The sequence below is a fragment of the Pseudoalteromonas sp. CO348 genome (genome assembly GCF_004208845.1).
GTDB lineage: Bacteria > Pseudomonadota > Gammaproteobacteria > Enterobacterales > Alteromonadaceae > Pseudoalteromonas > Pseudoalteromonas maricaloris.
The window spans coordinates 1-57,671 of sequence record NZ_SGPI01000014.1; the positions used below are offsets into that span (position 1 = coordinate 1).

Genomic DNA, 57,671 nt, shown 5'->3' on the forward strand with positions numbered 1-57,671 from the left:
ATTGAATCAAAATAGGAACTCAGTTATCGTTTGTTGATTACAAAAACAAATTTGAAACGAGTTATTCTACAGGCTCGTTAGATTATTTAAGTATCGAGGTAATATGGAAGTTAAGGAAAAGAATTCATCTCCTATGGCTAAGCTCCTTAGTGAAACAGGTGGGCCAGCCTTAGTGATGATTATTGGTGCAATGTTAACTACTACTGGTCCTACCTATGTTCAACCTGAGCATCAAATCTATTTAATTATTGCAGGAATTATGTTCATTGCGATTGGTGCTTTTATTACTCTCTATTCATATCTCAGGGGTTCAAAAAGAGTTGTAACTAATGATGATTTGACTCGGAATTTTCTGAAATTCAATAGGGAATTAAGGCGAATTGAAAATCCTAAGTTTTTAGAAAGTAATTTTGAATTAGTTCGAGCAGAAATTGCAAAATTAAATGAGCTATCAATTAATCTAGGCGAAGAAGGAAATACAAGACTTGCAGAATCCATTAGCGCGGTCGTTGATAAAAACATAAGTACTACGATCTTGGAAGAAATAGAAAATAAATATTCGTCTAAAATTTTTGGTGATATAGCTGTAAAAGCAATTAGAGAGAAGTCAGAAGAAGCAAAGTCCAGATTAACTTTTGAGCTAGAACGCTTAGCTAGACGAGCTGCAAATAACCTTGCTATTGGTACGTTAACTACTGCTGGGGCTGCGGCATTACTTATATATACCATTCTCTCTCCTATTCAAGCTACTGACACTATCAATTTGCTAATGCATTATTTGCCTAGAATTTCGGTAGTTATATTTATTGAAATATTTGCTTTCTTTTTTCTTCGGTTATATAGAGAAAACCTAAGTGACTCCAAATATTATCAAAATGAAATAACTAATCTTGAAAGTAAATTTATAGCTCTCGACGCGGCGATGCTTGCTAATGATATGGATAGTGTAAAATCGATTGTTAGTGATTTATCGAAAACAGAACGTAATAGAATACTTAAAAAGGGCGAGACTACTTCTGAAATCGAGGTTAACAAAAGTGATACTCAAACAGTAAAAGAAATTCTATCAGCAGTAATAGGCACAAAAAAATAATCTAACAAGTCGTTCAAGCGGGACTCGTAACAGTTGGCTCGGTTTCGCTCCGCTACACATTTTAGCCAACTGCCACTCGCCCCTTAACGTGGCGTTACATGCCACCCAAATTTCGAAGTATGGAGTCAATATGCTCGAGAAATTAGTTGTATCCGTTTTAGGGAATAGAAATTCTGGTAAAACGACAACATGGAATACACTCTTTGATAAGACAGTAAAAACCGGAACAAGGAATCGAAGGCTTTATCTATCAGAGAGTGAATACGTCGAGGTGTTTCTGGTCAGTGGTTCGCCTGAAGAACGTGAAAAACATGTCAGTGAACTGATAACTGAAGAAAACCCAAGAATTGTTCTTTGTTCTGTTCAATATATAGAAAGCTCAAAAGAAACATTCAATTACTTCTTTGAGAATGAGTACACTTGCTACACCCAATGGCTCAACCCAGGTCACGACGACCATGATTGCTCATATTTTGATGAGCTTGGCCTTGCTAGCTGGCTTACCTATCATGGTCACACATTTTCAATTCGCTGCGGTAAAGAATCTCCTGTACCTCGTGTCCAAGAAATTAAAGATTTCATCTACGGTTGGGCAAAAAGCAGAGATCTCATTTTAATCGAAACAGTCATGTAACAAGGCGCTGCAACCGACCTCCGGCCTACGGCGGCTGAGCGCAGCGTTAGGGCACATATTTCACACCAGAGTAGGATTAAGCAATGGAAGTTTTTATAAGCTGGTCAGGGGAAAAAAGTAGAAAATCAGCAGAGGTTCTACGAGACTGGCTGCCTAGCGTAATTCAGGCAGTTACACCTTATTACACGCCTAAAGATATCGATAAAGGACAGCGCTGGTCCAATGATATCGCAGGCAAGCTAGATGCATCTCAGTTTGGGATAATTTTAGTGACGCGAGATAACCTCAATGCCCCGTGGATTTTGTTTGAAGCTGGTGCTCTATCTAAAAACGTTGGTTCGGCACACGTATGCCCAATCCTTTTAGACTTAAAACCAACAGATTTATCCGGCCCATTAGTCCAGTTTCAAGCAACGCAATTTGCTAAGGATGATATGAGGAAGTTAATCGGAGCTATTAACGATGCATTAGGAGAGAACCGTATTAATGAAAAGACGCTCGACAATATATTTGAGAAGTGGTGGCCTGACCTAGAGAAGGAGTTGAATACAATTTTAACTCAGGATTCGTCAGATAGAGTTCTGGGAGAAGTGAGATCTGACAGAGAGCTTCTTGAGGAGGTTCTAAGATTGGTCAGAAATAATGAATATACGAGCTTTGATTCAGGGAATAGATTATTTGATAAACTGAATCATAAGCCAGTTAGCTACAATGAAAGTACGAAAACTATAACAGTTTGGTTTCATGAAAACTCTCCATATGAAATAGACTTAGATCAAATTGATTCTGGATCGCAGTTGCTAGATTTCGCTCTGCAAATTAATAGAAAAGGCAGATGCAAAGCCGAGCACATTAAGAGCTTTCTTGACTGTATTGAGCAAATAAGTGATCGATACTTCAAGAAGAATGCTCAGGGAGTCTTTTGCCCATTTGGCAGCAATAAGAATGTTGAGTGGCCGGAAGACTAAGCCAGCCCTAACAAAGCGCTGTTGTCGGACTGCTTTTCCGCTAGCGCTTCAAAGCAGCCGCAAAGCGCGGCGTTAGATGCAAATGAGAGTTTTATGACTGATCGTGCAGAACGATATAAAAAATTCGACGAGTTTTACGAAGATTCAAAAGACCTATTCGAGGCGTATTCGAAGGCCTCTGAGAGTAGTGTTCGTTTGGATGGCTTGTATTCTTTCTACGTCAGTCCGGGTGGAAGGCATGGCGGGCTGAACAAGAAAATCGTAGACGTGTTCTATGGCAAACGACCATTTGATTCAACAACAACAATGGGAACCAACTTCCAAAAGATCGAAAAATTGGAAACAGCACATGGGGCCACACTTTCGTATCAGCGAACGGATGATGGGCAAGTATTATGTACACTGAGCCCGGCAGCCTCGGAGAATTTCCATCACCCTGAAGACTTTATTCTTCTGAGTAAGATTAAAAATCCGACTGAGCTTAAGCGCAAATCAAAGTGGCATTGGGAAATGTTTCAGGCCTATATGGAGTCAACATGCTTGGATGGTAGGCCGAGCGTCTTTCAAAAGCTGGCGGTATTTTACCTTCGTAATTTCAAAGAATACGTCGCAAACAAAACGCTACATAAGAGAAGGGCGACCGTATTTTTCAGAGAAATAGCTAAATACACAGCAACAGTCGGGTTAAGTGGATTTATTATTCTGATAGTTACTTGGTCTAAAGACTCTGTTGAGAGCAGCCAAGCCGCTGAAAGACACCTTGAGTTATTAAACGCCTATTCGCACATCGATGATAATGTACGAGCAATAGCTAGTTATTCCGAGGCGATTGAAAAAAGCATTGTCGGGCTTGATAAGAGAACAAATGATAATCTGGAGTCACTTACATCTGCTATCTTTGAAAGTGCTTTAAAAATCGAAAGTTCGATAGATAACCTTAGAGAGAAGAATGAGGCAGAGGCTATGAAGGACAAGGGTGACGATGCTCAAACTGAAGGCAAATAGTCTGTCAGCATCTAACAATTTGCTGCACACGGACAAATTGGTCGCTGTGCTCCCATTTTCCGGTGAGCAAGGCGTTAACCCATAGAAATTTTTATGCGAAATTCGCCTAATACAGCCGACGACCTAAAACATTTCTGTCCAAATACGAGTTGGATGAGCACCCGTTATCGTTATTGGATTTAAGATATGAAGTTGAACGGCTGAGTTTGGCACTTATGCGAAAGTCGGATTTGATTAAGCCCTGACAGATAAAATTAAGACTTATTCACCTTAAGACTGTTCACCTTCAAAATAGTGATGAGGAATTCGGATCAAGCCAAGGCTTGATCCGGTTTTCGCTTAATGTTGTGGCTGTGGTGGGAAGTTAGCCAGCAACTCCGAAATGGTTTTGTTAATTGATGCTGTTCTTTGATCAGGTGATTGGTTGCTACGTAAGCGACCTTCTTTTGCACCACGCCAAACTAGCTGATTAGACGCTTTGTCTATCATATCGAGTACTAGCGTACCTACTTCATATTCACGTGTTGTGGTCTGTGTTTGCCAGCCAATACCCCAGTAGTTCCAACGCGCACCATACGTGGTGTGAAGTGAGTCAGATTCAATTTTTGTATCAACTGATGCGTGATAGTTAACCAGTAAGTCAGCCGATTGCGGATCGGTGAGAGTGAAACCTTGTTTGCTCATTTCGTTTTGAATTGCACTGCGGATCCGCTTTTCCATTAAGTCATTGACCTGGTATTCACGACCATTATTTTTTAGGTCCGCTTCGGGTGACCAAGCATAGGTTTTGTAGTTAGCGAATTGTACAGACTTATCATAATCCCAATCAGGGGTTTTGGCGCAGGCCGCTAACATCAGCACCAAAGTGGCGATAACAATATTCTTAAACATGTGTCTTTACTCCTTAGTCGGATGTTTGCTCTACCTTAACGTGTTAAGGCGTTAAATGGTAGAGACAAGCATCCTTTAATAATTGTGTCTAAGACATTAACTTGGGATTAATGTTCCACTTCTATCCAGTCTTTTTCATCCACCCAGTTTTGGCTACCTTGTGCGACACTGCGGATCGGCACCAAGTAGTCACAGCTGATCTGTGGTTTCACCGATGCAAAAATTGGTACAAACCCAAAGCTTAGTGCGGTTTCGATAATAGCCTTTTGGTTTTGTGGGTCGATATCTGCGGCTTCATCGATGTAAATCGGGATACGATACATTGCTTGCTCTTGATCAGATAACAGATAGCGGATAAATAGCATGCCACATAAAAGCTTGATAGTGATCCGCGTACCGTTTGAGCCGGCCGAGTCAATTTTATCAAAGTGCTCGGTGTCACCTGCGCGGTTGACCACTTCAAAGCGAATGTCAAAGAGATCGGTTAACGTCAATCCCGCTTTATCACTTGCTAGTTTGATGATGTGATCTTTCGCCTCATTAACAGACTTTTCTGAACTAGGCTGTTCACTAAGTAAGTCTAAGCTTTCGCCTTTTTCATATAAATCTGAAGTGCTAATAATGGTATCTATGCTATCAACTAGCATTTTACGAGGGATGACATTGATTTTGAATGCCTGCAAGTTAGAGATACGATGCTGGCTTATGCCTTTGTTAAAGCTGTTCATCTCTCGGCGTAAGCGGTCTAAGTCTTGACGCAGTCCTTTAATGGTTGCGGCCACTTCAGTGAGTGCCACTCGTGCTTGTTTATCGACGGCATCTCGTTCGTTATCTAAGTTATGATACGCACTGATCAGCTTTTGATACTTAATAGTAACGTCTGACTCGTTTTCAAACTTAGTGATCCCAGCATTGTAGATATGCAAGTAGGTATTACGCACATTAACGTCTAAGTTTCTAAGCTCATTACAATCTTTATTAAATTGGTGGATCACTTCAGAGAGGTTATCAAAATCTAGGTTAATTTCGATTTCGTACGGTGCCAGCTTACCCGAATATAGGTCTAGTGTGTGGTCGATACGTTCTGACTTCACTTGCTTTAGGCGGTCGGCTTGGCGCACCAACAAGTCTTGCTTGCTTTTGATGATAGAGCGGCGGTCTGAAATCGAACCTGCATTACGTTGAATATCATGTAAATATTCATCAACTTGCTCTCGTTCCATCTCTAGTTGCTCTTTTAGTGCTTGTTGAGCATCGACCGATTGCAACATGGTTTGATACTGCTCAAAGCGTTTCATGGCCGCTTCTGTTGCCATGAGTTCATCATAAAGCGCATCACGTTCTTTTTGCTTTTCAGCGACGTTTGCAGCTACTTCACGCTGCTGCTTTAAGTCGTTAAGCGACTGTTGTAGTGACTCCTGCTGTGCTTGCAGTTGGGCTTTGTTCTCACCGCTTTGCATTTGTACTGGACTCAGTTTTTTCAACTTAACGGTAGCGCCTGGTACTTTAAGCTCACCACCTTGAACTGACTTCGATAGCGACTCCAAAAATGCGCCAAAGGCATCTTCGTCGGTAATATCAATTTCACCTTGAGAAGTGGTTGAAAACGATAATAGATCTGGATTCAAGATCCGTGAGATCTCTTCCACTTCTTTTAAAGAAAGATCTTCACGCATACGAGTAAACAGGTTGAACTCAAGGTTCTTGAGTTGCAGTTTTAAACTCTTAATCTGCTTTTGCGTTTCGTTGATGCGAAAATCAAGGGTATGGAGACTTTGCCCCTGTGCACTATTAATAGAGAAGGAAAGCTGCTCATATTCCTTTTTCAACAGCGTTAAATTGGTTTTAAGCGTTGCATGATTAGTCAGTTCAAATTCACGCTTTAACGCGTGGAAATCGGTAAACCATTGCTCTATTTGGGTTTGCTTACGCTCGATATCGCGAGATTGCTGGACGTACAGCTGCTGCTTAGACTCAAATTCGCGCTTTTCGGCTTCGATGTCTTCTAGCTGTGTTGCCAGCTCTGCAATTTGCTCGTTGTGATAGTTATCATATTCAACCAAAGCTAAATCGAGTTTCGGGGCGTAAGCCGCCAGTTTACCTTTTAATACCGCTTCATTTTCAAGCATTTTCTCAAGGGCTGAAATTGGCTCTTGCATCGACTCCAGCGCATTTAGTTCACGGCGCGCACGGTTGACCTTATCGAAAGCGCGACGCCAGACTTCATAAAAGTCGACTTTCGAGTTCGACATATGGCGTTCGAACACCTTGAGCATAAAGCGCTTTACGTCCTGTGCGCCGAGTTTGTGCAGATTCAGAATACGACGGAATATTTCTTTGTATACAGGCGCATCTTGGACATTATTCAGTGGGATCATCTTCAGGTTGATATCACCATCAAATGGGGTGGCGCCACCTGTGAGCAAGGCATTAAGTTCTTGTGCTTTTAGCTCTACAGGCTTAAGTTGTTTTTCCTGTAAGTGATTAAATAGCTTAGTGTACTTGATGATACTTTTACCTTGAGTGTAATCATCAAGATTCAGTTTGCCTTGATAGCAAAAAAACTGGTGCGCGTAACCGGCGATTTTACCCAGCCCCGCAACGCCAATGACCACATCGCCGTGGGGGAGGTTGGCTTCCAGCAAAATATAGGATTGATCAGAAGAGAAGTAAAACTTACGCGTTTCTTCTAAATCGTGACCATCCCATTCAGTCAGTCTTAAATCGTTGATCAGTGGAAACTGCAGCGCATTGATCACCGAGCTTTTACCAGTGTTATTCGGAGCGCAGATAGACGCGCTTTTATCCAGAGGAATGACACACTTAGCGTATCCGGCGGTATTTAATAATGCTAGTTTACTTAAGCCGTACAACTGCTCGCTCATAGCTCGTCCTCAATATCATATTGTTCTTCGTTTACTTCCATTAGCGCGTCAATGTAGCGATAAATCGGTGCAAGTAGCATGAAGCCTTGCTCAACCTCACGGGCTAGACCCAGTCTCACCATACGTAAAAACACGTCTTTTCTGAGATCAGAGCCCGAAAATATTTCCAACTGGTCAAAAAGATGCTTATTGAGCTGTACTATGGTTTGCATTAGCTCTAAATCGCAGCTTTCATCAAATAGTACGCGAAGCGGATCTTTACCTTGGTTGGCATAGTGCTCAATCAAAATATAAATGGTTAGGGCAATCGCGCGGGAAATTTTCCCCATATTTGGCGTGCTTTCATCGCTTGCCAAATAGTAAAAGCCACGGGCATCGTGCTGTAAGTCATGGCCTAAAGCTGAAAATAGCGCTTGATAGCTATCAATTTGCTGATCTAATTCTTGCCAAAGGGTAGTGTCTTGCTCACTGATATGATACCCGCTCACCAGTTTTTTATTAATGGCTTGGAGTTCATTGAGCATGTCTAAGTTAATTGTCGTCATAATGCTAATCTTGTTTTGCTTTGGCACTAAATGGATATAAAGAGAAGGTATGCGATGCGATAGTGATCTTACTCTTTTGTTGCTCTTGGCTAAGTGCCAAGTCAGATTCGTTGATCAGCTTTTGATAAAGAAACAGCATTTCGTCTGCTTCGAGATCTGGGTAGCTATCGCTTAAAAAGCCCAATAGTGCCTGGCGCTTTTTACCGGTTTGTTGAAATCTCGTTTTTACCGAGTTGTAATCTGGAATGTTAGGGCTTTGATAAGCTGGCACATCGTCGTGATCGGGCAGCTGATATTCTTCATGCTCAAACTCAACGAGACTTGCCATATAAGCGACCATGTGACGCTTTTGCCCGAGGTTGAAACGTTGAATGTCTGACACAAATTCTGGTTGAACTGGTGAGAGTAAACGGTCAACGCCGCGCTTTCTAATTTGTCCAAGGACTTTAGAGGCTTGGCGTGTAATGAGTGTATTGCGGCGTAGCTCTTCTCTTAACGGCATAAGTAGGTCGGCGCTGCGGCTTAGACTTTCTCTACCAATGAGGTGCATATCTAAAATGCGTGTTCTGAGCTGCTCCAGCATACGTTTGTCTGCAGCACCACGGCCTAATTGTTCAATCTCGTCAATTTGTTCACTGACCTGAAGCTCTATTTGATCAAAGCAGCGTTGGAATGGGCCATGAATATCGACCATTTCCAGCATAGGTTCGATATATTCGTCAAACGCTTCCAATACCGCTTTATATCTCATGCCAAGAGACAGCGTTGAAGTGTCAGACTTTGCTTGTTCAACCAAGTTCATGATAGCGCTTTCGTTATGCTCGAACAGCTTAACAATTTTACGAACGCGTTCGTCCATAATGCGGCTAAAACGGCGTAGCTCAGAGTAGTCAGCTTCTTCACCAGCTTGTGCGATGCGATTACCTAATCTTTCTAAGTCTTTTACCAGCACCGTGATCTCTTCCGCTAAACCAAGGCTCTCTTCTTGTAAAAGAAAGCTGGCGAAGTCAGCGATGGCACGGTTGATTTCTAACTGTGAAGATTTAGCTAAAGGGATAATAATTTCTTGTTGGAGTAATCGATTGGTTTCTTTATAAATTCGTTCACTCGACCAGCTAGGGTTTTTCTGTTTTAGGATGTTTTGTACATCTTTTAGACTGAAATCTGCGAGCTTAAATCGTTTAAAAAGTAGCTCGAGTACGCTCCAGTGTTCATTTATCGTATTTAATAATTTTTTTGCTGGGATCATAACTTTCCAGTGTGTAGTAGCTAAGTTACATCACTACTTCATCAATTTGTCACAAAATGTTTATCGTACGTAGCATGGGGACTGTGATGGTGCTAGAATCCGCCGCGAAAACGAACCCACCCCTTGTTACATTTAATTACAGGTTGTTTACGCATTATGGTCACGCCCATTATTCTAACCCTGATTGCCATCGCTTTTATACTCATCGTTATAGAAGATATTATTCACGTAAACAAGGCCAAAACAACGCTTTTTTTTGGTACTTTATGTTGGATTATCGCCTTTATCTCTCCAATTCATGGTCAAAGCCCAGAAATTGTACAAATTGAGCTAGACCATAACATTTTGGAAATCGCGACGCTTTGGCTGTTCTTAATGGCTGCCATGACGTTTGTGGCCTATTTGAACTCAAAAGGGTTTATCCAAAATATTGTTCACCGGATCATGCCAACCCATATTAGCGAACGCAAGCTAATGTTTTTGGTCGGTGCTTTTGCATTCGTATTTTCGTCAATATCGGATAACATCACCGCGACGCTTATTTCATTAGCTGTAGTCATGTCTTTGAAATTAGACCCGAAAAAGCTAATTAGATATGCGACGTTAATCATCTTCAGTGTTAACTCCGGTGGGGTATCATTGATCACCGGTGATGTAACCACCTTGATGATATTTCTAGCCGATAAAGTGACTATCCCTGATCTGCTTTTACTAATAGCCCCCTCTATTTTTAGCGTATTTATCTTAGCTGCGATGCTGTCAATCGGCATGAATGATAAGATCACCTTTGAAAAGGCTGAATTACGCAGAATTGAAAAGACTGATATCACCATTGCGCTTATCTTTTTATCAACCATTTTTGCCACGTTATTCTTAAGCGTGCAATACCATGTACCGCCGATGCTAACTTTCTTATTTGGCTTGTCTTTGATGTTCTTAATGGCGCAATTCTTGATGCGCAAGAAAGACGTTAATAAGAAAATCATCGACTATATCCGTGAAATTGAATACGACACCTTATTGTTCTTTGTGGGTGTGCTGTTATTAGTTGGTGCGTTGAAAGAGGTCGGTGTACTGTCTAAGTTTACCGATTTATATCTGCATCTTGCGCCGGAATACGCAAATTACTTGGTCGGTTTAATGAGTGCGGCGGTAGATAACGTGCCGTTGACGGCGGCGCTATTAAAAGCAGACATTACGATGACTCCAGCGCAATGGCTAACCTTTACTTATGCGACTGGCGTTGGTGGCTCTATGCTTATCATTGGTTCTGCAGCGGGGATCATTGCAATGAGCAAGGTTAAAGCCTTAACTTTCTCAAGCTATCTTAAAATGAGTATCTACCTGCTTATCGCATATACCATTGGATATAGTGGTGCGTATTTCGCGGGTCAGCTTATTTAAGACCAATGGATTTAATTTTTTACCGCTTTGGAATAAGTTTTTCATAAATAACTTGACACCTAGACGGCTAAAAGATAATTTTCTTACATCGCCCGCATTGATTGCGGGCTTTTATTTTGTTTTTATTCAGATTAACAAAGGCAAAATAAACAGAAGAGGCGCGATGCTTAGGTAGTTAGTGTGAGGTGACGAGACCAATGACCACTAGTGAGGGAAGTATTCGCCGAGGAGAAAAGTTGCTCGTCGCAACGATTCTTCGGTTTACGAGGCTGAATCCTCGGAACTGTCACCGTATTGGTGGAGAGCTTCTGGCAAAGGTCATTTCAAGCGTTCGTCTTTCTAGAAATCCCATGCCGAGTTCTCCTTATAAAATTTGACTGTGCCAACAGTCGAGAGGAGAGAAAATGAATTCGCAGTATGTTGTAGCCAAATTTGGCGGTACCAGTGTCGCTGACTTTGAAGCTATGTCTCGTTGTGCCCACATTGTTCGTGACAACCCAAATGTTCGAGTGGTGGTTGTGAGTGCATGTGCTGGCGTAACCAATCACCTGGTGACGCTAACCCAACAAAAGGAAGATGAAGCCGGGCGCAAAGCAGTTGTTGCAGCGGTTGAAAACATACAGCAAGCGATTATCGATCAAGTGTCTTTGGATGCTGATCTTGCAGAGGGTTACAAGCAAACTTTCAGTGAATTTGAAAGCCTTGCGAGTTTACCAGCACTTGGCAGACAGCAATGCGATGAAATGTTGAGCTTTGGCGAACGTTTTTCTTCTTATTTGTTTACCCAAATACTACGTAATAATCAGGTCCAGGCGTCGCGCTTTGATGTACGTAAAGTGCTTAAAACAGATAACCAATTTGGAAAAGCGAATCCAAATGTTGCAGCTACGCGTGAAGCTGCGCAAACCAATTTGGTCGCGCTACTTGGCGACACAGTGCAGGTGACGCAAGGGTTTATTGGTAGTGACCAATACGGCCAGACGACCACGCTTGGTCGTGGCGGTTCTGATTATAGTGCTGCATTGTTAGCAGAGGCAATTGACGCGTCAAGTGTGCATATTTGGACCGATGTTGTTGGTATTTTCAGTACCGATCCGCGTTTGTGTGTAAAGGCTAGACCTATTCCTCGTTTGAGTTTTGATGAAGCGGCCGAAATGGCGACATTTGGTGCCAAGGTGTTACATCCCGCAACTATATTGCCAGCGAGTCGTAAAGGTATTTCAGTATTTGTTGGTTCAAGCCGTGATCCGCAAGCGGGTGGCACTTGGATTGAAAAAGAGAAAACGGCGCAAGCAGGCATTCGTGCAGTGACACAACGTAAAAACCAAATACTATTGACGTTAAAGAGCCCTGAAATGCTTCTTGCTAGCGGCTTTTTGGCTCGTATCTTCACCATTTTAAGCAATTACAATATATCGGTTGACTTGGTAACGACTTCGGAAATTAGTGTTGCACTTACGCTGGATAATGCGCCGAATGCTTCTCGACCAGAGCTAGAACAAGCTTGTTTGGATGAACTTGGCGAGTTTTGTCATGTGACCGTTGAAAATAATCTTACTTTGGTGGCCATGATAGGTTCTGAGATCCAGTTGAAGAAGTGCCAACTTAACCTGATGGATGTGTTGTCAGAGTTTAATATTCGATTGATATGCCATGGTGCGAGCAAGCACAATCTGTGCTTTTTAGTTGAGCAGCAGGAGTCAGATCAGGTCGTGCAGTCAATTCATGCTAAATTACTAGAGGTTGCATAAGTGAATTTATTGCCCATTCGGAACTAATAAAAAAGTTGCATTATTGAGTGATGGGTGGCACTTTGTTTATAACGGTTAGGGTCTGCTGACCATCAAGTTTGTTTTTCCCTAGGAGTGCCATCATGAATTATAAAGACGTCTACGAATTCTGGTTTGTTGAATGCACTGAATCAGATTGGTGGAAGAAGTCTGCGGACTTTGATCGCATAATAAAAAATCGCTTCGGTATTTTGCACCAAATGGCGCACCAAGGTGAGCTTTCGAGCTGGAGAGCAACACCACTTGGCGCGCTGTGCGAAATCATTATCTTAGATCAGTTTTCACGCAATATATTCAGAGACACTCCAGAGGCGTTTGCCAGTGATCCTTTGGCGCTGAGCCTCACCCAACACGCCATCGAAAAGGGCTATCACCGCCAGCTCAATGATACTGAATTGATGTTTTTATACCTACCTATGATGCATAGCGAAAGTCGCATCATCCATCGTGCCGCTGATCATTATTTTCGCGACCTGCCCAATTATGATTTTGAAGTCGCGCATAAAAAAATTATCGATAGATTTGGCCGATATCCCCATCGAAACGAAATACTCAATCGCGATTCAACAGAAGAAGAAATGGACTTTCTAGAGACGCCCAACTCGAGTTTCTGAGGCACGGCTCGAACCTCTCGCATTTTTAGCGGAAGTACGTATAATCGGCCGTCTACAAAAATAATGATTGATTACAGACATGGCTCATACGCGCGATGGATTTCAAAGCCGACTTGGCTTTGTGTTAGCAGCAGCTGGTGCGGCTGTTGGACTTGGTAATATTTGGGGATTTCCCACACAAGCTGCAAACCACGGTGGCGGTGCATTTTTACTGGTTTATTTTGCGGTAATTTTCTTACTCGCATTACCTGCACTTTACACAGAATTGTACTTAGGCCATCAGGCACAAGCAAATCCAGTTAAAGCACTTAAGACAGCCTGGCGTGAAGGTAATCCGAAAATAGGAGCCGCGGCGGGGTATATCGGCCTTGCTGGTGCTATCGTGATGCTCAGCTTTTATTCCATTGTGGCTGGATGGATGCTGTCTCATGCACTTGATCCTCTTGCGCAAATGGCTGAACTAGATGCTGCACATCAGTTTCTTAGCGGTGACTCAATGCTGAGAAACTTTATCTTTACGCCATTGATGTTAATTTTGACTGCGAGCATTATTCTTAAAGGCGTAAAATCAGGCATAGAAGCTTGGTCGCGCAGACTTATGCCGTTGTTACTGGTATTACTGCTCTGTCTTATTGGTTATATGGCGACATTAGACGGCGCAGCAGAAGGGTTTAGAACGTATTTAGTTCCGGACTTTTCAAAAATTAGCGATCCTGATTTGATCATCGCGGCGATGGGGCAGGCGTTCTTTTCGTTGTCGTTGGGTGTGGGCTGCATGATGATTTATGGCTCGTACTTAAAACCGAATGAAAATCTACCTAAGCTTACGTTTAGTGTTGCAATGCTAGACACTAGTGTCGCATTTTTGGCCGGTTTACTTATTATCCCTGCAATATTCGTTGCGCAGCAAAATGGTGTTCAAGTATTTCAAGACGGCAAATTAATCGGTGAAGGCCGGTTGATTTTTGCCATTTTACCCGAGCTATTTGCCAATATGGGTGAAATGGGATTATTGGTTAGCCTGACTTTCTTTGTGCTTATGTCTATTGCGTCGGTAACTTCTACCATTTCTTCAACAGAAATTCCGGTATCTTTCTTGGTGGAAAACCATGGCTTTAAACGTAAACAAGCGACTTGGTTGGTTACGCTAGTTATCTTATTAGCATCGAGCACGATTATTCTAAACTTTGATTGGTTGTTCGAATTGGTGATCAGTCTATTCACGCAATATCAGCTACCATTGATGGGGCTGTTCTACTTTATTACTGTTGGCTGGGTTTGGAAGCGCGGTAATCAGCTCCACTTAGAATCCCGTGGTGCACATTACTGGTTTGCTCAGTACGTTAGATTTGTTTGCCCAATCTTAATGACCGCGGTATTTATTAACGTTGCACTGGCAAAATAGTGATCATTTATTTTCAAAAACGGGAAGCATAGGCTTCCCGTTTTTATTTTGATAACAAGACTCAGAAATCACGAGGGGAAACGAACTCCCCAGCTTGAATGCTCTCGTAAGTTCGTTGCGCCAATGAATCTAAGTTGGCTAAATCTTTTCCCATTGAAGCCAGTTGGTTTGTCACTGGAATAATATCGATATCTTCAACCCCAGAAAGTTGAGCCACTCTGGCAAAAGTATATGCGTGCTTATACTTTTCGTGTTTGTAGAAAATACTGACTAAAGATGAATAGACTTCTGGGTTAGGGGTATGGCCTCTCTTATTTAGTTCTAATACGCGGTAGAGAATATCAACGGTTTTATCGTCATCTACTTTGGCGTAAAACTCTGCGAGGAAAAGCTGAATTTCGGGATCGTTTTGAACTCTAGGGTCATCCTGCATGTTCAAAAGCTTGTTCATTGCTGTGCGATCACTGTTACGAGACCAATGATAATAAAGTAGGCCTGGGTGGTTACTGCCTTTTGTTTCATTATAAATACGTGTCATTTCTTTTAATGCAGTGAGATGACCTTCCACTCGTGACGTGGTTTTTTCTTTTAACTTGATGTGCTCAATTTTGGCAGCGCGAGAAACACATTGGTTGTAGCTTTCTAAATTTTGCAACAAGTCATATTTGTTTTCGTCCGTCGGAGACTTGTATTCGTGATAGCGCGCGTAGATAAGCGACGCACGTTCGTCTTTACAGTGACTGTCTTTATTTAAGTCTTCACAAAAACCAGGCGTTTCGCTACACACTTGGTTCAAGGTTAGGGTGTCGTCGCAACCAGCAAGTAGTAACGCTGCAAAAACTAGCGACTTTTTAAACGCCATAGTTTGACCTCAATGATTTTTTATAATTATAGGGGGTTACGCCCGAATAAACAGGGTAGAGCTAATAGTTTACTAGTTTAACGCAATGAATTGTTCGGTAACAGTGGAGAATCACGGCAGTTTAAATTAGAATAGCCGTGCCCATTCGGGCTATCCGTTCAAAGAAAATTGTTTATTAGGCAGAAAAAATGACCTTATCTCACGAGCAAGAATATCAAAACAGCTGGCAAGAGCGTCAAGATTATGCAGAAAGCATGCAACCCCTAATCGGTCGTCTATACCGTAACAAAGGCGTTGAAATCTCTGTATACGGTCGTCCTCTTGTAAGCGCAAGCACCATTGATGTTATCAAAGCACACAAAACAGTAGCACGTTTTGAAGAGCGTAAACTACGTCTTCGTGAAAGCTTTCCATTCTTAGAAGTGATCAGCAAAATGGAATTAGCACCAGGTCGTGTTGACCTTGGTAAGCTAGCTTATGCCTACATTTATAAAAATGCAGGTGAAGGCCGCTCAATCGAAGAGTTTTTAAATGCAGAACTTGCAGAATTACTAAACCAAGGCACACGTCCAGAACCTCGTGACGTCGTTCTTTATGGTTTTGGTCGCATTGGCCGTTTATTAGCACGCCTACTTATCGAACGTGGCGGCTCTCACGCTGATTTACGCCTACGTGCAATCGTTGTTCGCGGTGGCCGCGATGGTGATCTTGAGAAACGTGCAAGTTTATTGCGCCGTGACTCAATTCATGGTCCTTTCAATGGTTCAATCACAGTAGACCATGAAAAAGGTGCGATTAAAGCAAACGGTAACTACATTCAAGTTATCTACGCAAACTCACCTGAAGAAGTGGATTACACAAAATACGGTATTGAAAACGCACTTATCGTAGATAATACAGGTGTTTGGAAAGACGAAGATGGCTTAGGTAAACACCTTAAGTCAATCGGTGCGTCTAAAGTATTACTTACAGCACCAGCTAAAGGCGACATCAAAAACATCGTTTATGGTGTTAACAACTCAGACATTCAGTCTGAAGACAAGATTGTGTCTGCAGCGAGCTGTACAACTAACGCAATCACACCGGTATTAAAAGCACTTAACGACAAGTTTGGTATTAAAAACGGTCATGTTGAAACGGTTCACTCTTACACCAATGACCAAAACTTGATCGACAACTACCACAAAGCTGAGCGTCGTGGTCGTAGTGCAGCATTGAACATGGTTATTACTTCAACCGGTGCTGCGAAAGCGGTTGCTAAAGCACTGCCTGAGCTTGCTGGTAAACTAACTGGTAACGCAATCCGTGTACCAACACCAAACGTATCAATGGCAATTCTTAACCTAAATCTAGGTAAAGAAACAACTGCTGAAGAGCTAAATGAATTCCTTCGTGAGTCTTCACTTTACTCTGAGCTACGTGACCAGATTGACTACACTGCATCAACAGAAATCGTGTCTACTGACCTTGTGGGTAGCCGTTATGCAGGTGTGGTTGACTCAAAAGCAACCATCGTTGATGGCGACCGTGTAGTACTTTACGTATGGTACGATAACGAGTTTGGTTACAGCTGTCAGGTTGTACGTGTAATGCAAGACATGGCGGAAGTAAAATTCCCGAGCCTACCTCGCTAACACGAAATTTACGATAAAAAGCCAGCACCAGCTGGCTTTTTTAGTTTTTGAAACAAATTGGTTGTGGTAGGCTTGCAAAGATAGGTCAGCTACAATTAGCTAACAAAAAGTTACACCTCAACTTTGTGCAAAGACAGGCACAGTATTACCTCTCTTTGAGGTTTAATATAATTCTCGACTGAAGCATAGTTGAGTATGGTAACAGTGTATTTACACAGCAGTTTTTAACTTATTTAGGGAAACCTATGCGCATTACGAGTAATTTCGATAGTGGTAATATCAAGGTGGTAAAAGCAGAATCACCTGCAGATATTCAACTAGAAATCAATAAAGACAATGAGTCTGACTTTTTTCAATGGTTTCACTTTAGACTTGAGTCTACGCCTTTTTTAGAGCACAAAATTCATATCAATCAACTACTAAACTCAGCCTACCCAGAAGGTTGGGATGACTATCATGCGGTTGCATCTTACGATCGTCAAACTTGGTTCCGTGTGCCAACCCGTTATGAGAATGGCACATTAACTATCGATTTTGAGCCTGAATGTGCGCACACCTACTTTGCTTATTTTGCGCCTTATAGTTATGAGCGCCATTTAGACCTAGTCTACTGGGCTCAAGCCCATGATGCGTGCGTTGTAGAGACGCTAGGTCAAACGCTTGATGGCCGTGATATGAGCTTACTCACTATTGGTGAGCCGTCAGATGAGAAGAAAAAGATTTGGATCACGGCGCGCCAGCACCCAGGTGAAACGATGGCAGAATGGTTTGTTGAAGGTTTGCTTCACAAACTATTGGATGACGAAGACCCACATGCTGCGGCATTGTTATCGAAAGCGGTATTTTATGTCGTACCAAATATGAATCCGGACGGCAGCGTTCGTGGTCATCTTCGCACTAATGCAAAAGGCGTAAACCTTAACCGTGAATGGCAAACGCCAACACTTGAGAACTCACCTGAAGTTTATTATGTATTAAACAAAATGCACGAAACTGGGCTGGATATGTACCTCGATATTCATGGTGATGAAGCACTACCGTATAACTTCGTTGCGGGCAGTGAAGGTATTCCGAGCTATGATGAACGCCTACAGCGTTTGGAAGAATCTTTCAAAGCGGCACTGTTAACTATTACACCTGAGTTCCAAGATGAATTTGGTTACGATAAAGATGCACCGGGTGAAGCAAACCTTACCGTTGCTTCGTGTGCAGTTGGTGAAGCGTTCAAAGCGTTGGCTTATACCGTTGAAATGCCGTTTAAGGATAATGCAAATCTGCCGGATCCTTACTTCGGCTGGTCAGACCGACGTTCATATCAGTTTGGTCAAGACACCTTAGCTGCAATCTTAAATGTGGTTGACGACTTAAGATAAGCTTAAAGACGGGTAATCACCATATTGATTACCCGTTTATTTTTGTGCGTTTAAAAGAACAACAAAATAATATTTAAAAATAATAAGGTAGAGCACCTCGACAGGGTGTAATAACAACAATAAAGGGGAATATTCGTGGATGTGTTAGGCAGCTTATTAGATAGCTTAGATGGAATGTTAGGTGGTTCACCTTGGTTCCCGTATGTTCTGTTAGGGGTAGGTTTGTTTTTTACAATCTACTTGAAATTTCCACAGATCAGATATTTCAAACATGCGTGTAAAGTCGTTACTGGTAAATATGATAAAAAAGGCCTAGAAGGCGATACCACTCACTTCCAAGCACTCGCAACGGCACTTTCTGGCACAGTTGGTACTGGTAATATTGGTGGGGTGGCGCTGGCAATTTCAATCGGTGGGCCGGCAGCATTATTTTGGATGTGGATGACTGCTTTTTTTGGTATGACAACCAAATTTGTGGAAGTCACATTATCGCATAAATATCGTGTACAAACAGATGATGGCACCATGGCCGGTGGTCCTATGTATTATATGGATCGCCGCCTAAACATGAAATGGTTAGCGGTATTATTTGCAATTGCTACTGTGATTAGCTCATTTGGTACAGGTAGCTTGCCGCAGATCAACAACATTGCTCAAGGCATGGAAGCGACCTTTGGTTTTGCACCGATGGCGACAGGCGCTGTGCTTTCAGTTTTACTTGCGCTTGTTATACTTGGTGGTATCAAGCGCATTGCTGCTATCACTTCTCGCGTTGTGCCATTAATGGCCGCGATTTATATTCTTGGTTCTTTTGCCGTTATCTTCTACAACGTTGAGAATATCGTTCCTTCTTTCCTTTCTGTATTTACAGATGCTTTCACGGGTTCTGCGGCAGCGGGTGGTTTCTTGGGGGCTTCTTTTGCTTATGCATTTAACCGTGGGGTGAACCGAGGTCTGTTTTCTAACGAAGCGGGTCAAGGTTCAGCACCAATCGCGCACGCCTCGGCAAAAGCCGATGAACCAGTGTCTGAAGGTATGGTTTCCATTCTTGAACCGTTTATTGACACAATCATTATCTGTACCTTGACGGGATTGGTTATTTTGTCATCGGGTGTGTGGACCGAAAAGTTCGAAACCCATTTCGAGCGCTCGTCTATGGTTATCTTAGACGGTAAATATGACGAATCGAATCAACAAGACCGAGATGCATTGTACGCCTACTTGAATGGTAAAAAAGAGCATACTGTCAAACCTTTCAATGGTGAGATTGAAGTTGTACAGGGCAAAGCGGTAACGGAAAACTTTACCGTGATCCACTCGCGTTCTATTGGTGAGCAAGTACGTTTTGGTATTACAGAGCGTCACAAGTACACAGGAACGGTCGAAGTAAAAGACGGCTTGCCAACAGACAATAGCATCAGTGTGATTGGTTACTCTTTAGTGCATTCGGCAGAGCTAACAACCAAAGCATTTACCCGAGGTTATTTGGGCGAAAATGGTAAATACATCGTTTCGATTGGTTTGTTGTTATTCGCGTTTTCTACGGCAATTGCATGGTCATACTATGGCGACCGCGCGATGATCTATCTTCTTGGTAGTCGTTCGGTCATGCCGTATCGCGTATTCTATGTTGCAGGTTTCTTCTGGGCGTCGTTTGCTGATACGACACTAGTGTGGAAGTTGGCTGCCGTGGCCATTGTAGTGATGACGTTACCTAACTTATTTGGTATTTTACTACTCAGAAAAGAAATGAAATCTTCGGTTAAAGAATACTGGGAAGATTTCAACAAAGAACACAAACAGTGAGCGAATTTTAATTAAAATTATCTTGTCATGTAAGGACAAGAGTTCGCAAAGGTAGTAGAATAGGGCGCCTCACAGGTGCCCTTTTTTGTATTATGGAGAAGTAACACGATGGCAATAGCACAGTGCCCAAGCTGCGGTAAATCTATTTCCTCCAAACATAAGTCCTGCCCGCATTGTGAAACCAATTTAGCAGACTTTTCTCAAGAAGACAGAGAGAGAGCGGCCTCTAGAAATCGTGTAAAACGTCAGCAATCTGTAATGAATTACTCGTTTATTGCACTGATCCTAGTACTAGGTGGATTCTTATATATCTATTGGCAGCAGCCTGACCCTAACTCGTTTGAAATGATCGCAAGCAAAAGTGCTATAGGCATTGGTGCGGTTTGGTACTTAATTAATCGAGTCATCCTCGTTATTTTGAAAAAGAAAAAGTAGTAATGAATGTAGATAGCTTAGTTCAAAATATTACCCCTGAAGTATTCGAGCGTTTGCAATACGGTGCGTCAACCGGAAAGTGGCCTGATGGTACGCCACTAAGTGATGCGCAAAAAGAGCAAACCGTGCAGTTGGTCATGCTATATCAAGCAAAAGTAGCTAAGTCCAATGAGCAGTTCACCATCAACGAAAAAGGTGAAATGGTGCAAAAATCCAAACGCGAATTACAACAAGAATTCAAAGCCGACAATGAAATAGCTAGGTTCAGTGAAAATGATCTTTAAACACCTTTTTACACCGAAATGGAAACACCCTAAGGTTGACGTTCGCTCACAAGCAGTGGACAAGTTAGACTTAAGCAAAGACGCAACTTTACTACATACGCTAGCACTTGAGGACGAGTCTGCGCAGATCAGAAAAAAGGTACTTACTAAGGTAAATGACCTTGGTCTTTGGTGGAAAGTTTATAAGCAAGATAGCGAGCTAAAAGAGCTTGCTGAGCAGAAAATTTCGAGTGCGGTTATTAATCAAGACACCGCATTGCAGAGCAACATTCGTGAAGAATACATTGAACGCTATGCGCCAGCTAAAACGCTTGAGAAAGTTGCGTTAATTGAGACCGATTTAACGAACAAAGTTAAACTGCTTAAGCGCCTCGCGAACGCCACGTTAATCGAAAAATCGTTCAAAGAAGGTGATGAAGCACTTCAGATCGCTATGTTGGAACTGATTGCACAGCATTCACTTGAAAAGAGTGTCCTAAAAGCAGCCAAAGGTGAAGCGCTGACTTCTCTTACTGGATCACTGGAACAGCAGCGACTAGCAAAAGAAATGCCTGCTCAAGTTGCTGAGCAAACGCGAGTTGTGCTTGCCAAGTTAAACGCGCTAAGAGATAAGCAAAACTATGAAACTGTGAACGTGCAAGCACAACAGTTATTTGCACAGTGGCAAAGCATTGAGCTTAAGTGGTTAGCTGCTGAAACGGTAACTGCATTAGATGCAAAGTATCAACAAGTAGCAGATAAATTAAACCGTCATCTCAATGAGTTACAAGTTAAACATCAAGCGCAGCAAGCTGAGTTAATGCAAAAGCAAAATGAAGCCCTAGAGGTCGCGGAATTAACTGCTGAACTTGAGGCCATTGAAAAATCGGTCGAAGTTGCATGTAAAACACTAGACTTAGCCCCACACGATGCATTGGTTCAGCGTAGTGAAGTATTAAAAGGCAAAGTGTCTGCACCTCAATATGTCACTGTTGAAGCGCTTGGCGAGTTCACAAGAAAACTGCAAAATATTGAGCGTGATCTTGCCGATTTACCCGCACTTATTGCTGCAAGTGAAACCTTCAATAATGCCTTAGCAGAGTTGAAGGCAGTTGAAGTACCAACTTCGTTAGAAGCGCTTGATACCCAAGTGCAAGCACAAAAAGACCGCTATGTTGCAGCGCGTAAAGCACTAGATTCACTGCCTAAGGTATTGCATAAATCAGCAAAAGCTGAGCTATCAGATGCAAGCCAAGTGTTTATGACAGCTATCGAGCCGCTGAAAAATGAGCAAGAAAAAGCACTCAAAATCGCGAAGAAGAAAGCACGCGATGTTCAACGATTAATTGATCAGGGTCGATTTAACGTGGCATTTGGTGTTTTTAATGGCTTTATTGAGCAGTTTGAGTTGCTTACGCCAAGCTACAAAAAGCAGCTTGAAAACCAGCATGAAAGCTTGTCTCAAGCATTAAAAGATCTTAAAGATTGGCAAAAGTATGCAGCTACACCTAAACGTGAAGAATTGCTTACGGAACTTGATATCAAACTGGCTGAGGAGTCGGTTGACCCTGTTAAGCGTGCTGAGGAAGTAAAATTACTTAGAACACGTTGGAACGAACTTGGTCATGTTGAAACGGAACAGGAAAAGGCGCAAGCAGCTCAATTTGATGAAAAAATCGAATTATTGTTTGTACCTTGTCGCGCTTACTTTGCGGAGCAAGAAGTACAGCGTGATCAGGCAAAAATAGCGCGTGAAGCGGTGATTGAAGAAGTGAAAGCACTGCTTAGTACTTTGGATAACGAGGGTATTGACTGGCGAGAAGTGGAAGCACAATTTAACCGCCTAGCCAAAGTGTGGAAAAATGCTGGTAATGTGGATGCCAAAGTCTATCAAAAGCTGAATTCGATTTACCGTGAGCACCATCAAGCGGTTTACGAGAAGCTTAAAGCCTTCCATCAAGCCAATGCCGTTGAAAAGGCCAAGCTAGTTGAAACTGCACAGCAGCAGCTAGAGGCTGAAGATTTAGCAGCAGCTTGTGACTTACTGAAATCATTGCAAAAACAGTGGCAGCAAATTGGCTTTGCTGGTGCTAAGCAAGAGCATACTTTGTGGAAAGCATTCCGTGCCCATAATGATGCCGTGTTTGAAAAACGCAGTGCACAATATGCAGAGCAAAAGGCACAGGAGAAGTCGCAGGAAGCTGAGCAGCGTCAGTTGCTAGCAGAGTTCGACAACAAGGTCATTGAAGCGGTCACTCAAAATGAACTGGCTGTCATTCGTGACGAACTCAATACATTTATTGTAGTGCCAGGACTGAAGCAAGAAAAGAATCGTTTATTGTCACAAGTGAAGTCGAAATTAGATGATCTGTTTTCTTCCCAGCGTCGTGAAAAGTTCAATGAACTGGTGGAAGCGGTAGAAACTGATGGTGATATTCCTAGCTCTTGGCAAGGTAATAATAAAACCTCGCTAAACGCCGCCCAGTTGCTATTGAGACTTGAGATTTTAACGAATCAGTCATCACCGGAAGCCTTGCAAAGCGAGAGAATGTCTGAGCAAGTCGCGATGCTAGATGCAAAACTGCAAGGTGAAGAAAGCAGCCTTGAGACTTACCTTATCAGTTATCTCGCTGAGGCTGACAAAGCCGATATAGTGACGTCAAAAGGCAGGTTACTTGCTGTTTTGAACGCATAACCATTGCTCTTTGAGCCTACTCAGGACACTCTGAGTAGGCTTCTATCGATGTAAACTCTATCCGCCTCTAACACCTCTTGAGCTCGGTTTGAATGCTAAAGTTATGTGAAATCTGCTTAGTGGCTCTAGGTAGTTACACCACTTTATTTTAATACTTTGCTCTAGTAACCAATAATCAGAAGAAAAAATAATGACCAACAAACTTTATCAATATCCACTTGCGCTTGCGTTTACCTTCAACTTGGTTGCATGCTCGGTAGGTAATCTTAACGCTACTCATGGTGAAGACTTAAGCCATTTTGCTGGAAATATAAATGTGGCAAGTGGTCAAAGAGCCGGGAACTTATCCCTACAAAATGGCAATATTACGCTAGCTGAAGGGGCCAAAGTTAAATCTGCAGAAGTGACTAACGGTAATGTTCAGCTTGATAAGCATAGTGAAGCGCAGTCGGTTAATATTGATAATGGTAATATTATGCTGATGGAAAAAGCGCACGTATATGGGAGCATTCAAGTTACCAATGGTAATATTGAGATTGGTGAGTCGGTTCTAATTGAAGGAAGCGTCATCAACGCGAGCGGAGATATTACAATTGCCAGCGGCGCTACTATTTTAGGTGATGTGATCTATCGTCATGCAGGATATCTTGCTTCTAAGCTTGAGAAAGACATACCAACCCTTACAATTAGTGATGGTGCAAAGATTGTCGGCACTATCCAGCTTTATCGTCCTATTCATATTGAACCTAAACATCTACAAAGTCAGATCACTTATCACTATAAACAGTAAGCTGCATGAGAGTAGTAACCGCTTGTGCAAACGCTTGTGTGAAACGCTTGTGTGGACACCCACCATTAGTTTGCATAAATCAAACTCTCCTCTTTCGAGCATAAATTTCCTTCTTCAATAAGCTGAACCAGCTGTCAGAAAGGTATTACATCAATTAGTCTTAATACTTGCCCAATTTGAAGGAGTAAACTTGGCGCTAACTGCGTTGAATTTACTTCCAATAGCCAGCTATTGGTGCGTAAATTCCCCTTGTTATCCCCAAAACTGTCTGGCTAGATAAGGGGATAATTTAATGTGGGCTTAAAAGCAATGAGTTAGCTCATTCCTTCCCCAAACCTCAGGTTAAATAGCAAAATTCTCGTCTTGCTAACATGAATGTGGGTAGCCTGGCGATAGCAGGATTATCGACAAGATTTTCTCGCCTCAAAATGATCACTTGATTAAGCGGATTGGTATTAATTATCCGAAATACCAGCAAAGTTACTATGTTTGGCTATGAGTGAGGCTTTTTCCCAACGCTGGTTTGACAATTAAGTGTCGTTGATAAGGAGTTGTTATGTTTTGCCACAAGAGAGAATTTTTTGTTGATACACAGAGGTTTTTTTTGTGATAATTTTAGGTAAAACTGAAAATGGACATTACATGAAAAACTATAAGCTCACTTTACTATCATCATTTTTAACACTAACTCTGTCAGCATGTGGCGATTCGTCATCGAATGATACAGGGAAGATTGGCGGAGGTACAAAGCCAGCTACTCAAACGATTTCACTTAACACTTACCAGCACCAGTGCGGGAAGGATACAGGTATTAGCACAGATATTGTTTTTCATGATGCCAATGGTAAACCCGTCGGTACTGCAAAAACAAATAGCAGTGGTACGTTTAATGGTGAGTTGCCTAAAGGCACGATGCATCTATCTGTAATAGGTGATGTGAAAGACAGAGACCTAGAAGAGTTTAAACAGATATATACAGAATTAGATATCTCACAGAGAAAAAACCTCGGAAACTTTTACTTCCAGAATTACAGCGAAAATTGTGGCTGTTCAGTATACAATATAGATAAATCTGAGTTAACCGGAGATTATGCCAATGCTAGTATTCGATATGGTTCTAGCACTTTCTTACGTGACTCGGTAACAATTTGCCCTGATATAACTGAGCTATATATTACTGCAACCGCTCCCTTTATTAATCTTGGTAAAGCAGCCATTATTGAAGTTCCCACAGACAGTAATACCATTAAACTAAGTAACAGCGACTTTGTTTATGATGGTTTGGCAATTGAGCCTATTTCTTGGACTAATGCGGAATTTATGTCTACTCGAGGTTATCTAAAGAGTCAAAAGCGATATGTTTTCGGTAATGCCGTTAGCGGTCAGTCTGCAGATCCTATGTATATTTTTCCAACTCTTACTGATGTTAATTTCTTAAACCAGTATATTACTGAAAGTACTTCGGTCAACAGCGTTGACATCAACTTTTACATCCGTGCGCAAAATTCAGTTGAGAATGATGGCAATTATATGCTCACGCAATTACCTGAAATTTCGCCTAATCTATTTGATGATTTGCTCGCAGCATCCAATAGTTCAGATACTAATTATGATTTCTCCTCAACCGACGAGCGCTTAGCACGCGCGCGTTGGGGATTTAGTTTTCTCGTTGACGATGCGGCTGAAACTAGGTTTGATTGGGACATAGAAGGTGGTATCCGTGGAGAAATCCCTGATCTGTCATTCGGAGAAGTCTTCCCTGAGCCAGAAGGTCAAGTAGACCTTGAAGTATTATCTATCTATTTATATGGCTATGAAGGTCAAGCGGTTGATAATAAGTCTTTTTCGGCGTTATTGGACGAAAAATGGAATAATGATCTTAGAGACGATAGTAAATTTGATAATTTTGTATCTATGCAAGTCGTCGCGAATTTAGACACGGCGTATTAAGATTATGTTTTTGCCTACTTAACAGTTTATCGTTAAGTAGGCCATTTCTTTTAGCTATTTTGATTGCTGAGCATATGTACGAGGTTGTTGATTTCTTCAATTGCAAGCGCTTTAGATTGCTTATGCCTGTCGTCGCCAAACTCTTGATACTCAGATGCGATTTCATAAAATTCTTCAGCACCTAAATATGGAGCCAACTGCTCGATATGGCTACTTAGGTGATTCAAATGATATTGTGACTCACCTTTTTTAAATGCAAATTCTCCCCAAGATGCCAGTAATACGAGAGTTTTACCCGATAAAATTGGCTCAAGTGGTTTATCACCTCGTGCTAAATCAAAGCTGAAGGTCTTATTTACTCGGATCACCATATCAAACCAAGCCTTTAGCACAGCAGGCATACCGTAGTTATACATAGGGCTTGCGATCACGATAATATCGGCATTGGTCACTTCTTTGATAATTTCGTCAGACTCAGCGAGTACTAAGCGTTGCTCTTCGCTCAACACTCCTTTTGCAAATGCAGCCGCTATAAATGCTTCATCGATGAATGCAGGACGTTTCACGGAGAGGTCGCGATGGGTGATTTCTACTTTATGTGTAGTTTGACTAAAAGTACTTAAAAACTGCTCTCCCAACATTCTGCTTATTGATTGGTGTTGTGTTTCGTTCTCACTGTACTTTCTTACGCTGCAACTTATATATAGAATGTTTTTCATGGCTTATCTCCAGTTGTATTATGTGCATTATTCTGTGCTTAAGTGAGCAATGTGACAACTGAGGAGAATTCATAGATAGATGAGATAAACTAACTTATAGGTTTGCTATGTTCACACATTTACCGTCTTTGAATAACATAAAAACCTTTGCTGTTGCTGCGCACTACTTGAGCTTTAAAGATGCGGCGGGGGTACTTAATGTTACGCCTACGGCAGTGTCACATCAGATAAAGTCACTGGAATCACAGTTAAGGGTTCAGCTTTTTGAGCGAAAAACGCGAGCGGTGCAATTAACATTACAAGGACAGGCACTTGCAAAGGTGTGTATTGATTCACTCAATATGCTTGATAATGCGTTTATTGAGTTTACTGAGCAAAAGAACGATTTGCTTATTTCATGTTGTAATTCATTTGCTGCACTTTGGCTTGCTCCGAATATGGCTGCCATTAATCATGCTTTCCCAAACCAAACCGTCACAATATGCGCGAGCGATCAACTCATTGATTTAAACAAAGAGAAACATATTGATATCGCCCTGCGTTATGGCAAAGCGGATCCAAATTCTAATGAAACTCATCTTATTACCGAGAAAATAGGGCTTTATGCTAGTCCAAATTATCGGGTGCCAGACCACGGTAAACCTGTACTATTTCTCACCCATTGGCAAGACGAAACAGGGCTTGAAAATATTCCTTGGCAAGCGCACATTGACGAAAGTCATTATGACTTGCGTTATTTTGAGCAAGAACACTTTGTCTTGCAGGCGGCTGTGGCCGGGCAAGGGCTGGCACTATTGAGCGATGTATTAGCAGAGTCAGCAGTAATACAGGGGTGGTTAAGTAAAAGCCCAACAATGGAGGAATTTTCAGGCTATGGCTATTGGCTTAGGCAAACGACTTATCGCAAGAGTTCGGCGATTGTTCACCATTTTACCATTTGGCTGGCAAGCGCGTTACAAAATATCAAGGCCAACAAAGATAAGGACATAAGATAAAAAGATAAAGGACAGGCACTTTTATCAATGAGCAAATAAGCCGTTTTTTAATATTGATCTATACTTTTGTGGAACTTAAGTCCTTATTCGAGAAGTGTTTATTACTAGGTGGTGATGTGATGATAAAAATCCTGCTGATGAGTCTCATTTTATTTCCCGCTTTATGTTTGAGTGGTGATTATACCTTCGCCTTTGTGCCGCAGCAGTCTGCAAATAAGTTAGCCAAAAATTGGCAACCTATTCTCGATTATCTCAGTGATAAAACCGGAGATAACTACACATTTAAAACCGCTAAAGATATACCAACCTTTGAAGCCAGGGTGCTGCAGCAAGAGTATGATGTGGCATACATGAATCCCTATCACTTTGTTGTATTTAATGAGCGGGTAGGTTATCAAGCTATCGCCAAGCAAAGAGATAAAATGATAAAAGGGATCATCGTGGTTAAAAAAGGAGCGGGTATTACTGACTTATCGCAATTACGAGGAGAAACGCTTGCTTTTCCGGCTCCTGCTGCATTCGCTGCGAGCATTTTGCCCCGAGGGGAATTGGCGAAGCAAGGTATTGAATTTACGCCAAGATATGTATCTTCCCATGACTCCGTTTATCTCAACGTGTCGAGAGGATTTGTCAAAGCGGGGGGCGGTGTCATGCGTACTTTCAACAACGCCGATCCTAAAATTAAATCACAACTCGACATTCTCTGGACGACAAAAGGTTATACACCACATGCATTTGCTGTAAAAAGAGCAATGCCAGAAGATGCAAGGCAAAGGTTAGTAGCGGCGTTGACCTCTCTTGAACTGACTGAAGAGGGAATGAGGCTACTCGAAGCGGTGAATTTCAAGGGCATTATGGCAGCGTCGAACGAGGACTGGCAAGACGTAAAAGCATTAGAATTAGAAACCTTGGTTGGCAAATAGTACTGGGATGATTAAGAAGCGCCACGACTGAATGAAAAGGCTATCGTTAAGACTCAAAACCATGATTGGCACCGCTATTATTGAAGCGGTGCTGTTGAGTGCGCTCATATTTGTGGTGATTGATTTTATGATGGAGTCCGCAAATGACGCCATGAATAAACGCGCAACCACGACTGCACGTTTGTTTGCGAGCGCGACCAAAGATGCCGTGCTGTCGTACGATTTAGCCACGCTAGATGCTTTTACCAATGAGTTATTAAGCAACCCAGATATCCTTTACGTTAAAGTGATCGATGGTGAAAGCCAAACACTTTCCTTTGCAGGAAACGAGCGCTTTAAAACGCGCACATTTGAAGATGATACGTTAGTTGCGAAAGTCACGGACGGTATTTTTGATATTCATGCTGATATTGTTGAGGGAGGGACACTATTTGGCACTATTCAGATAGGCATAGATATTGGCACCATAAATCGAACGATGTCAGAAGTAAAACGCTGGACGGTTTCTATCGCGCTGTTTGAAATGGCGTTAGTTGCTATTTTCTCTTATTTTCTCGGTATATATCTCACAACCAATCTGTATATCTTGAAGAGCCAAGCTAAATTTATCGCTCGTAATGTCAAAAAAGGCGTATTTGATTTCAAATGGAAACCAATTCAGAGTAAAGATGAGTTACAAGAACTGTCTTTAGCGTTTGATGAACTATCACAAACTTTAGCCGAAGAGCATGAGCGTCGAGAACGATATAAACATGATTTGATTGAGCTAAATAAACACTTAGAAGAACTGGTGGCACAGAGAACTGAAAAGCTGAATCAGAAAAATCAGCAGCTTGAGGCTACGAATAGAGAGCTTGAAGCTGCGCAGCAACAGCTTGTTCACTCAGAAAAAATGGCCTCTGTGGGTCAATTGGCTGCGGGAGTTGCCCATGAAATAAATAATCCGCTCGGTTTTGTGATGAGTAACCTTGATGTGATGCGTCACTATCATGGCGATTATGCCGAACTTGCAAAGCGTGCGGTTCAGCTCGGACTTGAACCCGGCGAACGTAATGCGTTCAATCAATTTGTTCAAGACAAAGACTTTGCTTTTATTAATAGCGATTGTACAGAGCTTATTGATGAGTCGATGACTGGGCTGCAAAGAGTTTCTGCGATTGTGAACGATCTCAAGCAGTTTTCAAGAGCAGATACTATTCAATTGCAACCTTGCGATATTAATGCTTGCATAAAGACAACGTTAAATCTGGTGGAGAGTAAGCTCAAGTATCATGCTAACGTGATCACTCAGTTAGGTGAAGTCCCTCAAGTGCTGGGGAACCAAGGCAAGCTAATTCAAGTAATGACAAACTTACTCATCAATGCAGCGCAGGCTTTGGAGAGTGAAGGAGAAATTAAAGTAACAACGCATTTGGAAAATGGCAGTGTTGCGATCAGTGTGCAAGACAGTGGCGTTGGGATCCCCAAGGAGATCATTGATAAGATATTTGACCCCTTTTTTACTACTAAGCCTGTCGGTAAAGGCACAGGACTTGGGCTCTCCATTAGCTACGATATAATCAAAGAGCATGGCGGAGAGTTATTGGTTGAGAGTGAAGAGGGCATTGGGACATGTTTTACTATTTTATTGCCATCATGCAAGTAAGCACGACCCTGATATGAAACGTTTTAATCCACAGCTAATAAGTCCTTTGTGGTTAAAAGCAATCAATGGACACCTAATTGTACGGAATAACGGTCGCTGTGAACGACCGTTTTGCAAATTGTTTTTTTACTGTAACTCAACCGTCAAGGTGCGACCGTAACTGGGGGTGCCGATATGCAGACGAGAAGGTTCGTCAACTTGAAAGTCCATTGTACTGATGTCAAATCTTAGTTGTACATCGATGAGCGCTTTACATGGATCATATTCACTCATATCTACTAAGTTAAACATATATTGAGGAGGAAAGCTTTCTAATGAAGTGCCATCCCACTCTAGTGCAAATATGTGTTGAAAACAACCACCACCATACCTTGCATCAATGACTAACTGGCTTGCAGAACGGTCATAGTGAGCGCCTTTCAGCCAAAGCATATTTGCCTGTTTTTGCGTTAGTGTCTTGACCGTTTTACCTTTAAGATGAACGGTCTCTTTATCCTGTGTGTTAGGGTCATTGCTTGGCTGAATGATTCTCGCACCATTTGCTTCTGAATTACCTATCCAAGGGGCATCAACTACAAATGGGACGAGCATATCTGCGCCAATCATAGAGGTAGGTGTAACAGTCAACTCGTAGTTCCAAATCCCGTCTGCGGGAGGAACTACAGGGATCATTTCATTCAGTGAAACATTTAAGTTCGTACTAGAGAGTTGTCCGCTAACTTGAACTCTTCCGTTCTCAGTGATGTCGATCGATTGAATATATGCAACAGCCATTGTTATCTCCTATTTCAGCTATTCCCTGAAACTTCTAAACTGGGCTGGGAAGTCCCAGTTCAACCACATAACAATAGAGAGCGACAGAACGATTCTATCGCAATTTTCGCTGATGTTAATTCTTCAAGTGTTGGTGTTGCTATGGCCTCACACTAAATGAAGAATTCACAAATGAGTAAACAAGTATAGACAAAATTACAAATCTGGTAGCGAAACAACTCAGCTTAAGATGATGGGCTAATATAGAACATGTTTTTTGGTTGCTTTCTTTAATTGGTTTACTCGTTATTTTTATTAATAAAGACGCGAATACGATGTTTATCTGGGTCTAATACGATAAAACTATCGCCATATACCTCGGCTTGCGGGGCCTGAGCAAACTCAATATCTAGTAACTTCCATGTATCGTATAAAGCAAAAAACGCCTTTTGGCTTGGTTGCATAATAGAGATTTCAGTACCGCCCCCGGTAATGCGACTTGGTGGTGTAAGGGCTGTGTTTTGTTTAAGTGCAATGGAGATGTTGTTTGCACACTTCATAGAAACAAAAGTTGGAGAAAGCTTTACAGTCTCACATTGGAATAGCTGTCTATAGAACGCTTTGCTAAGCTTGATATCGCTTACATATAACACCAAAGAATCAACGGTGACCATCATGGAATTCCATCATTTTTTAAAAAGTTGCAGCTACAATACTCTCTCGGTGTGTCAGTTACTGTCAGTAGCTTTAGCCTAGAGGTAGAGGCTCTAGTTATGGTGAGTAGATAGTTTGTTTAAAAATAACCGGCACTCGTGTGAAAACGGATCACTCAGTTGTTGGTATCTGCTACTCGAAAGTCGCTCGGATGCCATTGCGAATTGACACTGACACCCTCGGAATTTGGTATTTAACCTGAGGTTTGGATAAGGAATGTTCCAACTCATTGTTGCTAAAGCACAACTTAGTTTTCTCCTTGTCTAGCCAGAGAGTTTTAGGGAAAACACCGCTTCCGCGTCCTGCTCTCGCTAAGGTACCTACATCCTGTAGGCAAGGCGGATTTACGCATCAATAGCTGGCTATTGGAGTGAATTCAACGCAGTTAGCGCTAAAACTGGCTGCTAGAAAGGCATTAATTATCCGCAGCTCAGGTTATTTATTTGTTGTTTTGAGTAAAGCTCATCAGCCAATTAATATCCCATGTCTCACCGTCATCTACCGAGAAAGCTTGTTCCCACTTTGGCTTGTCCGGGGTGGTAGCATCCCATCTAAACCTGACTTTTGTAAGTCTGCCACCAAGTAACTCCTCTGCGTAAAAGAGGCCGATGTGATTTTGAAAGAACCCCACGACTGGAACACTGATTTGATCCGCAAAGCGGCCATCAAGCCACCAAATAGACCATAGCTTACTGTTGGGATTGAATGAGCGGATAGCCGCTGCTCGAAATGAGGCGTCAGGAAAGTGCAGCAGGTTATCTTCTATATTCCCACATCCGCCGAGGATTTTGCGAGTTGTTGACTCCGCTGAAAATTCGACCCAAGGTGAGTTGCTATCCAGTAGATTGTGACGTCGTCGATGGGTAACTTTCCAGCAACCAATTGCAAAATCAAAATCATTTATTCCCGCAGAGTCGGACTTAATAAGGTCGTTACTTTGTTTCGTCGTTATGGTCATTATGTATCTCCTATTTGTGGAAAATTTGATCTGAAAGTTTCGTTCACTTAATTGCTAGTCATGTTAGTCTACTTATATAGCTGCCATTTTGTGTCACATTTAGAGTATGAAAAGAACCACCTCATCAGGTCATTTAGCAAGGCTTGATAAACTCGAGAGCATGTTAAAGTCGGAAGATTTTTTAACGGTGCGTGCCCTGTCTCATGCTTTGCACGTATCAACACGAACTTTATATCGAGACATTAATATCTTGAGAGACAGAGGGCTTCCCATCGATGCTGATAAAGGTAAGGGAGGTGGTGTTAGATTGCATCGTAGTTGGGGAGTGGGGAAACTCAGCTTAACAGAAGAAGAGGCGGTGGATTTATTACTGAGCCTTGCAATGTCAGATAGACTAAATTCGCCGCTGTTTTTGGAGAGTTTGCAATCTATAAAATATAAATTGTTGGCGCTGTTAAGTTCTGATCAAAAGCGAAAGATAGAGAATCTGCGTAGTCGGGTACTCATAGGCAGCTCTGCATCGCCCTCGGTACATGCGTCCTATGAGCAATCAGACGTGCCAATTTGCAGCGCACTGAAGCAGGCCTTCATCTCTAAGTTATGCTTGGAAGTAAGCTATGAAGATGAAAATAAAAGAGAGACGCATAGAGTCATAGAGCCCCATTATTTGTATTTTAATACGCCTGTTTGGTACATATTTGCTTGGGATCATTTACGGATGGACTTTCGCGTATTTCGTGTGGATAGAATGAAGCGGTCATTCGAGTTGTCAGCGCGTTTTGAGCTCAGACCAAAACAGGAGTTTGAGCATTTAATCGAGACAGATAGTCCCATATCACTTTAACTTCATGTTATTAACGCTTACAGTAAGCTCGCACACTGTCTAACGGTGTGTAGAGCAATGTGAAACTGGTATTTTTAACAAAAAGGAAAGGTTGTATGGTTACTTGCTACTTAAAATATGTTGTTGATCCGGCAAAAATTGCTGACTTTGAGGAATATGCCAAAATGTGGATCCCACTCGTCAATCGTTTTGGTGGGCAGCATAATGGCTACTTTTTACCATCGGAAGGTGCAAGTAATATTGCCTTGGCATTATTCACCTTTCCCAGTTTGGCGGCCTATGAAACGTATCGCAATGAATCGTTTCAAGATGCACAGTGTCAGGCTGCAATTAAATTTGCAGAAGATACCGGTTGCATAATCAGCTATGAACGCAGCTTCTTTAGACCTGTATTTGAATAGAGGTGAGTAAATGGAGCTGAACATCCCGTGCAACTAGATATTTCTGCCAATCTCAAACTACAAAACCTTGCTTTGACGCATGCAAAGCCATTATTTGATTGCGTACAAAGTAGTCGAGCAAGTTTACAAAACGTGTTGCCGTGGGTTGCGACATTACATACTGAGGCTGATGCAGAGCGATACATCGACACACGTATAAATAACCAAGTTGGCGGACTTTGGTCTGCTATTGAATTTAATTGCGAGTTTTGTGGTGTGTTTGGGATCAAGTATATGGATGCGCAAACGCAAACTGCCGAAATCGGCTATTGGCTTGGCGAAAAGGCAAGAGGTCACGGCTTAATCGGTCTAGTGCTTGAACAGGTTATTGCCAGACTTCGAGAAGTAAGTGATATTAAAACTGTGGAGTTTCAAAGTTTACAGTCAAATATTGCGAGCCAGCGGATCATTGAAAAAATAGGCGGTCAGTTTGTTGAGTCCTGTGTCAATGATCTGGGCGTAGCAAGTGACGAGTCGCTATATATCTATCGACTCGCACTTTAGTTTCCCCTATTTGGGGGGAATGAGCGCATAGTTGCTATGCGCTCAACTGATTAGTTTACCTCACACTTAGCAGGCACAGCTCGGCTTCGTAGGGTAGTGACGATAATTTGCGGTAATAGCGGCATTACAATCATGCCAACCATCAAACTATACTGAAGCGGCGTGAACGTTTCGCCCAGTAGCACCAACCCCGTCAAAATACCCGCAATCGGATTTGCAATACCACCAAAGGTAAAGTCCACAACAGACATACGTTGTAGTAACCACACGTACAAACTATAACCCAGTGCGGTGTTCAGGAGCACAACCCATAATATGCCGATGAGATTGGTCATCGAGAAATTGTTAAAAGCTGCAATATACTTAGCTGGTGCGATCACACCGTGAACGCTTGATGCGAGCGTGAGAATAACGCCGCCAATAATGAGTTGCCAAGTTAACACTGTCCACCAATGCATGCGATCACCAAGAGATTTAGTGATTGAGCTGCCGATCACGATACAGGTTATTGCCGCAAGTATTGCCGCTAAACCAAGAGGGTTTAAACTCAGTGAACTCGGATCAAATAGCAACCAGGCCAACACAATAAGCGCCGCGCCGCATAATGCTTGCACCAATCCCGGGCGTTGCTTATTGACCAACCAATGATAAAGCATGGCGAACACTGGCACAGACACCATGCCCACGCTCGATATGGCAGATGGTAGCGTTAACGACATCACGAAGATCATGCTAAAAAAGGCCGCGATATTAATCGCCCCAAGGCCGCATAGTATTTTCCAGTCTGCTTTTTTTGGCAAACTCGGCTTAACTGCCAGCAAAATAAGCCCAGCCGGAAGCGCTCTAATTGCGCCAAGTAAAAGAGGCGGCCAGTCCGCGAGGGTGTATTGTGTCACCGCATACGTGGTGCCCCATAAAAATGCAGGGATCATCGCAAGGAGTATATTCACATTAACTATCTTTATGTTGAGATACTTTGCGGTAAGGTATTACTAAAAATACTTTTTGTAAAGTATCTTTATGTTAAGATATTTCTTTACAAAGTTTGTTGTCGGGGCAAATATTGATGGATGCGATTGATAGAGTACAAGAGCAGTGGGCTCGCGAAAAACCACAGTTAGAAACAATACCCATGGCAATAATGGGTCGCTTAGTGCGCATAGCTAAACATATGGAAGCCGAAGTTGAAAAGCTGCACAAGCAATACGGCTTAAATTTGGGCGAATTTGATGTGTTAGCTACCTTGCGCCGCAGCGGCAAACCATTTCGCTTAACCCCATCAGAGCTATTTAAAACCATGCTACTCACCTCTGGTGCGATGACCAACCGTTTAGATAAGCTAGCGGCAAAAGGCCTTATTAAGCGTGAGCATTGTAAAGAAGACCGCCGCAGTGTAACCGTTGAATTGACAGCAGAAGGCCTCGCCCTGATTGAAGAGCTGATTGAACCGCATATCGCCATTCAAGCCCAATTGGTTGAAGGGATGAGTAGAGAGCAGCAAACCTTGCTAAATAGTGTGTTAAAAGAGTGGTTAACGCAATTTGAGTGAGGATATAAACAGTTTTGTAGGCGGTTCACCAGCCGAGAAGTGATGCCTTTCTGATGTGAGGGGGAAAGTGGTGTTGCCTGTGTGTTCAGGTTTTACGTAAGTCATTGGACTGTTTGCCAGCAGCACATAATCATCATGGTGTAGTAAGTTTGAATAATCGAAGCGCTATTCGACCTACTAAACCTTTGTACTCATCACGTACTCTGGATACCCTGTATGTTCGTCTTTCTTTTCAGCGATAACTCTGAAGCCTTGAGATAGGTAAAACTGATGGCTTGCTTGATTTTCTTTGTATACACAAAGCGTCAATATCGGTCTTTGATTTTTTGCATGAGTAAGCAATTGTTTGCCTATGCCGTTTCCCTGTTGCTTTGGTTTCACAAACAGGGCGGCTAAGCTGTTTTGGTGTACAGCGTAAAACCCGACAACGTCGGAGTTCAGTTCGTAGACGTAAACCTCTGAAGCAGGGAGATAAATATTACGCATATTTTCTAAATTAGCTTGCCAAAACTCGGCTGAGATAAACCCGTGTGCTTGAATGGATGCGTTCAGCCAAATTTCAAGTATGGTATCTATGTCATCCTCAGTGTATTTTCTTATCATGATTGCAGCGCTCGCAATTTTTCAAGCACTTCGTTTAGTACAGCAATTCCCATTGTTTTTTCCACGAGGGAATTCATATCCCCTTGAAGAAATTCATTCCAAGATACGGTTTTGGCGCCTGAATTGTGTGCATATCTACCATACGCAGATAACACAGTTCCATCATCCTGAATGGAGACGAGATAAAGGTTTTGATCCGGCGTATCAAGCCTACGCTCGAATAGTGTTTTAGGTTTTTTATATTCCATGACTGCTTATCAAATAAAAAAAGTGGCGATATGAATTCAGGTCTCAAGTCTGTGTTGAAGGTGCTTAAAACGTACAGTGATTATCTTTTCATTCCTTGTGATGTGCAAATTATCACTGGACCATACTTGGTACAAGTGCTTTGTTGGCGAGATGGCATGCTTAATCTTTAAAAAAACCAAAATAAATTACAAGACCGACCTAAATACGTTAACTTGAAATTGTCTTTTTTGATTGGTATCAAAGCGCATCCATGCGCTTCTCGTTCATTCTTTTGAAACGACGCGATCGAGCGAACCAAGAAAACGTCGCCCTAGCATCACACTTAATCCTCAAATCCTAAGCCGATATAGTGCAACCGTCTTGTAAGGCACGTCTCTGTGCCAGACAAGACTTGGCCGACATCCTGTCGGCACATTGCATATCGGATTATACTTTTCGGGTGTGATGGAGGGGGAATAAGTCGCCTGTTAGCTGTTCACAAAGCCATTAGCAACATAGTTGTTTGCAAGCACCACAAGAATCTATCAGCACCTTGTATCTCCCTCATCACACCCGAAAGTAAATTGCCAATGAGTCATTTCAGCGCATGGATGCGTGAAAAGCTGTGACAGGGCCAAGGATGGCCCTTACACAGCGGTGACGTTCATATTGGCGATTTACTTGAGGAGTCAGTGTGATGTTGGGAGTGCCCTTTCTTTTGCATACTTGTTCTTTGGGCATCAAAGAAAAGTATGTCGTAGCCCATGGATGGGCGTCGAAACCTGTCAGGATGACGGGCTGACTTTACTCGTAGCCCCAATTTATTAGTGATATTACTTTTTGGCTGATATCAAAGCCTTGCCAAATAAGAAAAAAATGACTTTAATAATTTACGTAAATACGTTGTTATTTTAGAAGGTGGTCAAGCTGTATTGTTTTGTGTCACGAACGGTTCAAAATAAAAGTCACTGCATCAAGAGTAAGCTCTCAAGGTAAACACCAGCCTAATTTGGTGTGTAGGACACGCTCTAGCTCATTAGCGATTACGCATAAATGCCAAGATGTTAACTGTCTTTCAGGCCAGGTATCAAAATAGGAATAATCCAGATATGGATAATAAGAGTGTTAAATTTTTCTCACAAACCAATATAAATTATCAACATCGTGAGCCTATAGATATTTCGACGAATAGTGATGAGAAAGCTTTGAAGCATTTGTTCAAAATTGCGCTAGAAAGTAGAAATTTTGAAATAACGCAATTAGTACAAAGAAATAATTTTTTTATGATCTTTCAAGGTGTCATTTTCATGGGCCTAATTCAATCTAGCCACTCTGTGCCTATCGTTAGTTTCATGATTTGTGTCGTTGGCTTGGTAACTTCATTTTTTCAATCTCGTATGGCTGCTGGAGCAAAGTTTTGGCAGGAGTATTAGGAAGCAACTTTAACTCGATTAGAAACGGAGATGCTGCATCATATTTATAACTCAACAGAAGAAAGAAGGTACCTATATTCACTATTTCATAATGATCAAGAGCGTTATAACACGATAGTTCGCTCCAAAATTGGAGGCCGTAGCCAATCACCAGTCAATAAAATGATTATGAATAGGTATTCGGTTAGTAGAATTCCTATTTATGTTGCTATTTCCTTAGGAACTATTTGGTTTTTACTAATGTTATGTACAATGGCGTCTTATTCTGGCTTAAAGGTACCAAGTTTTATTGTTGGCTTCTAGACAAGGGGCGAAGAAAAGTAGGCTTTCGCTGATTCGTGACCTGCAGTTTTAAGCTTGTTCAGTAAGTCTTACGTGATTTGGTTAGGTTATGTTAAAATTGAAAGAAAATTGCTCGGTTCTAAACTTCAAAAATATAATCAAAGATGACAATGCTATTGATATCTTAATGTATGGGGCTGCAAACCAAGAGCACTATGAAGGCCAGATCGAGTTACTTGAAGAATGTTGTATATCGTCGCCTGAATATGCTGATGAGTTTCGCTCACAGATACGTGGTTACAAGCAAATACTAGGTGATCCTAACTATAATAAAGGTTTGTACCCTCGCGGTATAGAGAAAATCATCCAACAAATTATCGAACCAATGTCCCTATGGGAAGCGATCATAAGTTTGACTACAGACCATTTCTTAGCCTCTGAAAACTATTTCCGAAGCTTGGTTGATGTAAGCCTAACATTTTTATTGAGCAGTGAGATTGCTAAATTGTTCAACCATAAGCCTGCAGATTTTTCGTTGTATAATATTTGGTTTATGAGCAAATCAAAAATTCAAGCTAGTGGACAAGTCTCTTTAGAGGAAATTGAATTTATTGACAGTCAGTTTGAAGTCAATGGAAAAAAAAGAGACGCAAGATTAGCAAGACTACTCAACTTTAGAAATAAACAAATTGCACATAACTCGGCGTCGGATGAAACGCTGAAAGATGACTTTGTCCACGTGACTTGTTTTATTCTAAGGGTTTGGGCGATTCTGGATGCGGTATATAGCCCCAATTGTATGCCTCGACCTATACACATGGATGAGCACTTATTTGACCAGTTTTACAAAATCATGTCTAGAGCAGAACTGTCGCACGTAAAAGCGGAAAGGCTTAAATTTATCAATAAGCTGTTGAGTGCCTGTAGTAAAGATTTAATAACTGGTGAAAGCGATGGTAAGCGACCGTTTGCTGAGCTTAGGATCACCGTAAAAATCAGTTAATAAAGCGTTTTCTATAGATTCGCAACGTTTGATACTTCCGGTTAGAGTTGAGTTTAGCGCTCACGGCACAATAGATTGAATTCGGCGATAAGCTTTTCGAATGTTAATTTGGCGCTAAAGTCACTTGTCCAAACCTCAAAAAAAGCCACCTGGTTAAGGTGGCTTAATCTAACCCCGCATCCGGTTATTTATGCTTTACAGCCCACAGATGCAGTAGTTCGTGTGCAATGGTGGCGGCGGCGATTGCAGTGAGCTCGCTTTGGTCGTAGGAAGGGGAGACTTCTACTACGTCCATGCCTATCATGTTTAGCCCTTGCAGTGCGCGTAAAATCTTCAGCACTTTGTCGCTGGTTAGGCCGCCACATACTGGGGTGCCGGTGCCTGGTGCGAATGCTGGGTCTAGACAGTCGATATCAAAGGTTAAGTACACCGGCAAGTCGCCAACGCGTGCTTTGATTTGTGCTGCTATTTCTTCGGCACTTAAGTCATTTGCTGCCATAGCATCAATCACGCCAAACTCGTGACCTTGCTCTGTGTATTCGGTTCTAATGCCAATTTGCATTGAATGCTCTGGGCTTATTAGGCCTTCAATCGGAGCATGATAGAACATAGTACCGTGATCATAGCGTGAGCCTTGGCTGTATGTGTCTGTGTGCGCATCAAAATGTACGAGCGCCATTTTACCGTGAATTTGCTGGTGAGCACGCAGCAGTGGCAGGGTCACAAAGTGATCGCCGCCTAGGCTTAATAGCGTTTTGCCTTGCTGCAAAATTTGCAGAGCAGCTAGCTCGAGTTGCGCAGTAAAATACTCAGGATCGCCAACTGGGTAAGTGAAATCGCCAGCGTCCTGAAGTTTAATTTTGTCCCACAATGCAAATGACCAAGGGTATTTTTTACTTTCCCAAGCTAAGTGCACGGATGCGCGACGTATTGCATCTGGACCCAAGCGCGCGCCTGGGCGTCCAGAGGTTGCCAAGTCAAATGGCAAGCCAAGTACCACAACGTCTGCATCAATATCTGTGATATTGCGTACCATTGGCTGACGTAAAAACGTCATGCCGTTGGAGTACAGAGAATGATCGGTGTGATCGAATAAGTGGCTCATGGGTTAAAAATCTTCCAAATAAGTATAGCCGTCAAGGCCGGTTTCAAGCTCTGCTAGGCAGGTAGCTCGTTCTTCAAGCGGTAGTTTGCTTTCAACTAGGTTGGCAAAGTTACGCTTAAATTGTTCAACATCAAGGTGTACATAACGCATCATATCGGCAACGGTGTCGCCCGCATCAACATTACCAAGCGACAATTCGCCCTGGTCATCTAATGTGGCTACAACGGTGTGGGTGTCGCCAAATAGGTTGTGCATGTCACCTAAAATCTCTTGGTATGCACCCACCAAGAAAAATCCCAATAAATAGGGTTTATCTTTGCAAAACTCTGGTACTGGTAGGGTGGCTTCAATACCTTGGCCATCCACATAATGCTCCACCGTACCGTCAGAATCACAGGTAATATCCAGTAATACCGCGCGGCGCTTTGGCGCCTCTGTTAACCCGCTGAGTGGCAGGACAGGGAATACCTGTTCAATACCCCAAGCGTCTGGCAAAGATTGAAATAGCGAGAAATTCACAAAGAATTTATCCGCAAGCTTAGCACTGAGTTCGTCAATAATTGGGCGATGGAAACGGTTTTTGTTATCCATACGCTTGTTTAGCTCATAACATACGCGCAGGTTTACTTGCTCCGCCCAAGCTCTTTGCTCAAGGCTTAATAGGCCCATCGCAAATTGGCTGTGTACTTCTGCCAAGTCGCCCTGCGTATCATGAAAAATTTCAATCAACGCGCGGTCGTCGCTCTGCTCGTTGAGCGCCTGCCAAGACGTCCACATATTGTGTAGCAGTCTTGGGGCGTCACTTACCGGTGCAGTTATCTCTTCTACTTGATAGCTTTCGGTGCCAATCACATCGGTAATTAATACCGCGTGATGCGCCGTTAGCGCACGACCCGACTCAGAGATGATCTTTGGCATTGGCTGATTGTATTGCTTACAGGTATCGCCTACGGTGTAAACGATGTTGTTTGCATATTCAGCTAAGCTGTAGTTCATCGAGTTGGACGACTGGCTACGCGTTCCATCGTAATCCACTGCAAGTCCGCCACCTACGTCTAAATTCAACAGGTTTGCACCTAAACGGCGTAATTCGCAGTAGAATCTAGCTGCTTCACCCACACCAACGCGCACGTCACGAATATTGGCCATTTGCGAGCCTAAGTGAAAGTGCACCAGTTGCAGCGCGTCTAGCATGTCAGCTTGCTTTAATTGGTTAACAACCGTAAGGACTTGCGATGCAGACAGACCAAATTTGGACTTTTCGCCGCCGCTTGCTTGCCATTTTCCTTTACCTTGTGATGCCAAACGTACGCGTAAGCCTAAACGAGGTTTAACGTTGAGTGCTTTGGCTTCTGCCATCACGATGTCGAGCTCAGAACGCTTTTCTAAAACGATATAAACCTGATGGCCTAATTTTTCACCGATAAGCGCAAGACGGACGTATTCTCTGTCTTTGTAGCCATTACACACGATCACTGCGCTGGTTTTTTCACTGAGCGCCAATACGGTAAGTAACTCAGCTTTACTGCCAGCTTCTAAGCCAAGCTGTTTTTTATCGCTGGTTGCTTGGCTTGCGATAAGCCCCTCAATGACTTCTTTTTGTTGGTTTACTTTAATTGGGTAAACCAATAAATAATCTTCTGGGTAGCTGTAATCAGTAATCGCCTGATTAAACGCACCAACAATATTATGTACGCGCTGTTCTAGAATTTGTGGAAAACGCACTAGCGCAGGTAGGGTATAACCCTCAGATTTAATTTGTTGTGCAATGTTTGTCAGAGTTACGGCGTGCTGTGGCTGCTGTTGGTTCGGCATCGCAGTAACCTCTCCCTGATCATTAATACCAAAGAAGCCTTGGCTCCAGTGGCGCACGTTGTAGCATTCACGTGCTTGCTCAGAAGAGGTAAATTTGGTCATTCAAGTTCCTTAACGTAAGTTAGAGTTCAGCCTGCAGTGCGCCATCAATGGCGGCTACTCACTGAGTGATAGGTAGAATTAACCTGAACTCGGCATAACATCTGGCCAGAGCGATATTACGCTTTTGAGCATGGATATTTTAGTTGATTAACTAACTTTTTATCCCGAGTTCAGGTTAATTAATTTTCGCGCATTAGACACAAATAGAAAGTCTCAGTCTAATGAGTTATTTTGCTCGTCAAGAGTGACAAATCTTTCCCTTAGTTTAGTTGCGCTATAACGTGAATTAAGTGAGTGTAAACAAGGAGTAGTAAATTCTACTCTCGGGTTTTTTAAGCTAACGTTTCATCAAAACGCAAGGTTTGCATCGATGACAATCAATATTATTTATATCGCTTTGCTCGGTGTGCCTTTGCTTATTTTAGACGTTAAGCTTAGTCGTCGAGAAGGTGGTATCTTGTTTATGGGTTATGTAGCTTATTTCATTTATACGTTGAGTTAATAAGGTTTCAGAAGTTTCTGAAACCTTATTGCGTTTATCGAGTAAACTAATTTAGTATGTTATTGGGAAAACTTAAAAATGAGAAAGGACAATGAAAACAATAACATCAGCAGTACTCGGACTCGTCGCTTACAGTTCAGTGGCCAGCGCCAACCAATCAGTTCATGAACACGATTATCAATATGTGGAAATAAACGGCAATAAACTTGCCTATGCTTGCAAAGGAGAGGGCGAAACAACGGCACTTTTACTTGCTGGAATGGGCCTTGATGCTCATGAAACCTACAAAAACACCATTCATAACATAAATCCAAAAGGCTATCGCTTATGTTTTTATGATAGAGCGGGCACCGGAAAAAGCACTTTTGCCAAGCCTCGAGTACGGACTATGTTGGAGCTTACACAAGAGCTTGAGGCATTCACTCAAGCCACTAAAATGGATAATTTGGTACTTGTACCTCACTCTTTTGGTGGTTTTGTTGCAAGAGCCTATGCCAACCGAAACCCTGAAAAAGTAAAAGGTATGGTGCTTATCGACATCGCTCATGAGTCTTGGTATCACAATATGAAAAGTAAGATGTCCAAAGAAGCATGGAAGATAATGGATTGGATCATCAACTGGGAGCGAGATACTCATTCATTAGAAGATTTGGAAGAAGCTTCTGCCCATACAGAGATGTACAAAATTAACCGAAAAATGCCAGTTACGATACTGTCGCGTGGGATCCCTCATGTGACTATCCGCTCTACCGGTATGAGTTATGCTGATGTTGATGTTTATACTCAAACTTCAAAAGACTCCCAAATAAAGCTGCAAGAAATTGGCGATAATGTTACGCCCATTACCATGAAATACGCGTCTCACCTGTTTGATGAAACAGATCCATTTATTGCCATCAAATATATTGAAGAAATGGTGAAAAAGGTACAATAATATTTTTTACGCAAAGGGTTAGGGGTTATACTGCTGCTAACCCAACTAACAATAATAAAAGCAATGTTCTCTCATCACATAATTAGTTCAAAAATCACGACTTTCTTAGTAGCTGCAGCCGGTTTTGCAGGGGTGGTATTGTCAGTACTAGGTGTATTTAACCATCCGGAATTGACGTTAATCCTAGACTTTACAGCAAGCTTTTTATGCTTGATGGTCGCGTATAAGTTATATCAAAAGCAACTCAGGGCCTTAGGTTGGGCTGCGGTGCTCGGCGCGCTTATGTCCGTTGGCGTAGTCGTCGATGATACGCTAATCCAATTTTCATCAGGGCTGCTATTAACGGTTCAGTTGAACCTAGAAACCATAGCCGTAAACATCAACTTGCTTGGCTTGATTATCATCGCGACTGCGCTCACGGCAAAAATAAAGCTAACAAATGTAAAGGAATAATCATATGGAACTACTTAACTATCTGCAGACGCATTTTATTACTAAAGAGACTTTGCTACGCGAGTCGCAGTTATCCCATCTTGAATTGGCTACGTTAATTGAAAAGCGTTTGATGCCAAAAGCCGCCTATAAGTTAGCATTAAAGCTTGAATGTGACTCTTTCTTTGGCGAGCACTGTGATGAAAGCTGCCTAGAATTTTATCCGCAAGGGGCTTTAGTGTGGCTTGGTGCTGTGTCACAAGTAGCGGATGAAGCACAAGCCTTTGCACTCTTTAGTAAACGTTATAAAAACCAACTGCATAGATTAAAAGCGCAAGGCTTTAATCCGAGAGATGCAAAGCTGGATCAAGACATCGACGCTCACTTAGAAAGTGAGTGGCAACATTTCCTTGGCGGTATTTACGGACTTTGTACTAAAACGGGCTTACCTGAAGATATTGCAAATAAAGAAGCCGCTATCGTTATCATCAATGAGTATTTGGCACGAGATGAACATTTGAGTCTGGATGAACTGACTCAGCTTCACCAAGTGGTTGATTTATTGGATGAGGCAAGTGCCTTATTTGCGCCTCATGAGCGTGAACGTAGCTCACGCAAGCGTTTAATCGACGACGTAAGAGCAAAATTTCCAAAGCCTTAAACATCATTATTGACAACTTTTCGCTTTTTAAATCATGTGAATTGACTTCACATCCATTTCACACCTGTCCGCATAAAGTGTCTGTAACAAAACAACACAAGGGTCAACAGGCCCGAGGACAGGATGATGAACAAATCACTATTAACCTTATCTCTCGTTGCTGCCTTATCAGCAACTTCAATCAATGCGGTTGCGCAAGATAAAAATACACCTCATGTGCTCATGGTGCTCAGTAGTTATGGCGAAATGGGGGCTGATGGCTCTTTAAGCAAACCTGGATTTGAATTTGACGAGCTCAGTAAAGCGTATGCCGTGTTCAAACAAAATGGCATAAAAGTCACGTTAGCCTCGCCAAAGGGCGGTGAACCACTGGCCGATAAGTTCGATAAGAACAAACCTTACAATCAAGCATACAGTAACGATACGACTGCGATGGCGCAGCTTAAAAACACTATAAGACTGAGTGAGTTAGAGCCCTCGCAATACGATGCTGTGTTTGTGGTTGGCGGCAAAGGCCCAATGTTCGACTTGCATGACTCCAAGCCGTTACAGGCAATTATTCGTGATATCTACGTTAACAACGGCGTGATTGGTGCGGTTTGTCATGGTCCTGCGGCATTGGTGGATGTAAAGCTTGAAAATGGAGAGTATTTAATCGCTGGCAAGCGAGTAAATGGCTTTACTAACGAAGAAGAAGCAGCGTTTGGTAAAAAGTGGACCAAACAGTTTCCATTCCTACTTGAAGATAAACTCATTGAGCGTGGTGCATCGTTTGTGCAAGACGGGTTGATGTTGAATCAGGTAAGTATTGACGGTCAATTGATCACAGGGCAAAACCCTTTTTCTACGGTAGATACTGCCAAAGCGATGGTTGCGGCGCTAGGTCTGACGGTAAGCGAGTTACCGCGATTCAAAGACGATGAAAGTATTTTGCTGGTAGAGCAATTCTTTTCAGATAGCAGCAAAGCGAAGGCGCGTTATTTAGCGGATAAGTCATCATTCGATCCTATGTTGCTCGGGATCTCTGGTTTATATCAAGCGCAGCATGCGCAAACTGCTCATCAACTTGCCGTGGCCGTTGAGTTGATGGAATTAACCCTTGCAGATATCGATCACCCCATGTTGTACGAAGCGCTAGTAAATGCACAGCTCAAACTAAATGATATGTCTGGCGCAAAATCCACATTAGAAGCAGCGCTTAAAAAGCACGGTACGGCAGAGAATCTGATCGCACTAAAAGAGAAAGTTTATGGTTAAGCAAAACTGGAGAAAAGCAATGTTAGTAGTGACTGGAATTATCGCGGGCGTTGCCGCTGTTTGGTACGCAGTATTTGGATTAAAACCATACAGCGTTACGCCGGAGGAATTAACGCAAATATATAGCTATGAGCAAAAGGCGGTGGAGGTAAATATTTCGCCATTAAAAGCCAATCACTTTGCGCTTGAGTACAAAACGTTTGATGGCGATACAGTCAATGGTCATATTCTCTACCCAAGTAATTACGACGCGACCAAACCAATGCCTGTTATGGTGGGTGTCCACGGTATGGGTCGAAGTGATGTACGCTGGATACAAGAGAGCTTTAAAGGACGTGACACATACGAGCAAACGGATGAACTTACCAAAATGGCACTAGCAAACGGGTATGCTGTGATTGCCATTGATTCAAGAAATCATGGTAAGCGTAAAAATCTTGATCATAATATTATTGAAGTGATGCATGATTTAGATTGGTGGGGCAAGCGCGAACCGTACGAAAAGTTAATTATTGATTCGGTAAAGGATCACAGGGTACTGCTTGATTGGATTGCAACCCAACCGCAATTTGATCAAGACCAAATCAGTGTTGCGGGATATAGCATGGGAGGTCAAATCAGTTTAATTTTAGCTGCACTGGATAAACGAGTAGATAATGTGTTATCAATTGTTCCGCCTTACCTGACTAACGCGGTGGCTCGAGTGGCGATTAAAAACTTTGCGACAGCCGTTGATTCTCCCAAGGTGTGGTTGGTCTCGGCGGATGACGATGAATACGCCAGCGAGCGTGAAAATGAAGCATTATTCGAGGCCATTGCGAGTGTGCAAAAACATCACGTGGTCATTGAAGGTGAGCATATCTTGCCTGAAGGCTACTACAAAAAACTACAAGGCTGGTATTAATGAAAACAAGCTCACAACTTAATATTTTAGTGATTGAAGATAACACCGCGATTGCAAGTAATATAGCCGATTACTTTGATATGCAGGGACATAATATGGACTTTGCTTATACGGGAGAGCAGGGTTGTGAGCTTGCATTAACGCAATATTTTGACTGTATTATTTTGGATATTATGCTGCCAGATATTGAAGGGCTAGAGGTCTGTCAGCGATTAAGGCTTCAAGCTGATAGGCATATTCCCATCATCATGTTAACTGCTCGAGATACCTTGGATGATAAATTAGCAGGATTTGCACAGGGTGCGGATGATTACCTCACCAAACCTTTTTCGCTAGAGGAGCTAGCCGCGCGAGTCAGCGCATTAACTTGCCGATTAAATCCTACATCTGCTGCAAGAACACTAAGTGTAGGGGATGCAGACAAAAAGGTTACGCTCAATTACCAAAGCCAAACAGTAACGCGGGGTGAGACTGTACTCGTGTTACCGCCAATATTGTTCAATATTCTTAAAATTTTGATGGAAAGTTACCCTCGAGCGGTATCAAAGAGTGAGCTCGTTGAGCGTATTTGGGGCGAGGAGGGCACTGACTCGGATTCTTTACGGTCACACATCTACCAATTACGTAAAGCGGTAGATAAGCCATTTCCAACTGCCATTATTAAAACCATTCACAGCGTTGGTTTAGTGCTGGATTTATAGCCGAAATTGCAACTGAGAAAAATGAAAACAAAACAACTAAGAAACCGCATCATCACTTATTTTGTCTCTATCGTCGTGTTGCTCAGTGTATTATTTTCACTGATCACTTTGCTTTTTAGCTACATCATAGAAGACAGTTTTTTTTATCAAATTTTAGAGGATGAAAGAAAGCAGATAGCGCTTCAAATCGTCAATAACGAGACACCAAAAGCACATTTTGACTTCGTTACATTTCATCCTACAACCGACACTTTACCTGCGGTGGTAAGAACGCTACTCGCTGAGGAACCAAACCGCAAAGAGTTTAGCGCTGAGGCGGGTAAACATTATCATATCGCCTTTCTAAACAAGGACGACCGTGGACAAGGCATATTGCTTGCTGAAGTAAGCGGCCATCTTGTAGTGCGCGAACTGCGAGGCTTGATGCTTGGTTTTTCACTGACCCTATTGGCGATTGGATTAGTGATCGCGTTATTGTTAGCACTCGGAACGGTAAAGCTGGCGAAAAAACTACTTAAACCTTTGGATGAGCTTATGGTAATTGTAGACGGGAGTCCCGTTGAAAACCTACCGACCAATTTTGCATCTCAGTTTTCGCAAAATGAAATTGGTAAATTTGCACAAACGCTAGAATCGGCCCTTGCTCGCATTCGAGCATTCGTTGAGCGTGAACGCCAATTTACCAGAGATATTTCCCATGAATTGAGAACACCTGTGACCATTTCCCAAGGGGCGGTCAGTTTACTCAACCACACTGAGTTAAACAGTAAACAGCAAGAGCTGGTGGCAAGGATAGCGGAATCTGACCAGCAGATGCAGCTAACATTAGAAGCGCTACTTGCCCTTGCCCGGGAAAAAGCCGATACACCGGAGCAGACTAATTTACAATCCGTGATTGAAGCTTGTATTATTAATAACCAAGCGCTGTTTGAGCATAAAGTCCTAAGTATTGACTTACCTGGCAATGTATTTGTTCCTATGGCCGCGCAGGAGCTAAGATTGGTAGTGCAAAACCTGTTACAGAACGCTGTACATCATAGCCAAGGTGAGCAAATTCATATTCGTTACAGAGATAATACACTAACGATTGCGGATAATGGTCAAGGGTTACCAGAGATCTTTACGGCAAACGAGCAAGCCTTTGAGTCTGGCATGCGGGGTCCTAATAGTTTAGGTACTGGCATTGGCTTATCGCTGGTAAAGCGTCTTTGTGAGAAGTTTTCTGTAGAGGTGATGATTGAAAGTGGCGAAACGGGTGTGTCGGTTCACTTAAAGTTTGCTTAGGGTTGTTGTTGACCTGACCCAACACAGAATGAAAAGGCACGGCGACTTCCGTTATCGTGCCTTGAGAGAATTTAATTGAACTTAAGAAAACTCGGCGATAACCAATACTCTCTTGTGTTTAGCACTATAAAAAACAATCCCTTCGCCACCGCCCTCAAAATAAGTGGAGAAGCAGAAGGTGCCAAGGTACGCAAAATCTACGTTATGCTCTTCATCAAAAAAGCCAATTTCACGAGTGGAGTAGTGGCTGTAGTTCTCGCCACTTTGCTCATCCATAGCGTCAAAATAGCGCGTTTCATCATCACTTTCTTCATCCCACAAATAGGCGTCCCAATTGCAACCGAGTATGGGTTGGCCACCGAATTCAAATAGCGGAACGCTTTCATCGTTTTCGTCAAGGGAGTAGTTAAGTCGTTGATGTTTGGCGTAGAAGCTGGCTGCTTGCTGATAGTATTCGCTATAGTCTTCAAAATCCTCCTTCTCTTCACTTAGATTGTCAACATTGTGAGCGTCAACTTGCCACCCATTGTCTGTCAGTGAGTAGGAGATATAAGGAAGGTCGCCATCAAAAATCTCCATAGAAATCGGTAATGCGATAAGTACATTATCATCGCTGTTTACGTCTAACTTTGAATAGGCAAGTAGTCCTATTGGTAATAGCTGATTGTCATTAAACGCGACATCTTGGCTACTCGGGAATGGCTTGTAAAAATCAGTCGCTTGTAACACTTTTGTCGCAGGGCATGCGAGCGCCGAATCTTTAATGTAGAGGGCCATAAAACAACTCCTTTTTATGGTTTATTTTTTGGTAATTAATGCGTTAGGCTTGTATTTGGTGCACACCATATAGCGATGCGTGTGGAAAATCAATTAGTGTAATAATTGTTCGGGCGTTAGCGTGCCTGTCCTTTATATTTGCTCCAAATTTGTGGCTTATTATGCCTATGATAGGGCCATTGCAGTGCAGGATTGTCCGCTATAATACAAACTACATCAGGTGAGGAAAGTAGATACGCCATGGAAAATAGAGCATTTAAAATAAAAGTAATGGACCCAACTGAATTAGAAACTGCAGCAAAGTGGGCTCTGCAAGAAGGGTGGAACCCTGGGCTTAGCGACGCACAGTGCTACTATCAGGCCGATCCAAATGGCTTTTTAATTGGCTATCTAGGCGATGAGCCTATCGCATCGATTTCGGTGGTTAAGTACGATGATTCATTTGGTTTTTTAGGCTTTTATATTGTTAAACCAGAATATCGAGGTCAGGGTTATGGGATGCAGATTTGGCAGGCTGGACTTCAATATTTAGCTGGTTGTAACGTCGCACTGGATGGAGTGGTCGCGCAGCAAGAGAATTACAAAAAATCGGGTTTTAAGCTCGCCTATCGTAATATTCGCTACGAAGGTGTGGGCGGTGGCGAAGCGCCAGATAGCACAAACTTAGTGGCACTTGAAAGATTACCAATAGAAGAGGTCATTGCGTACGACAGTGCGTTTTTCCCAGCAAAAAGGGTAGCCTTTGTTGATGCTTGGATTAACCAGCCAAACTGCCACGCTTTAGGCATTAAACAGGATGACACTCTTGTAGCCATTGGTGTGATCCGCCCTTGTCACGTCGGCTATAAAATAGGACCTCTTTATGCTGATAACGCAGAACTTGCAGAGACACTCTTCTTAGCGCTTAGGTCCAAGGTATCAGCAACTGAGGCCATTTATTTGGATGTGCCAGAAGTAAATGCAGCTGCTGTTGCGCTTGCACAAAAGTACAAGATGTCGCTTTCTTTTGAAACCGCGAGAATGTACACCGCTGAACGCCCAGATTTGCCATTAACGCGAGTGTTCGGGGTAACTTCGTTTGAAATTGGTTAGTTTGATTCAATCGAAGCGGTATTGCTGATAGGTTGAAGTCAATAGCTCAACAAACTCCCGTACCTTTGCGGGAGTATATTGCTTCGACAAGTACAGTGCGTGAATAGGATAACTTTCATCGTGTAGTTCAGGTAGTAGCTGTACACAATTGCCCATAGCTAATTCATCTTTAAATGCCCATAGCGGCCCGTAATGCACACCAAGGCCAGCGTTTACCCAATTTTTTAGCACTGCAACACTGTTGGCGATGAGTTTACCACTTACCGCAACGGCTTCACGGTGCAGGCCTTTACCGAGAATGAGCTGATCACCAAGTTTCGGTTTATTGTAAAAGATAAAATCCAGTTTGCTTAAATCGCTAAAGTGTTGCGGTTGTCCCATGCGTTCAATATACGATTTAGAGGCCACCAAGACCCGTGGTACATGGCCTAGTTGTCGGCAAATCAAGGAGGAATCATCCAGTTTGCCAATCCTAATTGCAATATCGATTTGTTTAGCCTTGAGATCTTCAAAATGACTGCCGAGCAGTAACTCGATATTGAGATCTGGATAGGTGGTTATCATGGTTTGTACCACAGGAGCAATGAAGCGCTCAGCGAAGTCGTGTGGAGCTGCAACCCTCAATGTCCCAGAAGGTACTGCTGAGGTGCCTGAAATCGATTCTTCTAATTCCCTTTTTTCATCTAGTAATTGCTTTACGCCTTTATAGTACTCAAGACCAACTTCGGTTGCGGCCGTTTGCTTAGTGGAGCGCTGTAAAAGTTTTACTCCTAATCGACTTTCTAAGTTTGCGAGCTTTCGGCTTACCGAGGAGGGATCGGTACCTATCACTTCAGCCGCAGATTTGAGGCTGCCAGATTCAACGGTAAGAACAAACAAATCTTCTTCAGTAATCGATTTCATAGCGGATGTAAAAAATGCAATTAGTAAATGACTAAAATCACTATACCTGTATCCCCTTCACCTAGCTACACTAAAAGTCGATTGAATATTTCAAGTAGGAGAAATAGGTATGTCTAAGCAATTAACAGGTAAGGTTGCGTTTATCACAGGGTCAGCCAAAAATATGGGCAAGGATTTTGCCATAGCGCTGGCAAAGCAAGGCGCTGATCTTGTTATTCACTATCATAGTGCGCATTCTAAACCACAAGCACTTGAAACCCAGAAGGAAGTTGAAGCGCTGGGTGTTAGGACGACGCTAGTACACGGAGATGTCAGCAATAAAGCGCAGGTAATGAATATATTTGAGCATATTATTAGTGAGTTTGGCGGCGTAGATATCGTTATCAATAATGCCGGTACTATCAGCAAAAAACCGTTTGTTGAGTATAGCGAGGAAGATTTTGACAGGCTATTTGGGATCAACTGTAAAGGGGCATTTTTTGTGATGCAAGAAGCCGCTAAACATATTCGTGATAACGGTCGGATCATTAATATGGGCACTTCGCTGCTGGCAGCATTTACTGGAAATTATGCGCTCTATGCTGGCTCAAAAGCACCACTTGAGCATTTCACTCGTGCGCTAGCAAAGGAAATCGGACATCGAGGAGTGACCGTCAATACCATCGCACCAGGTCCAATTGACACTGACTTTTTCCATGGCGAAGAAAACGAGCAAACCGTTAATTATTTGCAGTCTGCAAGTGTAATGAACCGACTAGGACAAGTAGACGATATTACCCCTGCGGTGCTTTATCTTGCGTCGGAGCAATCACGCTGGACGACTGGGCAAACTTTGTTTGTTAACGGAGGCTTTGTCACTCGTTAAGTATGCTATGAGGGCACAAGTTGGTTAGGCGGTTTGTGCCAACGTTTTGTTCGCCAACAAGATGGTAAACGTTGTGCCATTTCCGGCTTTGGAATTGACTTTTAAGTCACCTTCTAAATGTTTTTTGACGAGATTATAGGTGACGGAAAGTCCAAGCCCGGCATGACCATGTTGGCGAGCTGTGGTGTAAAAGGGCTCAAAGATCCGGTTTAGGACCTCATTACTCATACCGACGCCTTCGTCTTTGACTCGAATAAATATTTTATTGTCAGTGATCTCTAAACGAACAGCGGCAAACGGCTGGGTGTCGCTATCATTACTAAAACCATGCACTCGGGCATTCTCTAGCAGCTGCAACAAGATTTGCTGTAGCGCCTTAACGTTGATTTTGACCAGTTGTTCCAGTTTTCCTGTTGCGCTAAATTCAACGCGCATCTTTAACTGGAAACGGGCCGTTTGTTCGCAATAATCGCGAATAACGGCTTCTAGGTCGACAAGTTGCTCGACGTCAGTTTCTTGCTCTGCGGAGATATTCTTGAACTCTTGTACTAGCTTTGCCGTTTTGCCGAGATTTCGCTCTGCGATAGACAACCCAGAATCCAATGCTGCCATAATTTCTAAAAACTCAGCGTGCGACAAACGCTGCGCTTTCATGCCGGTTTCCATCACATCCACTTGCTCTTGGCAGGATGACACTGCGGTAATCGAAACGCCAAGTGGGGTATTTACCTCGTGAGCCAATCCCGAAACTAAACTACCTAGGCTCGATAATTTTTCCGCCTCTACCAGTTGCTGGTGGATCACATGAATGTGGCTAAGGAGCTGATTGATGGCAAGGCTAACATCAGTCAATTCATTGTGGTTATCAATGTCGATACGCTTTTCGAGACTCGAGCTCTCAATAATGTGATTGATTTGCGAGCGAATATGATTGATTGGATGTTGAATAGAGCGATATAAAGCTAAGCCAACGGCGATTAAGCTCACCAATACAATCCCAGAAAAAATAATGAGCAACAACTTTAGTTGGCTAAATTGTTGCTCGGTTTGCTCCACAATACTGAGTGCGACGTCATTTTGTACCTCGGTGAGTGCTTGTAGTGACGCAGTTAACGGATCGAACTTTTCATAAAGTGCAGTAACAAACTGATTTTGTGGAATCGCTAAAAATGTCCCTTGATTTATCGCGCTTTGGAGCGTGGCAATATGCGTAAATACGGCCTGCATTTGGAACTCAATGAGTTCAACTTTGACTTGCTCCGCCGTCACCAAATATGTGTTTAGATAGCTTTGCCACGCGTCGTTCATGACCCGAGTAGCATCTGCTATTTGCATCAACACCTCGTCTTGGGAGACCAGCCCTGCACGATACTTATGAAGTATGTCGACAATCTGAATCGCACCGTGATCTGATACTTTTTTTATTTGAATAAGCGGCACAACACGATCGGCGTATAGAGATTCTACTTCTGACTCAAGGTGAGCGTAACGGTTAAAAGCATATCCAAGCAATAAGGCAAGCGCAATGATGGGAAACACAATTAGCAGCCATAATTTATGGCGAATATTAATTAGCTCTAGCACTACAGATAACTCATTTTTTGCATATCAACTTGAAGTATAAGTGCTGTTGATAATGTCGCCATTTTTCGTGGTGAAAATTAAAAAAAGCACGATGTGCGACTTGTGTCGCACTTTTTTGTTTGTTAATATGTGACATGTGTCGCAGTTGTGAGAAAAACAATGAAACCTAACTCAACCGAACTAATCGTTTTAAAGATCCTTTGGCGTGAACAGCCAAGAACGGGTAAAGAAATTCACACAGAAATAGGATCAAAGCTCAGCTGGAGCTACTCATCAACTCGAAAAACTCTTGAGAGAATGTGTGAAAAGGGTTATCTCGCCGAGCAAATGCAAGGCAATAAAAAAATATACTCAGCTGTCCTTGCTAAGGTACCGACTCTCGCACTTTATGCCCAAGAGTTTGCAAAGCAAATCATGGAGTTGGATGAGCCTCTGCCAATCGCTATGTTTTCAGATAGTAAGTTAATTGCAGCGGATGAATTAGATGAATTAGAAGCCATGTTAGATGAGTTAGCTAAGACGCAAGGTGATAAAGAGTAAGGTATGGAACTAATATTACTTTCGGTCTTGCTGTGGGTGGCGCTTAGTGGCTTAACGTACGCACTAGGTGTGAAATTTTCCGCTCGGTATGTACAGAATAAAGGACTTTGGTGGGGCGTGCTGGCAGTGACTTTTTTGCCTTGGATCCCACTTGAACACATGGAGCAACACAATGCCATTCCAGCCGTATTGTTTAATGCCAATTTACAACAACTTGCAGAGCCGCTGCTGGCAATGACGAAGCGCACTCAAGTTGCGTCTGACTGGCTAAACCTGACGCTTATGGCTGTATTTCTGGTCTATTGCGTTGGGCTAATCGCTCATCTTTTGGTACTTGGGCGACAGTATTGGCGAGTAACACGCCTCTGTAGCACCGCCTCAAAAATAAAGCTCGGTGCACGGAGTTGCTATCAATTGCCAATTACTTGCTCTCCTTTTGTGTTCGGACTGTGGCAACCTAAAGTGTATTTGCCGGTGGAATTTGACACGCTACCAGAGGCAGAGCAGCAAGCACTTATTCTGCATGAGTTAACCCACATAGATAAGGGCGACCATATTGCCGTCGTAATTTGGCGAATACTCGCGACGCTTGCTTGGTTTAATCCGTTTATTGCGAAAATGGAACTGGGCTTTATTCGAGCGATGGAATATTGCTGTGATGAGGTGACGATAGCGAAGCACAGCCTTGAGCCTTTGGCTTATAGCAAAGCATTAATGAACTCTTTAAAACGGGCTGCTGCTCCGCCGAAAACGATGAATATGACAGCAAATTTTGCATCTAACTCATTGACTTTAGATGATTATAAAAAGCGTTTTAGCGTTATTCTTAAATCTAAAAAGAAGCCTAGTAACCTTGTGTTGATAGGGTTTTTTGTGTTGCTTAGTTCAGGTTTAGCCTATGGCAATATTCAATGGACAATGGGAACGGCAATGGTGAGTAAAACATGGACATACCCGGTCGCCACCCCTGAAATAACATCAAGGTTTGGGCATGTATCGAATTTTCGTCACAATAAAGCACATCAAGGGCTGGATTTAGCTGGCGGCGTTGGTGAACCTGCGATGGCGGTTGCCAGCGGTACGGTCACGATTGCCGATGATAAAACCTTGCCTGAGAATTACGGTAAAGTGGTGTTGATCCATCATGACAATGGTTATCAAAGTCTCTACGCACATCTTGATAGCATTGATGTTGAGGTGGGTGAGCAAGTATCACAAGGAGAAGTGATCGGTACCATAGGTGAAACCGGTCGAGTCACTGGTCCACATCTACATCTAGAAGCTCTACATAACAACACGCGCATTGATCCGCTTACCTTATTGGAAAATTAACATGATTAAAAAGCTTTCTATCGCCATTGCAATGATGGCAACTTTTGGCTGCTCGAAACAACCCGAGCAGACTCATTCGGTCAATAAAGGGCAAGAGAACACCTTTGTGTCGGCGCAAGCAGATCAAGAGCAAGCTGTTGTACATAATGGATCCGCTGAAGACTCAGTCGCGGCCCAAATCCAAATCACAGAGGAGCTAAAGCCTGTTCAAGATATTCGTTTACTTGAACTTAAATCGGGTGAGAGTTTAGCGAATCTTTTAAGTGAGTTTGCATTCAGCGACCGAGATAGTTGGCTGGTGGAACAAGCCGTGAGTACGTGGACATCACTGACTAAGCTCAAGGCTGGACAGTTAATAGAAGCAGAGCTTGTAGACGGACAAGTACAGCAGATCCGCTTTGAATATGCATTTGCCCAGGTTATTGAGATTAAAAGAGTGGATGAGCAGTGGCGTGCATCGCTAAGTGAGCTTGAAACCGTCACGCAAACAAAGCGTTTATCGACAAGCATAGATTCTAGCTTTTTTGTGGACGCCAGCAAAATCGGGGTGCCTAACGACATTATCAATCAAAGTATTGTGGCCTTATCTCACCTTGTCGATTTTCAAAGAGAAGTATATGCCGGCGATCAAATTGATTTTGTATTTCAAGAACAGCAGCTTGTGGCAGCCGAAGAGTTACTCAAGCAAATCTCCAAACCTATAGAATTACAACATGTTGCGTTACTTTCTGGAAAAGAAAAATACCGCTTATATCGGTTTACTGATAATGGCGGAACGACCGCTTTTTACCACTCAGATGGTACCCTCGCGCAAAGCTTTCTAATGAAAACACCCCTTAACGGTGCTCGATTATCGTCAAACTTCGGTAAACGTCATCACCCAGTGTTGGGCTATACCCGAATGCACAAAGGGATCGATTTTGGTGCGCCTGTTGGTACGCCCATTATGGCTGCGGGTTCTGGAAAAGTACTCAAAGCTGGGTGGGGCGGCAGCTTT

General features: G+C 42.6%; 55 protein-coding genes and 1 riboswitch (1 of these 56 running past the window's edge). Of the genes, 38 read left to right on the forward strand and 17 right to left on the reverse strand.

The genetic code is table 11. The features are described from left to right. The first annotated feature begins 103 nt into the window (after nt 1–103). The 4 genes from EXT48_RS05860 (at nt 104) to EXT48_RS05875 (ending at nt 3,700) form a co-directional block, all read left to right on the forward strand. Nucleotides 104–1,093 carry a hypothetical protein gene (locus EXT48_RS05860; RefSeq protein WP_130163853.1) on the forward strand — a complete coding sequence of 330 codons (990 nt, stop codon included), beginning with the start codon at nt 104–106 and terminating at the stop codon, nt 1,091–1,093. 130 nt (nt 1,094–1,223) lie between these two features. Beyond that, nucleotides 1,224–1,727 carry a hypothetical protein gene (locus tag EXT48_RS05865; protein ID WP_130163854.1) on the forward strand — a complete coding sequence of 168 codons (504 nt, stop codon included), beginning with the start codon at nt 1,224–1,226 and terminating at the stop codon, nt 1,725–1,727. Between the two features lie 83 nt (nt 1,728–1,810). Beyond that, a complete protein-coding gene (locus EXT48_RS05870; RefSeq protein WP_130163855.1) occupies nt 1,811–2,695 on the forward strand; it encodes a TIR domain-containing protein in 885 nt (294 codons plus the stop codon). A 93-nt stretch (nt 2,696–2,788) separates the two neighbouring features. Next, complete coding sequence (locus tag EXT48_RS05875) at nt 2,789–3,700, forward strand: hypothetical protein (protein WP_130163856.1); 912 nt, start codon at nt 2,789–2,791, stop codon at nt 3,698–3,700. 339 nt (nt 3,701–4,039) lie between these two features. Here EXT48_RS05875 and EXT48_RS05880 read toward each other — a convergent pair whose 3' ends face one another. From EXT48_RS05880 to EXT48_RS05895, 4 genes are all read right to left on the reverse strand, one after another. Next, the gene (locus tag EXT48_RS05880) at nt 4,040–4,591 is read right to left on the reverse strand and encodes a DUF4136 domain-containing protein (protein ID WP_010371911.1); all 552 of its coding nucleotides are present in this window, start codon (nt 4,589–4,591) and stop codon (nt 4,040–4,042) included. A 107-nt stretch (nt 4,592–4,698) separates the two neighbouring features. Continuing rightward, nucleotides 4,699–7,476, reverse strand: a complete 2,778-nt coding sequence (locus EXT48_RS05885; protein ID WP_130163857.1) for an ATPase — start codon at nt 7,474–7,476, stop codon at nt 4,699–4,701. Further along, on the reverse strand, nt 7,473–8,021 hold the full coding sequence (locus EXT48_RS05890; protein WP_010371906.1) for a hypothetical protein: 549 nt from the start codon (nt 8,019–8,021) through the stop codon (nt 7,473–7,475). The genes EXT48_RS05885 and EXT48_RS05890 overlap by 4 nt, the downstream gene beginning before the upstream one ends. A 4-nt stretch (nt 8,022–8,025) precedes the next feature. Beyond that, entirely contained in the window at nt 8,026–9,270 is a 1,245-nt protein-coding gene (locus EXT48_RS05895; protein WP_010604512.1) for a hypothetical protein, read from the reverse strand. Nucleotides 9,271–9,426: 156 nt separating this feature from the next. Between EXT48_RS05895 and nhaD the strand changes: the two genes are divergently transcribed. The 4 genes from nhaD to EXT48_RS05915 all read left to right on the forward strand — a co-directional run bounded on the left by nhaD (nt 9,427) and on the right by EXT48_RS05915 (nt 14,483). Continuing rightward, entirely contained in the window at nt 9,427–10,674 is a 1,248-nt protein-coding gene (gene nhaD / locus EXT48_RS05900) for a sodium:proton antiporter NhaD (protein ID WP_010371900.1), read from the forward strand. A 145-nt stretch (nt 10,675–10,819) separates the two neighbouring features. Continuing rightward, nucleotides 10,820–10,990: riboswitch (Lysine riboswitch) on the forward strand. 88 nt (nt 10,991–11,078) lie between these two features. Then, the gene (gene lysC, locus EXT48_RS05905; RefSeq protein ID WP_130163858.1) at nt 11,079–12,425 is read left to right on the forward strand and encodes a lysine-sensitive aspartokinase 3; all 1,347 of its coding nucleotides are present in this window, start codon (nt 11,079–11,081) and stop codon (nt 12,423–12,425) included. Between the two features lie 122 nt (nt 12,426–12,547). Further along, nucleotides 12,548–13,078 carry a DUF924 family protein gene (locus EXT48_RS05910; protein ID WP_010604514.1) on the forward strand — a complete coding sequence of 177 codons (531 nt, stop codon included), beginning with the start codon at nt 12,548–12,550 and terminating at the stop codon, nt 13,076–13,078. Between the two features lie 79 nt (nt 13,079–13,157). Continuing rightward, complete coding sequence (locus tag EXT48_RS05915; RefSeq protein ID WP_130163859.1) at nt 13,158–14,483, forward strand: sodium-dependent transporter; 1,326 nt, start codon at nt 13,158–13,160, stop codon at nt 14,481–14,483. Between the two features lie 61 nt (nt 14,484–14,544). Here the strand turns inward: EXT48_RS05915 and EXT48_RS05920 are convergent, their stop codons facing one another. After that, on the reverse strand, nt 14,545–15,345 hold the full coding sequence (locus EXT48_RS05920; RefSeq protein WP_095727874.1) for a DUF2989 domain-containing protein: 801 nt from the start codon (nt 15,343–15,345) through the stop codon (nt 14,545–14,547). A gap of 188 nt (nt 15,346–15,533) precedes the next feature. Here EXT48_RS05920 and EXT48_RS05925 point away from each other — a divergent pair, with 188 nt between their 5' ends. The 8 genes from EXT48_RS05925 (at nt 15,534) to EXT48_RS05960 (ending at nt 26,291) form a co-directional block, all read left to right on the forward strand. Beyond that, on the forward strand, nt 15,534–16,979 hold the full coding sequence (locus tag EXT48_RS05925) for a glyceraldehyde-3-phosphate dehydrogenase (RefSeq protein ID WP_045988707.1): 1,446 nt from the start codon (nt 15,534–15,536) through the stop codon (nt 16,977–16,979). A gap of 245 nt (nt 16,980–17,224) precedes the next feature. Continuing rightward, the gene (locus tag EXT48_RS05930; RefSeq protein WP_017219278.1) at nt 17,225–18,352 is read left to right on the forward strand and encodes a M14-type cytosolic carboxypeptidase; all 1,128 of its coding nucleotides are present in this window, start codon (nt 17,225–17,227) and stop codon (nt 18,350–18,352) included. A gap of 135 nt (nt 18,353–18,487) precedes the next feature. Next, the gene (locus EXT48_RS05935; RefSeq protein WP_045988709.1) at nt 18,488–20,158 is read left to right on the forward strand and encodes a sodium:alanine symporter family protein; all 1,671 of its coding nucleotides are present in this window, start codon (nt 18,488–18,490) and stop codon (nt 20,156–20,158) included. 108 nt (nt 20,159–20,266) lie between these two features. After that, nucleotides 20,267–20,593: a hypothetical protein gene (locus EXT48_RS05940; RefSeq protein ID WP_017219280.1), complete on the forward strand. Its 327-nt coding sequence runs from the start codon at nt 20,267–20,269 to the stop codon at nt 20,591–20,593. Nucleotides 20,594–20,595: 2 nt separating this feature from the next. Beyond that, a complete protein-coding gene (locus tag EXT48_RS05945; protein WP_010371878.1) occupies nt 20,596–20,877 on the forward strand; it encodes a YeaC family protein in 282 nt (93 codons plus the stop codon). Further along, nucleotides 20,867–23,551, forward strand: a complete 2,685-nt coding sequence (locus tag EXT48_RS05950) for a DUF349 domain-containing protein (protein WP_130163860.1) — start codon at nt 20,867–20,869, stop codon at nt 23,549–23,551. Before EXT48_RS05945 ends, EXT48_RS05950 begins: the two co-directional genes overlap by 11 nt. A 190-nt stretch (nt 23,552–23,741) precedes the next feature. Continuing rightward, nucleotides 23,742–24,341, forward strand: coding sequence for a polymer-forming cytoskeletal protein (locus tag EXT48_RS05955; RefSeq protein ID WP_102056630.1), 600 nt, complete (start codon nt 23,742–23,744; stop codon nt 24,339–24,341). Between the two features lie 642 nt (nt 24,342–24,983). Then, the gene (locus EXT48_RS05960; protein ID WP_130163861.1) at nt 24,984–26,291 is read left to right on the forward strand and encodes a hypothetical protein; all 1,308 of its coding nucleotides are present in this window, start codon (nt 24,984–24,986) and stop codon (nt 26,289–26,291) included. A 50-nt stretch (nt 26,292–26,341) separates the two neighbouring features. On the opposite strand, the gene EXT48_RS05965 is transcribed toward EXT48_RS05960, so the two are convergent. Beyond that, nucleotides 26,342–27,010 (reverse strand): FMN-dependent NADH-azoreductase, encoded by a 669-nt coding sequence (locus EXT48_RS05965; protein WP_130163862.1) that lies wholly within the window; start codon nt 27,008–27,010, stop codon nt 26,342–26,344. A 107-nt stretch (nt 27,011–27,117) separates the two neighbouring features. Here EXT48_RS05965 and EXT48_RS05970 point away from each other — a divergent pair, with 107 nt between their 5' ends. From EXT48_RS05970 to EXT48_RS05980, 3 genes are all read left to right on the forward strand, one after another. After that, nucleotides 27,118–28,005, forward strand: a complete 888-nt coding sequence (locus EXT48_RS05970; RefSeq protein ID WP_130163863.1) for a LysR family transcriptional regulator — start codon at nt 27,118–27,120, stop codon at nt 28,003–28,005. A gap of 119 nt (nt 28,006–28,124) precedes the next feature. Continuing rightward, the gene (locus EXT48_RS05975; RefSeq protein ID WP_045988714.1) at nt 28,125–28,928 is read left to right on the forward strand and encodes a phosphate/phosphite/phosphonate ABC transporter substrate-binding protein; all 804 of its coding nucleotides are present in this window, start codon (nt 28,125–28,127) and stop codon (nt 28,926–28,928) included. Between the two features lie 31 nt (nt 28,929–28,959). Beyond that, nucleotides 28,960–30,573, forward strand: coding sequence for a sensor histidine kinase (locus EXT48_RS05980; protein ID WP_240703354.1), 1,614 nt, complete (start codon nt 28,960–28,962; stop codon nt 30,571–30,573). Nucleotides 30,574–30,699: 126 nt separating this feature from the next. Here the strand turns inward: EXT48_RS05980 and EXT48_RS05985 are convergent, their stop codons facing one another. From EXT48_RS05985 to EXT48_RS05995, 3 genes are all read right to left on the reverse strand, one after another. Further along, complete coding sequence (locus EXT48_RS05985; RefSeq protein WP_017219287.1) at nt 30,700–31,347, reverse strand: hypothetical protein; 648 nt, start codon at nt 31,345–31,347, stop codon at nt 30,700–30,702. A gap of 278 nt (nt 31,348–31,625) precedes the next feature. Further along, on the reverse strand, nt 31,626–32,003 hold the full coding sequence (locus tag EXT48_RS05990) for a VOC family protein (RefSeq protein ID WP_240703355.1): 378 nt from the start codon (nt 32,001–32,003) through the stop codon (nt 31,626–31,628). A 476-nt stretch (nt 32,004–32,479) separates the two neighbouring features. Continuing rightward, nucleotides 32,480–32,998, reverse strand: a complete 519-nt coding sequence (locus EXT48_RS05995) for a DUF1579 domain-containing protein (RefSeq protein WP_130163864.1) — start codon at nt 32,996–32,998, stop codon at nt 32,480–32,482. A gap of 106 nt (nt 32,999–33,104) precedes the next feature. On the opposite strand from EXT48_RS05995, the gene EXT48_RS06000 reads away from it, so the two are divergent. The 3 genes from EXT48_RS06000 to EXT48_RS06010 all read left to right on the forward strand — a co-directional run bounded on the left by EXT48_RS06000 (nt 33,105) and on the right by EXT48_RS06010 (nt 34,786). Continuing rightward, the gene (locus tag EXT48_RS06000; RefSeq protein ID WP_130163865.1) at nt 33,105–33,842 is read left to right on the forward strand and encodes a YafY family protein; all 738 of its coding nucleotides are present in this window, start codon (nt 33,105–33,107) and stop codon (nt 33,840–33,842) included. Nucleotides 33,843–33,937: 95 nt separating this feature from the next. Further along, on the forward strand, nt 33,938–34,243 hold the full coding sequence (locus EXT48_RS06005) for an NIPSNAP family protein (RefSeq protein WP_010604531.1): 306 nt from the start codon (nt 33,938–33,940) through the stop codon (nt 34,241–34,243). 27 nt (nt 34,244–34,270) lie between these two features. Then, nucleotides 34,271–34,786, forward strand: a complete 516-nt coding sequence (locus EXT48_RS06010; RefSeq protein WP_130163866.1) for a GNAT family N-acetyltransferase — start codon at nt 34,271–34,273, stop codon at nt 34,784–34,786. Between the two features lie 50 nt (nt 34,787–34,836). On the opposite strand, the gene EXT48_RS06015 is transcribed toward EXT48_RS06010, so the two are convergent. Next, a complete protein-coding gene (locus tag EXT48_RS06015) occupies nt 34,837–35,736 on the reverse strand; it encodes a DMT family transporter (protein WP_205992058.1) in 900 nt (299 codons plus the stop codon). A gap of 116 nt (nt 35,737–35,852) precedes the next feature. On the opposite strand from EXT48_RS06015, the gene EXT48_RS06020 reads away from it, so the two are divergent. Then, nucleotides 35,853–36,335: a MarR family winged helix-turn-helix transcriptional regulator gene (locus tag EXT48_RS06020; RefSeq protein WP_130163867.1), complete on the forward strand. Its 483-nt coding sequence runs from the start codon at nt 35,853–35,855 to the stop codon at nt 36,333–36,335. Between the two features lie 177 nt (nt 36,336–36,512). On the opposite strand, the gene EXT48_RS06025 is transcribed toward EXT48_RS06020, so the two are convergent. Both EXT48_RS06025 and EXT48_RS06030 read right to left on the reverse strand, forming a co-directional pair. Then, nucleotides 36,513–36,938, reverse strand: coding sequence for an N-acetyltransferase (locus EXT48_RS06025; RefSeq protein WP_130163868.1), 426 nt, complete (start codon nt 36,936–36,938; stop codon nt 36,513–36,515). After that, nucleotides 36,935–37,186 carry a hypothetical protein gene (locus EXT48_RS06030; protein ID WP_130163869.1) on the reverse strand — a complete coding sequence of 84 codons (252 nt, stop codon included), beginning with the start codon at nt 37,184–37,186 and terminating at the stop codon, nt 36,935–36,937. The genes EXT48_RS06025 and EXT48_RS06030 overlap by 4 nt, the downstream gene beginning before the upstream one ends. Nucleotides 37,187–38,275: 1,089 nt before the next feature. Here EXT48_RS06030 and EXT48_RS06035 point away from each other — a divergent pair. Together EXT48_RS06035 and EXT48_RS06040 are read left to right on the forward strand one after the other, a co-directional pair. Then, a complete protein-coding gene (locus tag EXT48_RS06035; protein ID WP_130163870.1) occupies nt 38,276–38,599 on the forward strand; it encodes a hypothetical protein in 324 nt (107 codons plus the stop codon). 391 nt (nt 38,600–38,990) lie between these two features. Continuing rightward, complete coding sequence (locus EXT48_RS06040; protein ID WP_017219511.1) at nt 38,991–39,884, forward strand: hypothetical protein; 894 nt, start codon at nt 38,991–38,993, stop codon at nt 39,882–39,884. Between the two features lie 184 nt (nt 39,885–40,068). On the opposite strand, the gene speB is transcribed toward EXT48_RS06040, so the two are convergent. After that, nucleotides 40,069–40,989: an agmatinase gene (gene speB / locus EXT48_RS06045; protein WP_010604538.1), complete on the reverse strand. Its 921-nt coding sequence runs from the start codon at nt 40,987–40,989 to the stop codon at nt 40,069–40,071. 3 nt (nt 40,990–40,992) lie between these two features. Next, on the reverse strand, nt 40,993–42,906 hold the full coding sequence (speA, locus tag EXT48_RS06050) for a biosynthetic arginine decarboxylase (RefSeq protein WP_130163871.1): 1,914 nt from the start codon (nt 42,904–42,906) through the stop codon (nt 40,993–40,995). A gap of 370 nt (nt 42,907–43,276) precedes the next feature. On the opposite strand from speA, the gene EXT48_RS24000 reads away from it, so the two are divergent. From EXT48_RS24000 to EXT48_RS06090, 8 genes are all read left to right on the forward strand, one after another. Beyond that, complete coding sequence (locus EXT48_RS24000; RefSeq protein WP_275446621.1) at nt 43,277–43,408, forward strand: hypothetical protein; 132 nt, start codon at nt 43,277–43,279, stop codon at nt 43,406–43,408. Nucleotides 43,409–43,499: 91 nt separating this feature from the next. After that, complete coding sequence (locus EXT48_RS06060) at nt 43,500–44,342, forward strand: alpha/beta fold hydrolase (RefSeq protein WP_130163872.1); 843 nt, start codon at nt 43,500–43,502, stop codon at nt 44,340–44,342. A 132-nt stretch (nt 44,343–44,474) separates the two neighbouring features. After that, a complete protein-coding gene (locus tag EXT48_RS06065; RefSeq protein WP_240703356.1) occupies nt 44,475–44,795 on the forward strand; it encodes a hypothetical protein in 321 nt (106 codons plus the stop codon). 4 nt (nt 44,796–44,799) lie between these two features. Further along, nucleotides 44,800–45,435: a DUF6058 family natural product biosynthesis protein gene (locus EXT48_RS06070; protein WP_130163874.1), complete on the forward strand. Its 636-nt coding sequence runs from the start codon at nt 44,800–44,802 to the stop codon at nt 45,433–45,435. Between the two features lie 126 nt (nt 45,436–45,561). Next, nucleotides 45,562–46,692, forward strand: a complete 1,131-nt coding sequence (locus EXT48_RS06075; protein ID WP_130163925.1) for a type 1 glutamine amidotransferase domain-containing protein — start codon at nt 45,562–45,564, stop codon at nt 46,690–46,692. Beyond that, on the forward strand, nt 46,685–47,596 hold the full coding sequence (locus tag EXT48_RS06080) for a dienelactone hydrolase family protein (RefSeq protein WP_130163875.1): 912 nt from the start codon (nt 46,685–46,687) through the stop codon (nt 47,594–47,596). The genes EXT48_RS06075 and EXT48_RS06080 overlap by 8 nt, the downstream gene beginning before the upstream one ends. Next, the gene (locus tag EXT48_RS06085; protein WP_130163876.1) at nt 47,596–48,297 is read left to right on the forward strand and encodes a response regulator transcription factor; all 702 of its coding nucleotides are present in this window, start codon (nt 47,596–47,598) and stop codon (nt 48,295–48,297) included. Before EXT48_RS06080 ends, EXT48_RS06085 begins: the two co-directional genes overlap by 1 nt. A 21-nt stretch (nt 48,298–48,318) precedes the next feature. Further along, on the forward strand, nt 48,319–49,581 hold the full coding sequence (locus tag EXT48_RS06090) for a sensor histidine kinase KdpD (RefSeq protein WP_130163877.1): 1,263 nt from the start codon (nt 48,319–48,321) through the stop codon (nt 49,579–49,581). An 81-nt stretch (nt 49,582–49,662) separates the two neighbouring features. Here EXT48_RS06090 and EXT48_RS06095 read toward each other — a convergent pair whose 3' ends face one another. Then, a complete protein-coding gene (locus EXT48_RS06095) occupies nt 49,663–50,358 on the reverse strand; it encodes a hypothetical protein (RefSeq protein WP_130163878.1) in 696 nt (231 codons plus the stop codon). A gap of 240 nt (nt 50,359–50,598) precedes the next feature. Between EXT48_RS06095 and EXT48_RS06100 the strand changes: the two genes are divergently transcribed. Further along, on the forward strand, nt 50,599–51,450 hold the full coding sequence (locus EXT48_RS06100; protein WP_130163879.1) for a GNAT family N-acetyltransferase: 852 nt from the start codon (nt 50,599–50,601) through the stop codon (nt 51,448–51,450). A gap of 6 nt (nt 51,451–51,456) precedes the next feature. On the opposite strand, the gene EXT48_RS06105 is transcribed toward EXT48_RS06100, so the two are convergent. Beyond that, on the reverse strand, nt 51,457–52,353 hold the full coding sequence (locus tag EXT48_RS06105; protein WP_130163880.1) for a LysR family transcriptional regulator: 897 nt from the start codon (nt 52,351–52,353) through the stop codon (nt 51,457–51,459). A 109-nt stretch (nt 52,354–52,462) separates the two neighbouring features. Between EXT48_RS06105 and EXT48_RS06110 the strand changes: the two genes are divergently transcribed. Further along, entirely contained in the window at nt 52,463–53,218 is a 756-nt protein-coding gene (locus tag EXT48_RS06110; protein ID WP_045989452.1) for an SDR family oxidoreductase, read from the forward strand. Between the two features lie 24 nt (nt 53,219–53,242). On the opposite strand, the gene EXT48_RS06115 is transcribed toward EXT48_RS06110, so the two are convergent. Next, nucleotides 53,243–54,802 (reverse strand): ATP-binding protein, encoded by a 1,560-nt coding sequence (locus EXT48_RS06115; RefSeq protein WP_130163881.1) that lies wholly within the window; start codon nt 54,800–54,802, stop codon nt 53,243–53,245. A gap of 159 nt (nt 54,803–54,961) precedes the next feature. Between EXT48_RS06115 and EXT48_RS06120 the strand changes: the two genes are divergently transcribed. The 3 genes in view from EXT48_RS06120 to EXT48_RS06130 are tightly spaced (at most 3 nt apart) and all read left to right on the forward strand, a layout consistent with a single transcriptional unit that may run on beyond the window. Further along, on the forward strand, nt 54,962–55,342 hold the full coding sequence (locus EXT48_RS06120; protein WP_010371797.1) for a BlaI/MecI/CopY family transcriptional regulator: 381 nt from the start codon (nt 54,962–54,964) through the stop codon (nt 55,340–55,342). A 3-nt stretch (nt 55,343–55,345) separates the two neighbouring features. Next, complete coding sequence (locus EXT48_RS06125) at nt 55,346–56,674, forward strand: M23/M56 family metallopeptidase (RefSeq protein ID WP_130163882.1); 1,329 nt, start codon at nt 55,346–55,348, stop codon at nt 56,672–56,674. Between the two features lies 1 nt (nt 56,675). Continuing rightward, nucleotides 56,676–57,671 carry the 5' portion of a peptidoglycan DD-metalloendopeptidase family protein gene (locus tag EXT48_RS06130; protein ID WP_130163883.1) on the forward strand. 354 nt of this gene lie beyond the right edge of the window, so only the first 996 of its 1,350 coding nucleotides appear in the window; the start codon lies at nt 56,676–56,678; its stop codon lies off the right edge, out of view.

Excerpts from the sequence above, each read along its gene's own strand:
- EXT48_RS06025 (WP_130163868.1), bottom strand. The coding sequence starts at position 36,938 with ATGATAAGAAAATACACTGAGGATGACATAGATACCATACTTGAAATT.
- nhaD (WP_010371900.1), top strand. The coding sequence starts at position 9,427 with ATGGTCACGCCCATTATTCTAACCCTGATTGCCATCGCTTTTATACTC.
- EXT48_RS05990 (WP_240703355.1), bottom strand. The coding sequence starts at position 32,003 with ATGATGGTCACCGTTGATTCTTTGGTGTTATATGTAAGCGATATCAAG.
- EXT48_RS05940 (WP_017219280.1), top strand. The coding sequence starts at position 20,267 with ATGGCAATAGCACAGTGCCCAAGCTGCGGTAAATCTATTTCCTCCAAA.
- EXT48_RS05955 (WP_102056630.1), top strand. The coding sequence starts at position 23,742 with ATGACCAACAAACTTTATCAATATCCACTTGCGCTTGCGTTTACCTTC.
- EXT48_RS24000 (WP_275446621.1), top strand. The coding sequence starts at position 43,277 with ATGACAATCAATATTATTTATATCGCTTTGCTCGGTGTGCCTTTGCTT.
- EXT48_RS05865 (WP_130163854.1), top strand. The coding sequence starts at position 1,224 with ATGCTCGAGAAATTAGTTGTATCCGTTTTAGGGAATAGAAATTCTGGT.
- speA (WP_130163871.1), bottom strand. The coding sequence starts at position 42,906 with ATGACCAAATTTACCTCTTCTGAGCAAGCACGTGAATGCTACAACGTG.
- EXT48_RS05925 (WP_045988707.1), top strand. The coding sequence starts at position 15,534 with ATGACCTTATCTCACGAGCAAGAATATCAAAACAGCTGGCAAGAGCGT.
- EXT48_RS05965 (WP_130163862.1), bottom strand. The coding sequence starts at position 27,010 with ATGAAAAACATTCTATATATAAGTTGCAGCGTAAGAAAGTACAGTGAG.
- EXT48_RS05915 (WP_130163859.1), top strand. The coding sequence starts at position 13,158 with ATGGCTCATACGCGCGATGGATTTCAAAGCCGACTTGGCTTTGTGTTA.
- EXT48_RS05995 (WP_130163864.1), bottom strand. The coding sequence starts at position 32,998 with ATGACCATAACGACGAAACAAAGTAACGACCTTATTAAGTCCGACTCT.
- EXT48_RS05970 (WP_130163863.1), top strand. The coding sequence starts at position 27,118 with ATGTTCACACATTTACCGTCTTTGAATAACATAAAAACCTTTGCTGTT.
- EXT48_RS05895 (WP_010604512.1), bottom strand. The coding sequence starts at position 9,270 with ATGATCCCAGCAAAAAAATTATTAAATACGATAAATGAACACTGGAGC.
- EXT48_RS05875 (WP_130163856.1), top strand. The coding sequence starts at position 2,789 with ATGACTGATCGTGCAGAACGATATAAAAAATTCGACGAGTTTTACGAA.
- EXT48_RS05880 (WP_010371911.1), bottom strand. The coding sequence starts at position 4,591 with ATGTTTAAGAATATTGTTATCGCCACTTTGGTGCTGATGTTAGCGGCC.
- speB (WP_010604538.1), bottom strand. The coding sequence starts at position 40,989 with ATGAGCCACTTATTCGATCACACCGATCATTCTCTGTACTCCAACGGC.
- EXT48_RS06040 (WP_017219511.1), top strand. The coding sequence starts at position 38,991 with ATGTTAAAATTGAAAGAAAATTGCTCGGTTCTAAACTTCAAAAATATA.
- EXT48_RS06105 (WP_130163880.1), bottom strand. The coding sequence starts at position 52,353 with ATGAAATCGATTACTGAAGAAGATTTGTTTGTTCTTACCGTTGAATCT.
- EXT48_RS05930 (WP_017219278.1), top strand. The coding sequence starts at position 17,225 with ATGCGCATTACGAGTAATTTCGATAGTGGTAATATCAAGGTGGTAAAA.
- lysC (WP_130163858.1), top strand. The coding sequence starts at position 11,079 with ATGAATTCGCAGTATGTTGTAGCCAAATTTGGCGGTACCAGTGTCGCT.
- EXT48_RS06100 (WP_130163879.1), top strand. The coding sequence starts at position 50,599 with ATGGAAAATAGAGCATTTAAAATAAAAGTAATGGACCCAACTGAATTA.
- EXT48_RS06035 (WP_130163870.1), top strand. The coding sequence starts at position 38,276 with ATGGATAATAAGAGTGTTAAATTTTTCTCACAAACCAATATAAATTAT.
- EXT48_RS06110 (WP_045989452.1), top strand. The coding sequence starts at position 52,463 with ATGTCTAAGCAATTAACAGGTAAGGTTGCGTTTATCACAGGGTCAGCC.
- EXT48_RS05885 (WP_130163857.1), bottom strand. The coding sequence starts at position 7,476 with ATGAGCGAGCAGTTGTACGGCTTAAGTAAACTAGCATTATTAAATACC.
- EXT48_RS06060 (WP_130163872.1), top strand. The coding sequence starts at position 43,500 with ATGAAAACAATAACATCAGCAGTACTCGGACTCGTCGCTTACAGTTCA.
- EXT48_RS06005 (WP_010604531.1), top strand. The coding sequence starts at position 33,938 with ATGGTTACTTGCTACTTAAAATATGTTGTTGATCCGGCAAAAATTGCT.
- EXT48_RS05960 (WP_130163861.1), top strand. The coding sequence starts at position 24,984 with ATGAAAAACTATAAGCTCACTTTACTATCATCATTTTTAACACTAACT.
- EXT48_RS06090 (WP_130163877.1), top strand. The coding sequence starts at position 48,319 with ATGAAAACAAAACAACTAAGAAACCGCATCATCACTTATTTTGTCTCT.
- EXT48_RS06030 (WP_130163869.1), bottom strand. The coding sequence starts at position 37,186 with ATGGAATATAAAAAACCTAAAACACTATTCGAGCGTAGGCTTGATACG.
- EXT48_RS06120 (WP_010371797.1), top strand. The coding sequence starts at position 54,962 with ATGAAACCTAACTCAACCGAACTAATCGTTTTAAAGATCCTTTGGCGT.
- EXT48_RS06080 (WP_130163875.1), top strand. The coding sequence starts at position 46,685 with ATGGTTAAGCAAAACTGGAGAAAAGCAATGTTAGTAGTGACTGGAATT.
- EXT48_RS05920 (WP_095727874.1), bottom strand. The coding sequence starts at position 15,345 with ATGGCGTTTAAAAAGTCGCTAGTTTTTGCAGCGTTACTACTTGCTGGT.
- EXT48_RS05910 (WP_010604514.1), top strand. The coding sequence starts at position 12,548 with ATGAATTATAAAGACGTCTACGAATTCTGGTTTGTTGAATGCACTGAA.
- EXT48_RS06020 (WP_130163867.1), top strand. The coding sequence starts at position 35,853 with ATGGATGCGATTGATAGAGTACAAGAGCAGTGGGCTCGCGAAAAACCA.
- EXT48_RS05985 (WP_017219287.1), bottom strand. The coding sequence starts at position 31,347 with ATGGCTGTTGCATATATTCAATCGATCGACATCACTGAGAACGGAAGA.
- EXT48_RS05860 (WP_130163853.1), top strand. The coding sequence starts at position 104 with ATGGAAGTTAAGGAAAAGAATTCATCTCCTATGGCTAAGCTCCTTAGT.
- EXT48_RS05980 (WP_240703354.1), top strand. The coding sequence starts at position 28,960 with ATGAAAAGGCTATCGTTAAGACTCAAAACCATGATTGGCACCGCTATT.
- EXT48_RS06000 (WP_130163865.1), top strand. The coding sequence starts at position 33,105 with ATGAAAAGAACCACCTCATCAGGTCATTTAGCAAGGCTTGATAAACTC.
- EXT48_RS06085 (WP_130163876.1), top strand. The coding sequence starts at position 47,596 with ATGAAAACAAGCTCACAACTTAATATTTTAGTGATTGAAGATAACACC.
- EXT48_RS06095 (WP_130163878.1), bottom strand. The coding sequence starts at position 50,358 with ATGGCCCTCTACATTAAAGATTCGGCGCTCGCATGCCCTGCGACAAAA.
- EXT48_RS05975 (WP_045988714.1), top strand. The coding sequence starts at position 28,125 with ATGATAAAAATCCTGCTGATGAGTCTCATTTTATTTCCCGCTTTATGT.
- EXT48_RS05890 (WP_010371906.1), bottom strand. The coding sequence starts at position 8,021 with ATGACGACAATTAACTTAGACATGCTCAATGAACTCCAAGCCATTAAT.
- EXT48_RS06075 (WP_130163925.1), top strand. The coding sequence starts at position 45,562 with ATGAACAAATCACTATTAACCTTATCTCTCGTTGCTGCCTTATCAGCA.
- EXT48_RS05950 (WP_130163860.1), top strand. The coding sequence starts at position 20,867 with ATGATCTTTAAACACCTTTTTACACCGAAATGGAAACACCCTAAGGTT.
- EXT48_RS05870 (WP_130163855.1), top strand. The coding sequence starts at position 1,811 with ATGGAAGTTTTTATAAGCTGGTCAGGGGAAAAAAGTAGAAAATCAGCA.
- EXT48_RS05945 (WP_010371878.1), top strand. The coding sequence starts at position 20,596 with ATGAATGTAGATAGCTTAGTTCAAAATATTACCCCTGAAGTATTCGAG.
- EXT48_RS06070 (WP_130163874.1), top strand. The coding sequence starts at position 44,800 with ATGGAACTACTTAACTATCTGCAGACGCATTTTATTACTAAAGAGACT.
- EXT48_RS06125 (WP_130163882.1), top strand. The coding sequence starts at position 55,346 with ATGGAACTAATATTACTTTCGGTCTTGCTGTGGGTGGCGCTTAGTGGC.